Raw genomic sequence first — 56,222 nt, forward strand, 5'->3', positions numbered from 1 at the left:
GGCGAGCGAGGCCGTCGCCGTGCTGGGCGCCGACCCGATCGGGCTGGCGGCCCGCTCCGGTTCGGCCGTGGCGCTGGAACCGGCCGCCGCGCTCGCCGCGCGTGTCGCCGGGAAGTACCCGAAAGTGCGGACGATCGTCGCCGACGGCCTGCCCTTCCACGAAGCCGGCGGGTCGGATGCGCAGGAGCTGGGGGCGCTCGTCGCCGCCGGCGTCACCTACCTGCGTTCGTTGACGGACGCCGGTCTTGACGTCGAGGCCGCCGCCGGGCAGCTGGAGTTCCGGCTCGCCGCGACCGCCGACCAGTTCTCCACCATCGCGAAGCTGCGCGCGGCGCGCCGCCTGTGGGCGCGCGTCGCCGAGGTCTGCGGCTTCACCTCGCCCATGCGCCAGCACGCCGTGACGTCGCCGGCCATGCTGACCCGGCGCGACCCCTGGGTGAACATGCTGCGCACGACGGTCGCCTGCTTCGGCGCGGGCGTCGGCGGTGCGGACGCGGTCACCGTGCTGCCGTTCGACGCGGCGATCGGCCGTCCTGACGCCTTCTCCGCGCGGATCGCCCGCAACACCCACGCCGTGCTGCTGGAGGAGTCCAAGCTGGCCGGCGTGGCCGACCCGGCGGGCGGCTCCTGGTACGTCGAGAAGCTCACCGACGACCTCGCGCACGCCGCCTGGGCCGAGTTCACCGCGATCGAGGCGGCTGGCGGCCTGGTCGCCGAACTCGCGTCCGGCGCGCTGGCCGGGCGGCTGGCTTCGACGTGGGAGAAGCGCTCGAAGCGGATCGCCACCCGCCGCGATCCGCTCACCGGCGTCAGCGAATTCCCGAACCTGGCCGAAAAGCCGGTGGTCCGCGTGCCGGCGGAGTCCACTGTGGAAGGCGGCCTGCCGCGGCACCGATACGCCGAAGGCTTCGAAGCCCTTCGCGACGCTTCGGACGCCTACCTCGCCGCGAACGGTTCGCGGCCGAAGATCTTCCTGGCCACGCTGGGCCCGGTGGCCGCGCACACCGCGCGTGCCGGGTTCGCCGCCAACCTCTTCCAGGCGGGCGGGATCGAAGCCGTCAACCCGGGCGCGACCGACGACCTGCCGGGCGCCTTCCGCGCCTCCGGCGCCCGGATCGTCTGCCTCTGCGGCACCGACGACGCCTACGCGGCCCAGGCGGCCGACGTCGCCGCGTCCCTCGGCGCCGACCACGTCTTACTGGCGGGGAAGGGGGCCTACGACGGCGTGGACGGAAACGTCTTCGCCGGCTGCGACGCCCTGGAAGTCCTCAACGGCCTGCACGCCAAGCTGGGAGTTGCGCGATGACCATCCCGAACTTCGCCGGTCTCGACCTCGGCACGCCGTCGCCGGGTGACCGCGACGCGTGGGCGCGCGCGGTGGAGGACGCCACCGGCAAGGGCCCGGACGCCCTCGCCTGGGAAACGCCCGAGGGCATCGGCGTCAAACCCGTCTACACCGCCGCCGACCTGTCCGATGTGGACTTCCTCGGCACGTACCCCGGCATCGCGCCCTTCCTGCGCGGGCCGTACCCGACGATGTACGTCAACCAGCCGTGGACCATCCGCCAGTACGCCGGGTTCTCCACCGCCGAGGAGTCCAACGCCTTCTACCGGCGCAACCTCGCCGCCGGGCAGAAGGGCCTCTCGGTCGCCTTCGACCTGGCCACCCACCGCGGCTACGACTCCGACCACCCGCGCGTCTCCGGCGACGTCGGCATGGCGGGCGTCGCGATCGACTCCATCTACGACATGCGGCAGCTCTTCGACGGGATTCCGCTGGACAAGATGTCGGTGTCCATGACGATGAACGGCGCGGTGCTGCCGGTGCTGGCGCTCTACGTCGTCGCGGCCGAGGAGCAGGGGGTGAAGCCGGAGCAGCTCGCGGGGACCATCCAGAACGACATCCTCAAGGAGTTCATGGTCCGCAACACCTACATCTACCCGCCGCAGCCGTCGATGCGGATCATCTCCGACATCTTCTCCTTCACTTCGCAGCACATGCCGAAATACAACTCGATCTCCATCTCCGGCTACCACATGCAGGAAGCCGGGGCGACGGCCGACCTCGAGCTGGCGTACACCCTCGCCGACGGCGTCGAGTACCTCCGCGCGGGCGTCGACGCCGGCCTGGGCGTCGACAAGTTCGCGCCGCGGCTGTCGTTCTTCTGGGCGATCGGCATGAACTTCTTCATGGAGGTCGCGAAGCTGCGCGCGGCGCGTCTCCTGTGGGCGAAGCTCGTGAAGGGCTTCAACCCTGCGTCTCCGAAGTCGCTTTCGCTGCGTACGCACTCCCAGACGTCGGGCTGGTCGCTGACCGCGCAGGACGTCTACAACAACGTCGTGCGCACCTGCGTCGAGGCGATGGCCGCGACCCAGGGGCACACGCAGTCGCTGCACACGAACGCCCTCGACGAGGCCCTCGCCCTGCCGACGGACTTCTCCGCGCGGATCGCCCGCAACACCCAGCTGCTCCTGCAGCAGGAGTCCGGCACCACGCGCGTGATCGACCCGTGGGGCGGCAGCGCCTTCGTCGAGAAGCTGACCTACGACCTCGCGCGCAAGGCGTGGGGCCACATCACCGAGGTCGAGCAGGCCGGCGGCATGGCCAAGGCGATCGACGCGGGCATCCCCAAGCTGCGCATCGAGGAAGCCGCCGCCCGTACTCAGGCGCGCATCGACTCCGGGCGGCAGCCGGTCATCGGCGTCAACAAGTACCAGGTCACCAGCGACGAAGAGATCGACGTCCTCAAGGTCGACAACGCCGGGGTCCGCGCCCAGCAGCTGGAGAAGCTGCGGCGGCTGCGCTCGGAGCGTGACTCCGCGGCGACCGACGATGCCCTGCGGCGGCTCACCGAGGGCGCGGGGAACGGCGGCAACCTCCTGGAACTGGCCATCGACGCCGCCCGCGCGAAGGCCACGGTCGGCGAGATCTCCGACGCGCTCGAGAAGATCTGGGGCCGCCACGCCGGCCAGATCCGGACCATCTCGGGTGTCTACCGCGAGGAGGTGGGGAAGACGCAGAACGTCGAGAAGGCCCGTGAGCTGGTCGAAGAGTTCGCCGCGGAAGAAGGCCGCCGCCCGCGGATCCTCGTCGCGAAGATGGGCCAGGACGGCCACGACCGCGGCCAGAAGGTGATCGCCACCGGCTTCGCCGACCTCGGCTTCGACGTCGACGTCGGCCCGCTGTTCTCCACCCCGGCCGAGGTCGCCCGCCAGGCGATCGAGGCGGACGTGCACGTCGTCGGCGTCTCGTCGCTGGCCGCCGGGCACCTGTCGCTGGTGCCCGCGCTGCGCCACGAGCTCGCCGAGCTGGGCCGCGAGGACATCATGGTCGTGGTCGGCGGCGTCATCCCGCCGCAGGACTACCCGGCGCTGCGCGAGGCCGGGGCGGCGGCGATCTTCGGGCCCGGCACGGTGCTCGCGGACGCGGCCATCGACCTGCTCGGCCAGCTGTCGGCGCAGGAGTCCTGACCCTTGCCGCGCAAGATCGACGTCACCGCCTACGCCAAGGGGGTCCTGGCGGGCGACCGCGGGACGCTGTCGAAGGCGATCACGCTGGTCGAGTCGCAGCGGGCGGACCACCGGGCGCTGGCGCAGGAACTGCTGGTCGAGCTGCTGCCCGCGGCCGGCGGCGCCCGGCGCGTCGGTATCACCGGCGTGCCCGGTGTCGGCAAGTCGACATTCATCGACCAGCTGGGCACCGACCTGACCGCGGCGGGGCATCGGGTGGCCGTGCTGGCCGTCGACCCGTCGTCGACGCGGACCGGCGGGTCGATCCTCGGCGACAAGACCCGGATGGCGCGGCTGGCGGTCGACCCGCGGGCGTTCATCCGGCCGTCGCCGACGTCCGGGACCCTCGGCGGGGTCGCCCGCGCCACCCGCGAGACGATCGTGCTGATGGAGGCCGCCGGCTACGACGTCGTGCTGGTCGAGACCGTCGGCGTCGGGCAGTCCGAGGTCACCGTGGCGAACATGGTCGACTGCTTCCTGTTCCTGACCCTGGCCCGCACCGGCGACCAGCTCCAGGGCATCAAGAAGGGCGTGCTGGAGCTCGCCGACGTCATCGCCGTCAACAAGGCCGACGGCGACCACGAGCGGGACGCGCGCCGCGCGGCGCGGGAGCTGGCGGGCGCGCTGCGGATGATCTACGGGCCCGAAGCGTCGTGGACGCCACCGGTGCTGACCTGCAGCGGGCTGCACAACCGGCGCCTCGACGAGGTCTGGGGCGCGATCGAGCAGCACCGCGAAACGCTCACGGCGTCCGGCGAACTCGACGCGCGGCGGCGGCAGCAGCAGGTCGACTGGACCTGGGCGATGGTGCGCGAACAGCTGCTGGGTCGGCTGGCGGCGCATCCGGACGTGCGAACGGTCGTTCCCGACGTCGAACGGGCGGTGCGGGACGGTGAACTCACGGCTACCCTCGGTGCACAGCGGATCCTCGACGCGTTCGGTGGCTGACGGGCGCGGGGTCCGCGGGCAGAATGCCTGGTCGCGGCGAAAGGATGACATGGCGAAACTGCGGGGTCTGGTCCTGGTCGGGCTGCTGGGCGCGGTGCTGTTCACCGCGTCGCCGGCACTGGCCGAGCCGGTGCGTCCGGCCTCCGTCACGGTGACCGTGGCGCACGCGTCCGTCGCGCCGCTCCCGGCGCAGACCCAGCCGCCGGGCCCGGTCCTCGACCCGGCCCAGACGGACAAGGCGAACACCGAAAAGACCAAGAACAAGCTGATCGCGGGCCTGATCGCGGTGGTCCTGCTCGGCATCGTGATCTGGGGGCGCAAGATCCGTTCGAAGAAGGCCAAGGGTTCCTGACGGATGATCGCGTTCGGCCATGCCGAACTGGCGCACGCCGTTCAACGCAGATCCGGTACCGGCCGTCTAGGACGGCCGTTTTCAAGGCGCGGCTTGCCGCCTGCATGGTGCACGATCGTCTGCAAATGCGTACGACAGATCGATCGGCACGACGCGTGACCCCAGCCGCTGCGCGGGTTGCCCGTGTTGCGGGAGGAGGTGCGGCGTGACGGTGTTGGACTCACGGCCGGACGTTCCAGGCGACCCCCAAGGGCGCATCATCAACCCCATGGAGGGGTCCGAGGCGCTCATTTCCGCGGCCGGCGTAAGCATGGCTCCTGTGGAGGACCTTGGTGCGGGCCGCGGCCCGTTCTGGCTGGACGACTGGCTTCGCGCCAACGCGACCGACGTGCTCGCCTGGCGGCGGCACCTCCACGCGCACCCGGAGCTGTCGCGGCACGAGTTCGCGACCACGGAACTGGTCGTCACGCTGCTGCGTGCGGTCGGGCTCAAGCCGTGGGTGCTGCCGGGCGGCACCGGCGTCGTCTGCGACATCGGCCGCGGCGAGCGGTGCGTGGCGCTGCGCGCGGACATGGACGCGCTGCCGCTCACGGAGGCGACCGGGCTGCCGTACGCGTCGACCGTCGAGGGCGCGGCGCACATGTGCGGCCACGACGCCCACACGGCGATCCTCCTGGGCGCGGCCCGCGCACTGGCCGGCGCGCCGGAGCTGCCGGGCCGGGTGCGGCTGATCTTCCAGCCGGCCGAGGAGGTCATGCCCGGCGGTGCGCTGGACATGATCGCGGCGGGCGCGCTGGAGGGCGTCGAGCGGATCTACGGCCTGCACGTCGACCCGCGGCTGGAGGTCGGGTCCGTCGGCATGCGCGTCGGTGCGCTGACGTCGGCGGCGGACCTGATCGAGCTGCGCCTGACCTCGCCGGGCGGCCACACGTCCCGGCCCCACCTGACGGCCGACCTGGTGCACGCGCTGGGCACGGTGATCACGTCCCTGCCCGCGGTGCTCTCCCGCCGCGTCGACCCCCGCTCCGGCACGGTCCTGGTGTGGGGAGCGGTCCACGCCGGTCAGGCGGCCAACGCGGTCCCGCAGGACGGCCTCCTGCGCGGGACGTTGCGGACGGCCGACCACGAGGTCTGGACGGCGTTGGAGCCGCTGGTGGCGTCGTCGGTGGAGTCCCTGCTGGCCCCGACGGGCGTCGGCTTCTCGCTGGACTACCGCCGCGGCGTCCCGCCGGTGGTCTCGGACGCCGAGTCGACGGCCCTGATGCGCGCGGGCACCGAAGCGGCCCTCGGCGAGGGCGCGGTGGCCTCGACGGAGCAGTCATCCGGCGGCGAGGACTTCGGCTGGTACCTGGAGCACGTCCAGGGAGCATTCGCCCGCCTCGGCGTCTGGTCCGGCCCGCCGTCCCCCCAATCGGACATCCACCGCCCGACGTTCATCCTCGACGAGCGTGCCCTCCTCTGCGGAGTCCGAACCCTGGTCCACACAGCCCTAACCACCCTCGCGTAACGAGTTCCGTCTCCAATCACGCGAGTTCCGTCCTCAATCACGCGAGTTCGGGTTACACACACAAGTTATCCACAGGCCAGGCGAGTTATCCACAGTTCGAAGATGAGGCCCTTCCGTTGAACGCGGGAGGGCCTCATCCTCGAGTATGTGATCACTTGGGGAGGACGACACGGAGCCGTCTCGCGTCGCGAAGCTGATGCAGTTTTGGGGCGGCGAGCAGTACTCGAAGGGCTGGCGACAGGTGTGCTCGCGCAGCCGTGGCGCGGCGTGGTCATCCACGCGGCAGATGCGCTGAATCTCGCGACCCGGGCGCAGGCCGCGCTTATTGCGGTGGGCCCGCCTGCGGCTTTGTCGGGAGCCACTTCCCTTGCGCTGCATGGGATCTCGGCGGTCGACGAGTCCACCGTGCACGTCACCGTGCCCTATGCCAGGCGGGTGGAGCCGAGGCCCGGATTGGCCATCCATCGAGCCGAATTCACCGAGTGCGACGTGGTCGAGCTCGACGGGTTGGCGGTGTTTTCACTCGACCTGGCCCTCGCCGATTTCCTCTGCGACGGGGACAAGCGAACAGCGTTCGCCGCCCTCGACGAGGCTCTGCGCGGGCTGGCTCCCGATCACTGCCTGAGGCTCCGGGAGAACGTCCGTGACCGGATCCTGGACCGTCGGAGCAAGCGAGGTATCCACAGGGCGCAGATGCTCTTGGCGCTCGCGACCGGGAAGGCCGAATCGCCGCCCGAGAGCATCCTTCGGCTGATCGTGGTCGAAGCCGGCTTGCCCGTGCCGGAGGCGCAGTATGAGATCACCGCCATCGACGGCCGCAAGCTGTACGTGCTCGACATGGCTTGGCCGGCGCTGCGCATCGCCTTGGAGTACGACGGCTTCGCGGCTCACGAAGAGCGACGTGAACACGACGCCGAGCGCGACCAGCGGTTGGCCGGCCGAGGATGGGTCACCATCCGGGCGACGGCGGCTGATCTCCGGGATCCGAGCCGGGTGCTCGCCGAACTGCAGGCGCAGTTCAAGCGACGAGCGGCGTAACTCGCGTGATCGAGGCCGTCACCCGCGTGACTGGAGCCGGAACTCGCGTGATTGAGGCCGGAACTCGCGTGATTGGAGCCGGAACTCGTCAGCCGGTTATGCCGGAGCAGGGGCGGGTTCTCAGGTCGCCGACGTAGTCGGCGGGGGCGCCGGCCGCTTCCGCGGCGTCGGCCAGGACGCCCAGGTAGCGGGCCGAGGGGAGGCCGCCTTCGTAGGCGTCCAGGACGTAGAGCCAGGCCAGGACCGAGCCGTCCATCGTCTGGACGCGGAGGCGGATCTTCGAGTGGATCCCCAGCTCGCCGCCTTCCCAGCGGTCCAGCCCGGTCTCGTCCAGCGGGGTCACGTCGTAGAGGACGACGAACACCCGCGATCCCGGGTCCTCGACGATCGTCGCCAAGGCACCTTCCCAGCCCAGGTCCTCGCCGCCGAAGGTCAGGCGCCAGCCCTCCAGCCAGCCGCTGCCGGCCATCGGAGAGTGCGGCGCGCGCTCCAGCATCTGGGCGGGCTCCATGTTCGATCCGTACGCGGCATACAACGGCACGCCGACAGCGTAGCGATACCTTCCTCACCCGAGTGGACGCACTCGCCGTGTTCGCCCACTTCAGTGTCCGGTCACCTTCGCCGCGTACGGTGAGAGCACCGCACGCACAGCCAGAGGAGGACCCAGGTGACCAGGATCGTGATCATGGGCGGGGGCCCGGCCGGCTACGAAGCCGCGCTGGTCGCAGCCCAGCACGGGGCCGACGTCACGATCGTCGAGCGGGACGGCCTGGGTGGGGCCTGTGTCCTCTACGACTGCGTTCCCTCGAAGACGTTCATCGCGAGCTCGGGCGCGCTGGCGAAGATGCACGACCTCGGCGAGCTCGGCATCAACACCGACATGGCGGACACGAGCATCGACCTCCCGACCGTCCACGGCCGGGTGAAGGGTCTCGCGCTCGCCCAGTCCGCCGACATCCGCGCCCGCGTCCAGCGCGAAGGCGTCCGCGTCCTCATCGGCGAAGCCCGCTTCTGCGACGAAGAGCCCGGCCTCGCGACCCACAAGGTCGCCGTCACGACGAAGGACGGGACCGAGAAGCTGCCCGCCGACGTCGTCCTCATCGCCACCGGCGCCACCCCGCGCGTCCTGCCCGGCGCGGTGCCGGACGGCGAGCGCATCCTCGACTGGCGCCAGCTCTACGAGCTCCAGGAACTCCCGGAGCACCTCGCCGTGATCGGCTCGGGCGTCACCGGCGCCGAGTTCGCGTCCGCCTACACCGAGATGGGCGTCAAGGTCACCGTCGTCTCCAGCCGTGACCGCGTGCTGCCGCACGAAGACGCCGACGCCGCCGCGGTGCTCGAAGAGGTCTTCTCGCAGCGCGGCACGACCGTCGCGAAGCAGGCGCGCGCCGACCGCGTCGAGCGCACCGAAAAGGGCGTCGAGATCCACCTCGCCGACGGCCGCGTGATCGAAGCCAGCCACGCGCTGATGACCGTCGGGTCGGTCCCGAACACCAAGGACATCGGCCTCGACAAGGTCGGCATCTCGCCCGGCCCCGGCGGGTTCATCACCGTCGACCGCGTTTCGCGCACCTCCGTTCCCGGGATCTACGCCGCCGGCGACTGCACCGGCGTGCTGATGCTCGCCTCGGTGGCGAGCATGCAGGGCCGCATCGCGATGTGGCACGCGCTGGGCGAAGGCGTTGCGCCGATCAAGCTCAAGACCGTCGCCGCCAACGTGTTCACCCACCCGGAGATCGCCACCGTCGGCATCAGCCAGCAGGCGATCGACTCCGGCGAGGTGCCCGCGCGCACCATCATGCTGCCCCTGGCCACCAACGCGCGCGCGAAGATGGAGGGCCTCCGCCGAGGCTTCGTGAAGCTGTTCTGCCGCCCCGCCACCGGCGTGGTCGTCGGTGGTGTCGTCGTGGCGCCGCAGGCGAGCGAGCTCATCCTTCCCATCGCGCTCGCCGTCCAGAACCAGCTCACAGTGGAGCACCTGGCACTGACATTTTCGGTGTACCCGTCGCTGTCGGGCTCGATCACCGAGGCCGGGCGCCAGCTCATGCGCCACGACGATCTCGACTGACCGGGCACGCAACCCCGGCGCACCCGTCGCGTCTTGTCGGTTGTAAGGCTGAAGGACGCGAAGGGTGCGAAAGTGCGCAAGACGGTGGTTTTCGTTGCGGCAGCGGTGATCGGGGCAACGGCGCTGACGGGATCGGCGATGGCGCAGAGCACCGGCCCGGCACCGGGAACCAGCCCGGCGCCGAGCGCCCCGGCGGGCTCGGTCCAGCTCAACGTGAACACCGCGATCAACCAGACGCTGGTGGACAAGTACGTCCGCGATGCGCCGAACGTCGCGCTGGCCAAGTGTGAAGGCCCTTCGCCGTCGTTCTCCTCGCCGGTGCTGACCTTCTCGAACTACACCCCCGGCCCGTTCATGGGCGCCGACGCGAACATCAGCGCCGACGTCGAACTGAAGCCCGGCACCGCGGCGGGCACGTACCCGCTGACCGTCACCTGCGGTGGCCAGACCTACCGCACGCAGTTCACGGTGCCCGCCGCCCAGGTCGCGAAGGTGCCCTCCGGCGCCGCGAAGGCGGGCGACGGCAGCATGGCAGGCTGAATTCCCGAAAATTCCCGGCCACCTCGTCAGCCACGGCTGCGGGGTGGTTTTTTGTGGCCCCAGGCAACCTCTTCGCAGGTAGAGCGTCTTTGAAAGCAGAACCTCCCGGGGAGGGAAAAGGGGTTGGAAATGAAAAAGGTCCTGGCCGTTGCCGCCGTTTCGGCGGGATTGTTGCTCTCGGCTCCGGCGGCCTTCGCCGCGCCGCCGGCCGAGCACGCGGGGAACCCGAAGGCCTACCTCCGCGTGATGCCGAACGCCGCCCGCCCGGGCGCGAAGGTGGCGATCCGGCTGGGCTGCGAAGCCGCGAGCACGCGCGACCTGGCGTCGCCGGTCCTCACGATCGGTTCCCTGCGGCGCGTCGGCCCGCAGAACGACCCGGCCAAGGCGCCCGCCGCGGCCGCGGCGGCGACCGTGGCTCCCGCGAAGCCGGGTGTCTACCGGATGTCGTTCTCCTGCGGTGGCGCGCAACTGGCCACGAAGTTCACCGTCCTGGGTGAACACCGTCAGGTGGCGAAGGTACCGTCGGGAGCGCCGCAGACCGGTGGCGGTCCGGCCGGCCACGGCCCGCTCGCCGCCGCGGGCGCCATGGGTGTGCTGGCCGTCGGCGGTGGCGGTCTCGTGCTGGCCCGGCGGTCCTGGCGGCGCTGAACCCCGGTCCAGCTCAACCGCAGAGGTCACCTGGACGTGTGACAGGTGAGCGAAGGCTCGAGCGAGGGGGAGAGCATGAGCACGAGGAAGACGGGCAGCAGACGGGGCTTCCTGATCGCCCTCGTCGTGGCGTTGCTCGCCGCGCTGGTGGTGCTGGCGCTGACGCTCGGCGGAGACCGCGACCCGGGCACCGCGCAGCCACCGCCCGCCCGGCCCGTCGCGGTGGTCCCGGCGCCCCAGGCAGGCAGCCAGGACGCCGTCGCGGCGCTGCCCGAATCGCAGCCCGTTTCGATCGACATCCCGAAGATCGGCGCCCGCTCGTCGCTGATCCCGCTGGGGCTCAACCCAGACAACACCATCGAGGTGCCGCCGGTGACCACGCCGCTGCAGGCCGGCTGGTACACCTACGCGCCGACGCCGGGCGAGACCGGCCCGGCCGTCGTCCTCGGGCACGTCGACGGCAACCACCGGAAGGGCATCTTCTTCCGGCTCAAGGAGCTGACCGCCGGCGACCGCGTCTCGATCGCCCGCAAGGACGGCACCACGGTGGTGTTCGAAGTGACAAAAGTGCACCAGGTGCCGAAGAAGGACTTCGAAGCCGAAGGTGTCTACGACGACACGGCCGGTCCCGAGCTGAGGCTGATCACCTGCGGCGGCGTCTTCGACCGGAGCGCGCACAACTACGTCGACAACATCGTCGTCTACGCCCGCCTGGTCCAGGCCTGATTTTCGGTTTTTGTCGGTGGCCGGTGCCAGACTGTGCCGGTCGTCACCAGAGGCGGCGCGGACGAGGGTTGGGAGTCGGCATGGTGTTCCGGGACGAAAGATGGCCCGACGGTACGCCCGGCTGGGTGGACCTGCTGGTGCCCGATCAGGCGAAGGCGATGGCCTTCTACAGCGGCCTGTTCGGCTGGACCGTGTACCCGGGCGGCGAGGAGACCGGTTTCTACGGCATGGCGGAACTGCGCGGGCGCCCGGTCGCCGGCATCGGCCGGACGCCACCGGACCGGGACATCCCCGCCGTCTGGACGACGTACCTCGCGGTGTCCGATGTGGACCGGACGGCCGCGGCGGTCACCGAGGCGGGCGGCGAGATCGTCATGCCGGTGCTGGAGGTGCGGCCGGCGGGCCGGATGGCCGTCGCGGCCGATCCGGCGGGCGCGGTCTTCGGGCTCTGGGAGGCCGGCGACCACATCGGCACCCAGGTCACGGCGGCCCCGGGCACGCCGGCCTGGAACGAGTGCATGAGCCGGGACCACCCGGTGGCGAAGCCGTTCTACGAGGAGGTCTTCGGCTACGGCTTCCAGGACCTGTCCAGCGACGACTTCACGTACGCGGTGCTGCTGATCGACGGGCGCCCGATCGGCGGGCTCGGCACGGTGCCCGGGTCGGCGCCACCGGAGGTGCCGTCCCACTGGCTGACGTACTTCTGGGTGGCGGACGCCGACGCCGGCGCGGCCAAGGTGACCGAGCTCGGCGGCACGGTGCAGGGGAAACCCTTCGACTCGCCGTACGGGCGGCAGGTGCGGGTCACCGACGACCAGGGCGTGCCGTTCATGATCATCGCCCCCAACGAGCAGTCGGGCGAGCCGGAAGGCTGGGAAGTGTGAACGGGCGGGCCGGGAGCGCCGTGGAGCGGCACCCCCGGCCCTCGCCGGTCAGTCCTCTTCGGAGACCCAGTCGAAGGTCTTCGTGACGGCCTTCTTCCAGTTGCGGTACTCGCGCTCGCGGCGGGCGTCGTCCATCGACGGATCCCACTGCTTGTCCTGGGCCCAGTTGGTGCGGATGTCGTCCTCGGACGCCCAGAACCCGACGGCGAGACCGGCGGCGTACGCGGCACCCAGCGCGGTGGTCTCGTTGACCACCGGGCGGATCACCGGCACGCCGAGGATGTCGGCCTGGAACTGCATGAGCAGCTCGTTGACGACCATGCCGCCGTCGACCTTGAGCGACTTCAGCGGGACTCCGGAGTCGGCGTTCATCGCGTCGATGACCTCGCGCGACTGGAAGGCGGTCGCCTCCAGCACCGCGCGGGCGAGGTGGCCCTTGTTGACGAACCGGGTGAGCCCGACGATCGCGCCGCGAGCGTCGGAACGCCAGTAAGGAGCGAACAGACCCGAGAACGCCGGGACGAAGTACGCGCCGCCGTTGTCCTCGACGCTGCGCGCGTGCTCCTCGATCTCAGCCGCGGTCGCGATCATGCCGAGGTTGTCGCGCAGCCACTGCACCAGCGAACCGGTGACGGCGATGGAGCCTTCCAGCGCGTAGACCGTGTCGTTCGAGCCGATCTTGTAGCAGACCGTGGTGAGCAGCCCGTTCTGCGACATCACCTTTTCGGTGCCGGTGTTCAGCAGCATGAAGTTGCCGGTGCCGTAGGTGTTCTTGGCCTCGCCGGGCGAGAGGCAGGCCTGGCCGAACGTCGCGGCCTGCTGGTCGCCCAGGATGCCCGCGATCGGGACGCCGGCCAGCGCGCCCTTCTCGCGGACCTTGCCGTACTCCTCGGACGAGGAGCGGATCTCCGGCAGCATCGAAAGGGGGATGCCCATCTCGCCGGCGATCTCGGCGTCCCACTGCAGGGTGTCGAGGTCCATCAGCATGGTGCGGGAGGCGTTGGTCGGGTCGGTGACGTGCACACCGCCGTCGGCCCCGCCGGTCATGTTCCACAGCACCCAGGTGTCCATGTTGCCGAACACCAGGTCACCGGCCTCGGCCTTCTCGCGCGCGCCCTCGACGTTGTCCAGGATCCACTTGATCTTGGGTCCGGAGAAGTAGGTCGCGAGCGGGAGGCCGACCTTGTCGCGGTAGCGCTCCTGGCCGCCGCCGAGGTTGCCGAGCTCGGTGACGATCTTGTCGGTGCGGGTGTCCTGCCAGACGATCGCGTTGTACACCGGCTCGCCGGTCGTCTTGTCCCAGACCAGCGCGGTCTCGCGCTGGTTGGTGATGCCGACGGCGGCGATGTCCTTGGCGGTGAGGTCCGCCTTGGCCAGTGCGCCCGCGGCGACCCGGCGCGTGTTCTCCCAGATCTCCTGGGCGTTGTGCTCGACCCAGCCGGCGCGGGGGAAGATCTGCTCGTGCTCACGCTGGTCGACCGAGACGACGCGGCCTTCGTGGTTGAAGATCATGCACCGGGTCGAGGTGGTGCCCTGGTCGATCGCGGCTACGTACGAAGTCATGTGTGCTCCCGGAAATCGGCGTCGGAGGAGGCGATCAGGTCAGGTTGTGGACGGCGAGGTAGACGAGGGCGGCCAGCGCGCCACCGACCAGCGGGCCGACGACCGGGATCCACGAGTAGCCCCAGTTCGCGTTCGCCTTGTTGCGGATGGGCATCAGGAACGCATACGCGATCCGGGGCCCGAGGTCACGCGCCGGGTTGATGGCGTACCCCGTCGGGCCACCGAGGGAGGTGCCGATCACGAGGACGACGAACGACACGCCCGCGTAGCCGAGCGCGGAGTTGCCGAAGTTCGGCGTCCCGCCGTCACCGGCGGCGTAGGTCGGGCTGAGCAGGATCCACACGACCAGGACGAAGGTGCCGATGATCTCGGTGACGAGGTTCCACGCGGTGTTCGGGATCTGCGGTCCGGTGGAGAAGATGCCGAGGGTGTTTTCGGGCTCGGGGTGGTCGTCGAACTGCAGTTTGTAGGTCGCCCAGCAGAGCATGGCGCCGATGATGGCGCCGGCGAACTGGCCGATGAAGTAGAACGGGACGTCGGCCCACGGGGTCTTGTCGGCGATGGCGAGCCCGAGGGTCACCGCCGGGTTCAGATGCGCGCCGCTGGGTGCAGCGATGCTGGCGCCGGTGAAGACGGCGAACGCCCAGCCGAAGTTGATGAACAGCATGCCGCCGTTGTTGCCGTTGGTCTTGCGCAGCACGTGGTTGGCCACCACGCCGTTGCCGAGCAGGATCAGCGCTGCCGTTCCCAGTAGTTCCCAGACGATTATTGCCCCAGCACTCACCGCTGCACCTCCACACTGGACACTCTGCGCAGGGTCGATCACGGCGTGCCACGGCACCGTTGCCGACCCACGTCCGCGCGACGTTACCGGGGCGTAGAAGCTACTTCCAAGCACCTGGCCGCCGAATTCTTTCAAGATCGCGGGCAAGATCGCGGAGGGTTACGCCACAAGTGTCATCCGTGGACGGGCGGATGCTCACCGGGTCGTGCGATGCTGGAGGCCTCGCCGGCACGAGGAGGAATGTCACGTGGCGCAGCACGCAGCGGAGACCGGCCCGGCTCGACTGGGGCCGGTGAAGCGGGAAGAGACGTGGCAGCGGCTCGGCAAGGAGACGTTCGACCTCGTCGTGATCGGCGGCGGCGTGGTCGGGGCGGGCACGGCGCTGGACGCCGCGACGCGCGGCCTGCGGGTCGCGCTCGTCGAGGCCCGTGACCTCGCGTCCGGGACGTCGAGCCGGTCGAGCAAGCTCTTCCACGGCGGCCTGCGGTACCTGGAACAGCTCGAATTCGGCCTGGTCCGGGAGGCGCTGCGCGAGCGCGAGCTGATGCTGACGACCATCGCGCCGCACCTGGTGAAGCCGGTCAGCTTCCTGTACCCGCTGACGCACCGCGTGTGGGAGCGGCCGTACACCGCGGCGGGCCTGCTGATGTACGACACGATGGGCGGCGCCCGCAGCGTCCCCGGTCAGAAGCACCTGACCCGCGCCGGCGCGCTGCGGATGGTGCCGGCGCTCAAACGATCGGCGCTGATCGGCGGGATCCGCTACTACGACGCGCAGTCCGACGACGCCCGCCACACGATGACGGTGGCGCGCACGGCGGCCCACTACGGCGCGGTCGTGCGGACGTCGACCCAGGTCGTGGGGTTCCTCCGCGAGGCCGACCGGGTGTCCGGCGTGCGCGTGCGCGACGTCGAGGACGGCCGCGAAACGGAGATCTCGGCGGCCGCGGTGATCAACTGCACCGGCGTCTGGACCGACGAGCTGCAGCGGCTGTCGGGCGGCCGCGGCCGGTTCCGGGTGCGCGCGAGCAAGGGCGTGCACATCGTCGTCCCGCGCGACCGGATCGTGTCGGAGTCGGGGATGATCCTGCGCACCGAGAAGTCGGTGCTGTTCGTCATCCCGTGGCGCAACCACTGGATCGTGGGGACGACCGACACGGACTGGGAGCTCGACCTGGCCCACCCGGCGGCGACGAAGCACGACATCGACTACATCCTCGAGCACGTCAACACGGTCCTGGCCACGCCACTGACCCACGACGACATCGAAGGCGTGTACGCGGGCCTTCGCCCGCTGCTGGCGGGCGAGAGCGAAGAGACGTCGAAGCTTTCGCGGGAGCACGCGGTGGCCCGCGTGGCCCCGGGCCTGGTCGCCATCGCCGGCGGCAAGTACACGACGTACCGCGTGATGGCGGCGGACGCGGTCGACGCGGCGGCGGTGGACCTGCCCGGCCGTTCCCAGCCGTCGATCACGGACAAGGTCCCCCTGCTGGGCGCGGACGGTTACCACGCGCTGGTCAACCAGGCCGACCACCTGGCCGCCGAGCACGGGTTGCACCCCTACCGGGTGAGGCACCTGCTGGACCGCTACGGCTCGCTGATCCACGAGGTCCTGGCCTTGGCGGAGGGCCGCCCGGAGCTGCTGAAGCCGATCGAGCACGCCCCGGACTACCTGGGCGTCGAGGTGGTGTACGCGGCTTCGCACGAGGGGGCGCTGCACCTGGAGGACGTCCTGGCCCGCCGGACGCGCATCTCGATCGAGTACGCCCACCGAGGCGTCGACTGCGCCGACCAGGTGGCGACACTGGTGGGTGAAGTTCTCGGTTGGTCACCCGAAACGATGAAGCATGAGATCGAGGTCTACCGGGCCAGGGTGGAGGCGGAGCGCAAGTCCCAGTCCCAGCCGAGCGACGAAGCGGCGGACGCGTTGAGGTCGGCGGCCCCGGAGGCCCGGGCGGGCATCGTGGAGCCGGTGAGCTGAGAGGACGTCAGGAAGTCCGGTGCCACCGGATCAGGCGTTCTCCCGTAGGAGCGCGCTCCGCCTCCGGCCCGACCAACGTGAACCCGCACCGCTCCGCCACGATCGCCGACGCCGCGTTGCTCTCCTCGTACCGGTAACTCACTTCGGTCAACCCCAACCCCCCGAAGCCGAACCGGAGAGCCGCGTTCAACGCCGTCGTGGCGATCCCCTTGCCCCGCTCCGCGGGGTGGACCCAGATCGTCGCCTCCGCGTACGACGCGTCCAGGTTCAGCTCGCGCAACCCCACCTCGCCCAGCAACCTCCCCGAGGTCGGCTCGGCTATCGCCCAGGAACAGCGCTCGTCGCCCGCCCACTGGGCCGCTCGCAACGCCACGTACTCCGTGGCCTCGTCCAGGGTGCGCAAGCGGTAGTTCAGCACGTACTTGCGGTGCGTCGGGTCGGCGAACGCCTCCATCAGCAACGGACGGTCGTCTATGTGCCGGTCGGCGCGCAGCTGGCGCAGGTAGTACGTGCCCGCGTTGATCTCCACCGGTTCCACTCCGCCCAGCCTAGCCAGGCCGGGAGCACGCCGCCCCCGGCCTGGCGATCAAGGCCGGTTCACGGCGCCAAGCGCCACACCACCGGTACGCCGCCCTCGTCGAGCGGGCCGTTCGAGGCGATTCCCGCGAACGTTCCGTCGTCCGTCACCTGGCTGGCCTGGTACGTCGAGTACCCGCCCGGCTGCCGGAGATCGCCGCCCGGGGACGTGGTGCGCCACGTGATCGGCTTGCCGCGGAACGAGCCCGGTACCGGGGCCGTTCCCGCCGTCAGGCCGGCGCGGTTCAGCGCGTACGCCGCGTCGCCGCCGGGCAGCTCGGTGGGGACGCCCGCCGCGTTCCAGCGCATGGCGCGGGATCCCGCGACCGTCCCGTCCGAGGCCGAGCCGACGACCACGCCGTTGCGGATCGCCGAACCGCTGGTGTACTGGAAGCCCGGTGCGGTGAGCTCCCGGTACGTGCCGCCCTTCCACAGCAGCGCGGTCTTGTAGGTGGAGAACAGCACGGTCCCGTCGTCGTCGATGCCCATCGGGTACTCGTACTCGTGCGTCGCCGGGATGATCACCGGCGCGCTGCCGTCCGCCGGCCACACGATCGCGCCGTTGTGCGCCGGGTCCCCGTCGAACACCTGGCCCAGCACGTCTCCGCGCGTGTTCACCGCGGTGGTCTGCGCCTCCTGGTAACCCGCCGGCGTTTCGCGGAGGTGGAACCCGCTCGCGTCCAGCACGAACGACCGGACGCCGCCGGCGTCGTAGTCGATCGCGTCGCCGTACACCCGCCCGGCGCCGTCCTCCCCCTGCACCATCGCCCACTCGAAGCCGTCCGGTACACCGCGCAGCACCGGCTTGCCGCCGCGCCAGCTCACGACCTGCAGCTTGCCGCCGACGATGAACGACCCGGTGTATTCGCCGTGACCGTCCGAAGCGGTCAGATAGCCGTGTCCCGCGGGGTCGGCCCCGGCCGGCAACGGCAGCAGCGCCGGTTGCCAGCCCAGCCGCCCGGTCGCGGCCTGCGCCGGTCCCGCCCCCAGCGCCGCGACGGCGATCGCCACGGTGGCGAGCACCCCCGATCGCGCCCACATCTTGTTCATGGATCCTCCCTTTCCCCCGACCTGCATGATCACCACGTCGGAACGCGGGAACAGGTTGTCCGGCAAAAGGAGCAATCACGACCGGCGGCGGCGGGCCCCCGCGATCATCGCGACGACGAGCGGCAGCGCGACCGAAATGATCAGCAGCCGCCCCCGGGACAGGATCAGCACCGCGATCGCGAGGACGATCGCGATCGGCACCGCGCCCGCGGTCAGGAAACGCACCAGCGCGTTGTCCTCCGACGAGGCCACCGGGACCCCGGGCGCGGAAGCACCGTTGAGCAACGCGCTCGGCCTCGGCGAAGGCAGGTCTTCGAACAGCGGGACGAGCTCGCTGACCCGCTTGGCTGCGGTGACCTTCGCCGACCGGTTCCCGAACTCGTCGATGTCGAGGCGCCCGGTGCGGACGTGCTCTTCGAGAACGTCCAGGGCGTCTTGGCGTTCGGCGTCGCTCAACCGCATGTCGCCCACCGCGGGATCAACGGCCCAGCTCGCGGCGGTAGGAGTCGCGCAGCTCGCGCCGGCGCTCCCGGTCGCGCAGGTGGTGCTCGTGGCGGCGGTGGTGGTGCTGGTCGTGGTTCCAGCCGTGGCCCCACATCGCCTTGCCGAACACGCCGACCCCGATCGGGAGGAAGATGATCGGCCACGCGAGCGTGCCGGTGGCGATCAGCGCGATGGCGGCGATGAGCGTCAAGGGGAAGAGCGCGGCGAGGAACCGCTGCGGCGGCGACCCGTTCTCCGGCGTCCCCGACGGCCGTGGCACGGGCGCGGCCGCGGGTTCGGCGGCCGCGACGGGCTGGGGCGCGTCGTCGTACCGCGGGTGCGGGGCCGGCAGATCCGCGAAGATCTCGCCCAGCTCGCCGCGGGTCTTGGCCGCGGTGATCCGCGCCGAGCGTTCGCCGTACTCGTTGATGTCGATGCGCCCCGCCGTCATGTGCTCACCGAGCGCGGACAGCGCGGACTCACGGTTCTGGTCGCTGATCCGCAGCTGCGGAGACGGGACTTCGGTCACGTAGTCGATGGTAGGCCGCCCCGGGGGCGGCCCACCACGACATCTGTAACGAACCGTGCTACTTGATCTCCAGCAGCTGTGTGCCCTGCGTCACCGCGGCGCCGACCTCGACCGAAAGCCCGGTGACGGTGCCCGCCTTGTGCGCGGTGACCGGGTTCTCCATTTTCATCGCCTCGAGGACGACGATCAGCTCACCGGCTTCGACCGTCTGGCCCTCTTCGACGGCGACCTTGACGATGGTGCCCTGCATCGGCGCCGTGACGGCGTCGCCGCTGACCGCGGCCTTGGTGCCGCCGGCGCGCTTGCGCGGCTTCGCCTTGACGGCGGTGCCGCCCCCGCCGCCGCCTTCGAGCGCGAACCCGCCCGGCAGCGACACTTCGAGCCGCCGTCCGCCGACCTCGACCACGACGTTCTGCCGCGGTTCCTCTTCGGCCGCTTCGATGTCCGGCGCCACGAACGGCTCGATCTTGTTGTCGAACTCCGTCTCGATCCAGCGCGTGTGCACGCTGAAGCCGTTCTCGTCGCCGATGAACGCCGGGTCGTTCACGATCACGCGGTCGAACGGCAGAACCGTCGCCATGCCTTCGACGACCATCTCGTCGAGGGCGCGGCGGCTGCGCTCGAGGGCGTTGTTCCGGTCCGAGCCGGTGACGATCAGCTTCGCCAGCATCGAGTCGAACTGCCCGCCGATGACGCTGCCGGACTCGACGCCGGAGTCGACGCGCACGCCCGGCCCGCTCGGCGCGACGAACCTGGTCACCGTGCCCGGCGCGGGCAGGAAGCCGCGGCCGGCGTCCTCGCCGTTGATGCGGAACTCGATCGAGTGGCCGCGCGGCTCGGGGTCCTCGGTGATCCGCAGCTTCTCGCCGCGCGCGATCCGGAACATCTCGCGCACCAGGTCGAGCCCGGTCGTCTCCTCCGACACCGGGTGCTCGACCTGCAGCCGCGTGTTGACCTCGAGGAAGGAGATCGTGCCGTCGACGGCGACGAGGTACTCGACCGTACCGGCGCCGTAGTAACCGGCTTCCTTGCAGATCGCCTTCGCCGAGGAGTGGATGCGCCGGCGCTGGTCGTCGCTCAGGAACGGCGCGGGCGCCTCTTCGACGAGCTTCTGGTGCCGTCGCTGCAGTGAGCAGTCGCGGGTGCCGACGACGATCGCGTTGCCGTGCATGTCGGCCAGCACCTGCGCCTCGACGTGCCGCGGCTTGTCCAGGTAGCGCTCGACGAAGCACTCGCCACGACCGAACGCGGCAACGGCTTCTCGCGTGGCCGATTCGAACAGCTCGGGGATCTCTTCGCGGGTGCGCGCGACCTTGAGGCCACGGCCGCCACCACCGAACGCGGCCTTGATGGCCACCGGCAGGCCGTGTTCGTCGGCGAACGCGACGATCTCGGTGGCGTCCTTGACCGGCTCCTTCGTGCCCGGCACCAGCGGTGCGCCCGCGCGCATCGCGATGTGGCGGGCGGTGACCTTGTCGCCGAGGTCGCGGATGGCCTGCGGGCTCGGCCCGATCCAGGTCAGCCCCGCGTCGAGGACGGCCTGGGCGAAGTCCGCATTCTCGGAGAGGAAGCCGTAGCCCGGGTGCACCGAATCGGCGCCCGACCGCTTGGCGGCGTCCAGGAGCTTGTCGAAGTTCAGGTAGCTCTCGGCGGCCGTCGTGCCGCCGAGCGCGAACGCTTCGTCGGCCAGGCGCACGTGTGGCGCGTCGCGGTCCGGGTCGGCGTACACCGCGACACTGGCCAGCCCAGCGTCCTTGGCGGCTCTGATGACGCGTACCGCGATTTCGCCACGGTTGGCGACCAGGATCTTGGTCACCGGACCGCCCGTGGATTCGCCGACCTGCTCGGCCACCCCGCACCTCCTGCGTCCGACAGCTGCATTGCTGACCGCCCACGCGGCATCACGGAAGTCTACGGATATGACGTCGGGAGTCTCTTGAGTGAGAGGTGAACCACGCTCAGACGTGGTGGCGCAGCTCCTCGGGCAGCGGCGAGTCGAGCACGATGACGTCGTACGGGTTCGCGGAGTGCACCTTCCCCAGGTGCTCGGTGCTCACCAGCACCCACGGCTGGTGCTCGCCGCAGCAGTCGATCAGCCGGTCGAGCGCGGTGAACGCGACCAGCGCGGTGCGGCCGTCCGGCGTGCGGCGCAGCTCGATCGACGCGCCTTCGGTTTCGGCGCTGACCGGTCCGGTCGGGAGGTACAAGGCGGGCGGCAGGTTCGGGTTCGTCACCCGGACAACATAGACGGACACGGTCCGCTACCGGTGACCCCGTCGGGTTGAACCCGCCACATCGCGCCGGGGCGCTGGCGACGGGTGGTCGGGAAGCGGCTTACGCTCTGTCTTATGCGGACTACGGCGGCGCGGACGCCTCGGTCGGCGCTGCTCACCGCGGTGCTGGCCGCGGTGGTGACCGTCGGCGCGATCGGCGCGGTGTTCCTGCTGCGGCCGCGGCCCGAGACGGCGACCGGCGCGGCCGAACCCGCCGCCGCTCCGGTGACGCCCGCGGTGACCTGCGGCGGCGGCCCGTGCCGCCAGCTCGCGGCGGTGACGGTCGGGGGCACGCCGGTGGTGCTGCTGACCGACTCGGTCGGGGGCTCGGCCCGCCTGCGCGTCGGGCCCGAGCCGGGGACGGTGTTCGAGCTGTCGATCGCCCAGCTGGGCGTGCGGCTGGACCAGAACTCGCTGCGCTGCATCGACGGCCCGGCCCCGGCGTGCCTGGTCCGCGGCGACGTCGGCGACGACGGCACGGCCGCGTACGGCGAGCTGCTGGTCGGCAGCGGGGGAGTGTGGCGCGACCCGGGCAAGCCGTTCTACGCGGACGCCGGGACGCTGTCGCTCTACGACGTGACGGCCGACGCCAGCCCCGACGTGATCGTGGTCCGCCACGACTGCGCGGACGCGGCCTCCGGCACCCCGAAGTGCCTGGCGGCCCCGGTGCTGGGCGAGGTGTACGACCTGGCGGGCCGGTCGGTGGGCTGCACGCGCCGGGTGACGTCGCCGTCGGACCTGCGCGGCTGGCCGGACATCCGCCTCACCCGCACCGACCTCCGCCCCTGCCCCTCCTGACCCGAAGCCGGAGCTTTCACGTGAAAGCTAGGTGGAGGACTGGCCTCCGGTTAGCTTTCACGTGAAAGCTGCGGTCAGGCGGGGGCGGGTTCGGTGTGGCGGGCGGCAGAGCCGTCGTCGCTGTGCAGCGGGGTGTCGGTCGGGGTGTTCAGGACCTCGTCGTCGAGGAGGCCTTCGGTGCGCGCCACGATCGTCGGGACCACGATCTGACCCGCGACGTTCGTCGCCGTGCGCATCATGTCCATGATCGGGTTGACCGAGTAGATGAGCGCCAGGCCCAGCGCCACCTGCTTGGCGTCGAGGCCGATGAACGACGTCGTCAGCGTGAACGCCGTCAGCCAGCCCGTGGTGCCCGCCGTCGCCAGCGCGCCCACCACGGCGACCACGACGATGCCGGCGTACTGCCAGAAGTTCAGCGACACCCCGGCCAGGTTCGCCACGAAGATCGCCGCGATCGCCGGGAAGACCGCCGCGCAACCGTCCATTTTGGTCGCGCTGCCGAGCGGGGTCGCAAAGGCCGCGTACGCCGGCTGGACACCGAGGTTCACCGCGGACTGGCGGGTCAGCGGCAGCGTTGCGGCCGAGGACTGCGAGGCGAACGCGAACTGGATCGCCGTGCCCGCCTTCGCGAAGAACTTCAGCGGGCTGACCTTCGCCACGAACTGCAGCAGGATCGGGTAGACGACGAACAGCACGAGCAGGCAGCCGACGTACACCGCGAGCGTGGTGGAGAACAGCGGCCGGAACAGCGCGTCGCCGTAGTTCGCAACCGCCGCGCCGATCAGGCCGATGATGCCGATCGGGGCCAGCCGGACGATCCAGCCGAGGTAGCGCTGGATGATCTCGAACACGCTCGTCGTGAAGTCCACGAACGGCTTCGCCTTGTCACCCAGGCTGTACGCGGCGGCGCCGATCACCAGCGCGAGGAACAGCACCTGCAGCGTCTCGCCGTCGGCAAACGCTTTCACGAAGTTCTCCGGCAGCAGCCCGTCGACGAAGGCGCTCCACGAGCCCCAGTGGTCGACGCTGGCCGCTGCTTTGTCGGCGTTCTTGGCGGTCGCTTCGACGCCGCCGAGGCCACCGGAGCCCGGGTTGAAGATCCGGCCGACCGCGATGCCGATCAGCGACGCGATGAACGACGTGATCGCGAACCACAGCACGGTCTTGCCGCCGAGGCGCGCGGCGGTGCGGCCGCCGCCGAGACCGCGGAGGCTGTTGATGCCGACCACGATCGCCGTGAAGACCAGCGGGATCACCGCGATCTGCAGCAGCGTGGTGAAGATGCTGCCGATCTGGTCGAGGAGATCGGTCAGCCAGCCGGCCTCGGTCTGCCGTGCGACGACGCCGAGGAGGGCGCCGACGACGAGCGAGCCGAGAACCGCGGCCGCGAACACCCGCGGCTTGGTGTATGTCCGTACGAAAGACACGGGGCGACTCCGGTGCTCGAAAGTTTCTTGTCTGGCCTCGTCAAAAGAACGTTAGGCAGACGGAGACTCTTCCGGATCACCCGTTCGTGTGGCGCTCTTCTCAGGATGCGGGACGCCGCCAGAGATCCACGACACTCACGCCGACCTCGGCCAGCAGCCGGCGCGTCAGCGGCAGGCTGATGCCGATCACGCTCGTGTGGCCGCCCACGAGTCCTTCGACGAACCAGCCGCCCAGCCCGTCGATCGTGAAGCCGCCGGCGACGTTGAGCGGCTCGCCGGTGGCGATGTAGGCGTCGATCTCCGCCGGGCTCGGCGTGCCGAACCGGACGGTGGTCGATTCCCAGCCGGACGACTCCTTCGTGCGCGTCCCGCCCTCGAGCCGGACGACCGCGTGCCCGGTGAGGAGTTCACCGGATGTTCCCGCCATCGCGGCCCAGCGGCTGCGCGCGACGTCCGGCGAACCCGGCTTCCCGACCATCTGCCCGTGGATCGAAAGCATCGAATCGCAGGCGACGACGACGGCGTCCGGGTGGGCCGCGGCGACCTGGTCGACGACCGCTTCGGCCTTGGCCGCGGCGAGGGCCGCCACCAGCTCGGAAGGGGACGGATCGGTCAGGGAAGCGGCGACCGCGTCCTCGTCGACGCCGGAGACGAACACGGCGGGATCGAGGCCCGCGGAGCGCAGGGTGGCGAGGCGGGCGGGGGACTGGGAGGCGAGGACGAACTGCACACCGGAAACGTACCCGCCCGTCCTGTCGTGACTGAATTGTGACCGGCGTCACTCTTGAGGGGAGCTATTTTGTTGTGGCTCGCAACTTATGGATCGACGGATCGTCACGGAGAGAAGACATGCCGCTCCTCCGCACCACGAGATCACTGCGCGCCACGAGAACCACCGTCCTGGCCGGCCTGCTCCTCGCAGGCACGGCCGTCGTCCCGATGGCGTCCGCCGCCGCGACGCCTCTCTACAAGAACTCGCACGCCCCGGTCTCCGAGCGCGTCAAGGACCTGATGGCGCGGATGACGCTCGACGACAAGGTCGGGCAGATGACCCAGGGCGAGCGGGGCGCCGCGACCCCCGCCCAGTCCGCCGCCGCCCGGCTCGGCTCCATCCTCTCCGGCGGCGGTTCGACGCCGACGCCGAACACGCCGGCCGGGTGGGCGGACATGATCGACGCCTACCAGAAGGCGGCGACGTCGACCGGTCTCGGCATCCCGATCATCTACGGCTCCGACACCGTGCACGGCCACAACAACGTCCACGGCGCCACGGTCTTCCCGCACAACATCGGCCTGGGGGCCGCGAACGACCCGAGGCTGGTCGAGAAGATCGGCGCGATCACCGCCGAGGAATCCGCCGCCACCGGCGTCAAGTGGGGCTTCGCGCCCTGCCTGTGCGTGGCGCGCGACGACCGCTGGGGCCGCACGTACGAGTCCTTCGGCGAGATCCCCCGCAACGCCGTCGAGAACTCACGAATCATCAAGGGCCTGCAGGGCCGCGAACTCGACGACCCGGCGTCGATCATGGCCACCGCCAAGCACTTCATCGGCGACGGCGGCACCACCGGCGGCGACGACCAGGGCAACACCCAGATCAGCCTGGAGGAGCTGCGGCGCATCCACCTGCCGCCGTTCCGGGCCGCGGTCGCCCACGGTGTCGGTTCGGTGATGATCAGCTTCAACAGCTGGAACGGCGTCAAGGACCACGGCAACAAGTTCCTGATCACCGACCTGCTCAAGGGCGAACTGCGGTTCTCCGGCTTCGTGATCTCCGACTGGAACGGCATCGACCAGATCGACGGCCAGGAAGGGTTCACCGCCGCCGAGGTCAAGCAGGCCGTCAACGCCGGGATCGACATGATCATGGTCCCCTACGACTACCTGAAGTTCATCAGCACGCTGAAGGCCGAAGTCCTCAACGGGCACATCCCGCTGTCCCGCATCGACGACGCCAACCGGCGGATCCTCACGAAGAAGTTCGAGCTCGGCCTGTTCGAGCACCCGTACACCGACCGCTCGCTGCAGAAGGACTTCGGCAGCGCGGCCCACCGCGCCGTGGCGCGACAGGCGGTGCGCGAGTCGCAGGTGCTGCTGAAGAACGACGGCGTGCTGCCGCTGGCGAAGCGGGACAACAAGATCTTCGTGGCCGGGAAGAACGCGAACGACCTGGGCAACCAGGCCGGCGGCTGGACGCTCACCTGGCAGGGCCAGAGCGGCGAGCGGGTCATCCCGGGCACGACCATCCTCGACGGCATCAAGGCCGGTGCCGGGAAAGGCACGGTGGTGACCTATGACCGTGCGGGTGGCGGAATCGACTCCGGCTACCGGGTCGCGATCGCCGTGGTGGGCGAAACGCCGTACGCCGAAGGGGAAGGGGACCGGCCGGGCGGGCTCGGCCTCGACGCCGAAGACCTCGCCCTCCTCGGCAAGCTGAAGGCCTCGGGCGTTCCCGTGGTCGTCGTGACGGTCTCCGGGCGGCCGCTGGACATCGCGGCGCAGCTGCCGTCGGTCAAGGGTCTCGTGGCGGCCTGGCTGCCGGGCTCGGAAGGCGCCGGCGTCGCGGACGTGCTGTACGGCGACTACAACCCGACCGGGAAGCTGAGCTTCACCTGGCCGAAGAGCTCGGCCCAGGAACCGATCAACGCCGGTGACGGCCGGCAGGGCCTGTTCCCGTACGGGTACGGCCTGTCCTACCGCCGCCACCACCGCTAGGCAGGCCGGTCGTGAGTGGTAAGGCGGGTTCTAACCCGCCTTACCACTCACGACCAGCCGCGGCAGACCGCAAGGCCGCGGCCTCCGGGAGCTGGCGAGCCGTGCTCGGGGACCGGGCGTTCACCGGGTTCTGCGTCACCCACATGGCCTTCACCCTGGCCAGCGCGAGCAAGTTCTCCGTGCTGCCGCTCGTCGTGCGGGACCTCCTCCATGGTCCACAGTGGATCGCCGGGACCGCGATCACCGTGGGGACCGTGGTCGTCGTCACGGCTCAGCGGCCGATCGTCACCCTGCTCGCCGGCCGCAGCCGGACCGCCGGCCTCATCGGGTCGGCGGTGCTGTTCTCGCTCTGCTTCGCGCTGCTGATCCCGCTCGAGGCCGTCTCGCTGCCGGTGGCCACCGTGTTGATCCTCGTGACCAGTCTCGGCTTCTCGATCGCGGAGACCCTCTTCGGCCCGACCGCCACCGCGGCCGCCGCCGCGGCCGCCCCGCCGGGGGCGGAGGGGCGCGCCAGCTCCATCTTCCAGCTCTCCTGGGGCCTGCCGGTCGCGCTGGCGCCGGGCCTGCTGGCCGTCCTGCTCAGCGCGAGCAACGCGCTGACGTGGTCGATCCTGGCGCTGACCTGCGCGTCCGCCGTCCCCGCGCTGCTCGTGCTGCGGAAGAAACTGCCCGCCGCCCTGCGTGAGCCGTCACCACCCGTGGCCGCCTGAGCGCAAGGGGTACGTGCCCGGCGTTACACCACAATGGACGGATGCAACCGATCAAGTGAACGTGAGAGTTTCTTCGTCATGACCGTCGGCCCTGGTCATCTCCTTGCCGAACAGTTCGCGCCGCGCGAACCACCGCAAGACTCCAGGAGGGGCCGTGCACACCGACGCCGTACACCAGAGCCAGTTCGTGCTGCTGAACGAGAGCACCACGCCCGTCCTGTCGCGCCTGTCCTACCACGCCCACGAGCCGTTCGCGGTGACCGTGGCCTTCCGGACCGAGCGCGGCCGGTGGATCGAGTGGACCTTCGCGCGTGACCTCCTCGTCGCCGGTCTCGACGAGCCGGCCGGTCTCGGTGACGTCCGGATCCGCCCGGATCTGTCCGACGACGAAGACTTCCTCACCCTGGAAATCGAGTCACCGGACGGCTATGCGTCGTTCGAGCTCGAAGTCGAGGACGTTCGGACGTTCCTCGACGCGTCCTGCGAACTGGTGCCGCTCGGCGAGGAGAGCGCGCACTTCGACGTCGACGGGCTGATCGAGGAGATCAGCAACGTCTGACCCGCACACCTCCCATTCCCGCGGCGAGGACGAAGGGCGGGTCCGGGGCGCGCTGGAGGCGCCCCGGACCCGCCCTTCCGCGTACCGGGATCAGCTGGTCTTGAGGGTGGTGCCGGTGCCGGAAAGCGCGCCGGCGATCGGGTAGAAGTACGTCACGGACGTGTTGCCGCCGGACAGGATGCCCTGCGCGTAGTTGCCGGCGATGAAGCCGCCGCCCGAGTCACCCGCGGCCGAGCGGACGTTGGTCGCGGTCATGCCGTTGACCGTGCCCTCGGAGTAGCGGACGCTCTGGTTCTTGGCGCCGATGGTCCCGCAGGTCCAGCCGGTGGTGGAGCCGGCCTTGCAGACCGACGAACCGGTCGCGGCGTTCGACTGGCCGCGCACCGCGGTCCCGTTGTTCATCTGGGCGACCGGGGTCCAGTTGCTGTTGGTCCGGACCGCCGCGTAGTCGGCGCCGGGGAAGCGGTAGGTGATCCAGCTGCCGAGCGACGCCCCGTTCGACCCGGTCAGCGCGCCGCCGCCGGTGAGCGCGCCGCAGTGGCCGGCGGTGACGAACCCGGTCGTGGTCGCGAAGCCGACCGAGCAGCGCGACGACCCGCCGATGTAGTAGGCGTCGCCACCGCGGATGTTGGCGTAGGTGGTGGGCTTCGACGCCGTCTCGCGGATCGTCACGACGGACTTGTCCACACCGGACTTCGTGAGGAACGCGTCCGCGGTGGCGCGCTGGCCCTGCAGCACGTCCAGGGTGACGCGGTTGGTGGCGTCGTCGACGCCCCAGCCGGTGATCGCGGCGGGCGCCGCCTTGTCGGCGGCGTTCAGGGTGTCCACAGTGGAATTGAGCTGGCGGGCGCTGAACCGCACGACTTCCGCTTCCGCACCGGCTTCGCGGATCTTGCCGGCCAGCGCGACGTTCGTCGTGGTGACGTGCGCCTTGCCCGTGGCGGCGTTGTAGGTGGCGCCGCCGAACGCGTCACCGAGCGCCGAGGTGAGCGACTCGGTGACCTTGTTCGCGACGTCCTCGCTCTTCAGCCGCGCGATCGCCTGGTCGTGGGTCAGGCCCAGGTCCCGCTGCATGGCGGGCACGATGTCCGGGTTCAGCAGGTCCTGGCCCGACGCGGGGACGGCGGTCGCGGCGAGCGCGCCCGTCGCCATGACCGCGGTGGCAGCGGCACCGAGAAGTCTCGCGATCTTCATGCTTCTCCCTAGGTGGTTACGCGCGGCTCCGCATCGGCCACGCAGTGGTACTCCCCGGGTGAGCGTCCCCGCAGTGGGCGTTACGGTGCAATCCGGGCGCCCGGCGAATGGGTATACGCATTCACCGAGGACGAATCCCCTGCTCCAGCCGGGCTCAAGCCGCCGGTGTCACCCGGTCGGACAGGTCCGTAAGTAGGGTTTCCGTAAACTACTTTCAGTAGCCGACAGAAGTACACCAACGCGTTAAGTGGCATTCGAACGTGGAATCTGCCTAGGTTTCGTAGGCGCTGCGACCCGATCTCGCCGGATCCCACGGCGAATCGGTGACGATGGGTAGGCAGACGTAGGACAACAGCACCGGCCACGTATTCGGTGAAAGGTTTACGGACGGATCAACGCTGCTTAGGCTCCGCGCACAGTCCCCGGTGCGTCGAGGAGGGTCATATGTGGCTGGCCACCCCCCGCCCCACCTCGGTTTCCGTCCGGTCCGGACCCGCCCGGCTGACCGGCCGCGACACCGAGCTCGACGCCATCGTCGACGTGCTCAAGCGGCGCCCGGCCGCGGTCCTGATCGAGGGCGAGCCGGGGATGGGCCGCACCCGGCTGCTCGCGGAGATCGGACGGCGCAAGGAGTTCGACGGCGGCCGCGTCCTCACCGGGGCCTGCCAGCCGCTGCGGGAACCCTTTCCCTACGGGCCCGTCCTGGAAGCGCTTCGCTCGGTGGGTGACGCGCCCCTCCGGCCGCTCAGCCCCGTCGTCGGTGTGCTGCGGCCGTTGCTGCCGGAGCTCGCGGAAGCGCTTCCCGAGCGACCGGAACCCCTCGCGGACCCGGTCGCCGAGCGCCACCGCGTGTTCCGCGCGGTGCGGGAGCTGCTGGCCGCCTGCGGCCCCACGCTCGTGCTGATCGACGACCTCCAGTGGGCCGACGAGGACACCCGGGACCTCATGCGGTTCCTCGCCGGCGCGATGCCGCCGCAGCTGGCGGTGGTCGCCACCTACCGGTCGGCGACGGACGTCCGTCCCGGCCCCCTCGGAGCGCCGTTTCGCACCGACTCGGCCGTCCACTCCGCCCGCGTCGCGCTCGGCGCGCTCGACGTCGCGGCCGTGCGCAAGCTGGCGGCCGACATCCTCGACCTGCCCCGGGTCACCGACGAATTCGCGGCGAAGCTGCACGAGTGCACCGCCGGGATCCCGTTCGTGGCCGAGGAAACGCTGCGCGCGCTGAAGGAGGCGGCCGACCGGCTCCCGGTCGGCGAAGTCCTCTCCGACCGCTTGCTGGAGAACCTCGAAGTCCCGGTGCTGCTGCGGGAAGCCGTCACCGAACGGCTGTCCGCGCTGCCGGAGCCGGCGGTGCGGTTGGCCGGCGCGGCCGCGGTGCTCGGCGTCGGCGCCGAAGCCGCCGTGCTCGGCGAACTGGCCGGGCTGTCCGACGACACCCTCCGCACCGCGCTGCTCGCCGCCCTCGCCGGCGGGGTGCTCGGCGAAGTCGGCGACGGCCGGTACGGCTTCCGGCACCCGTTGGCGCGCAAGGCGGTCTACGACACCGTGACCGGACCCGAACGCTCTTTGCTGCACGCGCAGGCGATCCGCGTGCTCGCCGCGCAGCCGTCCCCGCCGCTCACCCTGCTGGCCCGGCATTCCCGCGCGGCCGGCCGCGTCGACCAGTGGCGGCACTACGCGGAAGCGGCCGCCGACGAGGCGATCACGCGCGGCGAGACGTCCCGCGCGATCGACCTCCTGCAGTCGGTGCTGGCCGAACCCGGCCCCTCGCAGGCCGACATCGGCCGCGTGGCGGGCAAGCTGAGCCAGGTCGCGCTGCGGGGGTTCCGCCCCGACGTGCTCGGCACGCTGGAGCGCGTCCTCGAAGAGGTGACGCTGCCGCCGTCGGTGCGCGGGTCGATCCGGCTGAGCCTCGGCATGCTGCTGGTCCGGACCATCGGCGGGCTCGGCCGCGGCCGCCTCGAGGTCGAGCGCGCGGTCGGCGAGCTGACCGACCGGCCGGACCTGGCCGCCCGCGGGATCACGCTGCTCGCCCAGCCGATCGACGGGCTGACCCCGTTGTCGTGGCACGAAGCCTGGCGCGCCCGCGCGGGCGAGGTGTACGAGCGGCTCGACGACCCGGAGCTGCGGCTCGCGCTGACCGCCGACCGCATCGCGGCGGCGTCGCACGTCGGCGACGGCTCGGGGTGGGCGGAGTTCGAAGCGCTGTCGGACACCGTCGGCACGGTCGCCGAGCGCGTCCAGCTGGCCCGGCTGTGGTGCAACCTGGCCGACGGGCAGTCGTGGGCCGGGCACCTGGACCGCGCCGAACGGCTGGTGACCGAGGGCGTCCGGCGGGCGACCGACGCCGGCGCGTTGTACGCGATCGGCCTGATCCAGGGCACCCGCGTCCGGCTGGACTGGGTGCGCGGGCGCTGGACCGGCCTCGCCGAGGCGGCCGAGCAGCTGCGGGACAGCTACCCGGAGCTCGGCCCAATCGTCATGGAGTCCTCGCTGGTGCTCGGCGGGCTCGCGGCCGTGCGCGGCGAGTTCGCCGCGGCGCAACGGCACCTGACCGCGGCGAGCGTGCACGCGCCGGACCGCGGCCCGATCCCGGTGGTGCTGTCGGCCGCGGGAGTGCTGATCTCCGTGCTGCTCGCGACCGACGACGTCGACGGCGCGTGCGCGGCGGCCGACACCGCCGTGGCCGCGGCCGGCCGCAAGGGCGTCTGGATCTGGGCGGCCGCGCTGGTCCCCGCGGCGGCGCAGGCCTACGCGCGGGCCGGGCGCTGGCCGGAGGCCGACAACGTGGTCGAGGCGTTCGCGCGCGGCATCGAGGGCCGGGACGCACCGGCGGCCACGGCCGCGTTGGTGGCCGGCCGCGCGGTGCTGCTCGAAGCGCGCGGCAAGCACCTGGCCGCCGCGACGTTGTTCGACGAAGCGGCGTCCGGCTACGCGGCCCTGCCGATGCCCTACCCCGCGACGGCCATGCGGGAGCGCGCTTCGATGTGCCGCCTCGCCGCGGGCAACCGCGACGCCGTCGACGAGCTGACCGCGGCGGCCGAGGCGTACGAGCAGCTCGGCGCGACCCGCGATGCCGGCCGCTGCCGTCACCAGCTGCGCGAGCACGGCGCTTGGGCGCCTTCGCAACGCGGACGCCGGGGGTACGGGAGCGAGCTGTCCCCACGGGAACGCGAAGTGGCACGGATGCTCGCGGAGGGCCGGACGAACCGGGAGATCGCGGACGGGCTGTTCCTTTCGCCGCGAACGGTGGAACAGCACGTGGCGAAGGTGCTCCGCAAGCTGGGAGCCCGTTCACGCACGGACGTGGCCCGCAAGCTCCCCGGCGAAGTGACGACCGCCCCCGCCGGGTGACCCAAGCGCAGCTTTCACGTGAAAGCTGCGACCTGGGGCCGTAGCTTTCACGTGAAAGCTCGGGGACGACCTAGGGTGGGCCGGTGACTGAAGAGGCACTGCCCGCTTGGCGGCGGCGGACCTCCGGGGAAACCCGGTGGGCCGCGATGGGCGTTGTTGTCGCGACCCTGGTGCTGCAGGTCGCCCTGCCCGATGACATGGCCCTGCGTCCGTGGTGGCTGCTGCCCGCCGTGTCGGTGTTGCTCGTGGTGGCGCTGCTGCTGGTCAACCCGGGCCGGATGTCGCAGTTCAGCGCCGTCGAACGGGTCATCGCGCTGCTGCTGGTCGCCGCCGTGACGGTGGTGAACGCCTGGTCGGCGGCGAGCCTGGTGGACGGCATCGCGACCGGCACGGTCGACGGCCGCGCCGGGGCCGTGCTGGTCACCGGCGGGGTCGTCTACTGGACGAACATCGTGGTCTTTTCGCTGTGGTACTGGGAATTCGACCGCGGCGGCCCGGGCCGGCGGGCCGCGGGCCGGGCGGAGTTCCCCGACCTGCAGTTCCCGCAGATGGCCGACCCGGACCTCGCCCACCGCGACTGGGAGCCGTCCTATTTGGACTACCTGTACTTCTCGTTCACCAACGCGGCCGCCTTCAGCCCCACCGACGTCATGCCGCTGCGGATCTGGGCGAAGATGACGATGATGCTGCAGGCGGCCATCTCGCTGGTGCTCGCCCTGATGGTGGTCGCCTGGGCGGTCGGCGGTCTCAAATAGCTCAGTGGCGGGTCATCGTGAAGCTCTGGCCGTCGGAGCCGACGGCGCTCGGGCTCCACGTGTAGCTGCCCTTGTCGTCGGCGTTCAGGCCGGACGGGCTCGTCGAAGCCAGGTTCGTCCCGTTGAACTTGACGCCGGTGAACTTGATGCCGCCGGAGATCGACGGGTACGAGTCGGTCGGCGACTCGATGATCGCCTCCGCGGACGCGTGCTTCGAGGTCAGCGACTTGGTGATCGTCTTCGACCAGCCCTTGGTCGTGTCGCTGATGTCGAGCCGGTAGGTGTTCGTCGCCGTCCGCGTCACCGTTGCGGTGATGTGGTCGCCGGCGCTGACCGGCGACGAGTAGTACACCGGCGCGGCGGGATACATCTCGTACCAGGCCTGGTAGACCGGGCGGCCGCTGGAGCAGTCGGTGGCCACGCCGGTCTGTTCCACAGTGGACGAACCGTCGCCGTCGATGCCCACCCAGGGTGCGAACAGGTCGTTGGTGGACGTGCAGGTCACGGACGGTTCCGTCCAGCTCGCGGTGGCCGTGGTGAAGCTGCCGAAGCTGACGTACCCACCCCAGTTTCCACCGGAGAACTGGTGGCCGTGGAAGTGCGCACCGAACACAGCGGCGTGGGCGGTACCCGAGACGGCCAGCGAAGCCGCCGCGGCGGCGGCCACCGTGAGGACGCGGACAAGACGCGAAGAAACGAATCCGGACATGCGGAAGACTCCGTTCACCGTGGGGACGGCGGGAAAACCCGTGTGCCCAGTGTTGGATCCGCGCCCGGCCGAAGGTAGCTACTTTCGAAGGGTATTCACATTCCGGGAAAGACTCACCATTTGCCGGAATTGAACCGGAAAAGACCCGTGAAGGCCTCCGCGGGGGAAAAGAGGCCTTCACGGGTCCATGTCGCTCACCTACCGCCCGGTCAGGTGAGCGGGGCTCCTACTGCGCGGCCTGCGCGTGCGCGGCGTCCACGAACTGCGTCGTGTACGTCTTCGACAGGTCGATCTTGTCCTTCTTCGGCTTCACGTTGCTCGACGACTCTCCGAGCACCTTGAGCACGTTCTGCGCACCGGCCCGGTCCATCCGGCCGTCCTTGGTGAACATCGGCAGGCTGTCCCGCAGCGACTTCACGTACAGCGCCTTGTCCCCGCCGGCGAACGACGGCGGCATCATCGCGGCGACCTGTTCCGGGGTGTGCGAAGAAATCCACTTCAGGGTCTCGACGTACGCATTGGCCAGTTTCTGCACGATGTCCGGATAGCGTTTCACGATTTCGCAGCCCATGTACAGCGAGCTCGCCGGGTACAAACCACCCAAAGCGGCCTTGGTGCCTTCGACCGTTCGCATGTCGAAGAGCACCTTCGCCTGGCCGGTGTTCGTCAGCTGCGCGATCGTCGGGTCGGTCGTCATGCCGGCGTCGATCGAGCCCTGGTTCATCGCCGAGATGAACGTCTGCCCGGCGCCGACCTTCACCGGCGTGTACTCCTTCGACGTGACGCCGCCGCGCAGGGCCAGCGCCTTGGTCAGGAAGTCCGTCGACGAACCCAGCGACGTGACGCCGAGGTTGCGGCCCTTGAAGTCCGCACCCGATTTGATCTCGTCCGCCTTCTTCGTCGCGACCATCTCGGCTTCACCCGGCACGTTCGCGAACTGCACGACGCTCTCGATGCACTGCTCCTTGGCCTGCAGGTCGATCGTGTGGTCGTAGAACCCCACGACCGCCTGCACTTCGCCGGCCAGCAGCGACGTCTCGGCGTTCGCGCCGGACGGCTGGTCGAAGAGCTCGACGTCGAGGCCCTGCCGCTGGTAGGCGCCGATCTGCTGGGCCAGCTGGCCGGGCAGGTAGATCACCTTCGACAGGCCGCCGACCATGACCTTGATGTGCGGCCGGCCGGTGTCCCCGAGCGAGATCTCGCGCGAGTCGCGGCAGGCGGTGACTCCGGCCAGGGTGACCGCGAGCGCGGCCACCACGCCGACTGTCCTTTTGAGACGCATGTCAGACCGCCTTGATCGCGGCTTCGGAGGCGGACGGCGGGCGCCAGCGCAGCAGCCTGCCTTCCAGCGTGCTGATCCCCCACTCGGCCAGCAGCGCGACGACGGTGATGATCAGCATGCCCGCGTACACGCCCGCGGTGTCGAACGTGCCTTGCGCGTTCGCGATGAGGAAGCCCATACCGGCTTTCGCGCCGGTGTACTCGCCGACCACCGCGCCGATCAGCGCGAACCCGAACGCGACGTGCAGCGACGACAGGATCCACGACGTCGCGCTCGGCAGCACGATCGACTTCAGCACCTGGCCGCGGGTCGCGCCGAGGATGCGGGCGTTGTCGATCAGGTTGCGGTCGACCTCGCGGGCCCCGGTGAAGGCGTTGAAGAACACCGCGAAGAACACGAGCACGACGACGGTCGCGACCTTCGACGAGAGCCCGAGCCCGAACCAGATGACGAACAGCGCGGCGAGCACGATTCGCGGCAACGCGTTGGCGGCCTTGATGAACGGCGCCAGCACCTGCGCGAGGTAGGAGCTGCGGCCGAGGATCACGCCGAACACGACCCCGAAGATGGCGCCGATGACGAAGCCGATCGCGGCCTCCTCGACGGTCACCAGGATCTGGTACCAGATCGAGCCGAAGTCGGTGCCGGCGCTGAACCACTCGACGAGCCGTTCCCAGATCTTCGACGGCTTCGAGTAGAAGAACGGGTCGATCCAGTACGTCGCGGTCAGCTCCCAGCTGCCCAGCCAGACGACGACGATCGCCAGGCGCAGCAGCCAGATGTTGCGCCTGCGCCGCCCGGTGGCCTGCTTCGCGCGAGCGAGGATGTCCTGCTCGGTCTCGAGGACCGGCAAGGGAGCGGACGTAGCCGCCGGGGTCTCAAGCGACACTGGTCGCTCCCTTCTCACGGGCCTTGTCGACCTCGCTGCGCAGCGATTCCCAGATGTCGGCGTAGAGCTTGCGGAACTCCTCGGTCAGCCGCAGCTCCTCGACCTTCCGCGGCCGCTCGAGCGGGATCTCGAAGACGTCCTTCACGGTGGCCGGGCCGGTCGTCAGAACGACGACCTTGTCCGAGAGCGCGATCGCCTCGTCGAGGTCGTGGGTCACGAAGATCACCGCGGCCCCCGAACCGGACCACAGCCGCAGCAGCTCGTCCTGCATCAGCGCCCGTGTCTGGACGTCGAGCGCCGAGAACGGCTCGTCCATCAGCAGGATCTTCGGCTTGGTGACGAGCGTCTGGGCCAGCGCGACGCGCTTGCGCATGCCGCCCGACAGCTGGTGCGGGTAGTACTTCTCGAAGCCGGCGAGCCCGACGCGGGCGATCCAGTCGACGGCCTGCGCGCGGGCCTCGGCCTTCGGCACCCCGCGGAAGCGCGGTCCGGAAGCGACGTTCTCCAGCACCGAGCGCCACGGCATCACGGCGTCGGTCTGGAACATGTAGCCCACCCCGTCCGGAATGGACTTCACGTCCTCGCCGTTCACCCGCACCCGGCCGGCCGACGGCGGCTGCAGCCCGGAGACCAGCGAGAGCGTCGTCGACTTGCCGCAGCCGGTGGGGCCGACGACGGCGACGAACTCGCCGGGCTGGACGGTCATGGTCAGATCGCGGACGGCCGTGTGCACGGAACCGGACCCGCTCGGGAACCGTTTGGTGGCTCCGGTGAGTTCGATCAGTGGGGGAACCATGGGGAGGTGACTCCTTCGTCACGTGGTGGGGCTCACGTTGGGAAGGGACGTTAAGTACGCGTGGCGCCCAGGTGAAGCTTGTCGACGTTCTCCGCGCGAGCTGTGCGTTCTGAATGTTTTGCTCATTTAGCGCACGGGCTTGACCTGGGGGTATGGTCCCCGCCATGCCAAAGTGGGCGCTCTTCCCGCGGATGCGGTTCAGCAGGCAGGTGCTGCTGCTGCAGATCGGCGTGGTCGCTTTGGTCGTCGGGCTCGGGGTCGCCCTGGTCAGCGTGCTCCTCTCCCGCACCCTCACCGAGCAGTACGGGCAGCGCGCGCTGGCCATCGCGAAGTCGGTGGCGGCGGACCCGGTGGTCGTCGCGAACGCCACCGCGAAGATCCCCGGCGGCGCCCTCGAGGAACGGGCCTTGGCGGTCAACGCGGCCAACGACGCGCTGTTCGTGGTGATCACCGACAACAAGGGCATCCGGCTCGCGCACCCGACGCTCTCCGAGATCGGCAAGCCGGTGAGCACGTCCCCGGAGCGGGCGCTGGCCGGAGAGGACGAAGTCAGCGCCGTGCAGAGCGGCACGCTGGGCTTGTCCGTCCGCAGCAAGACGCCGATCTGGACGCCGGATCACCGGCGGGTGGTCGGCGAGGTGAGCGTCGGCTTCGACGTCGCCGATCCGACCGGCGCGTTCAACCAGCTGCTGGCGATCACGCTGCTCTTCGCGGGCGGCGCGCTGCTGCTCGGCGCGGGCGCGTCGGCGCTGCTGAACCGGCGGCTGCGGCGCGTCACGCACGGCCTCGAACCGCACGAACTGACCGAGCTGCTCTACGAACGCGAGGCCGTCCTGCACGGGATCGGCGAAGGCGTGCTCGCGGTCGACGAAGCGAACCGCGTCTCGGTCCGCAACGACGAGGCCGAACGCCTGCTCGGCACCGAGCTCCCGATCGGCGCGGCGATGTCCGAACTCGAACTCAGCCCGCGGCTGCACAAGGCCGTCGCCGAGGGACGGCCGGTCGACAACCTGCTCGCGGTCGCCGGGAACCGGGTGCTGGTGATCAATTCGCGGGCCGTGCGCCTGGACGACCGCCCGATCGGCACCGTGCTCACCTTCCGCGACCGCACCGACCTCGACACGCTCACCCGCGAGCTCGACGGCATCCGCGCCCTGTCCGACGGCCTGCGCGCCCAGCGGCACGAGTTCGCGAACCGGCTGCACACCCTCTACGGGCTGCTCCAGCTCGGCCACCACACCGAGGCCGTCGAGTACCTGCAGACGCTGACGGACTCGTCGTCGGCGCGGCCGAGCGAGCTGGGCGACGCGGTCGCCGACCCGTACCTGCAGGCGCTGCTCGTCGCGAAAACCGAGCAGGCGCAGGAAAAGGGCCTCACGCTCAAGCTCGCCGAAGACAGCTGGGTGCCCGCGACGGTGACCGACCCGATCGCCGCGAACACCGTGATCGGCAACCTCGTCGACAACGCCCTGCACGCCGCCCGGATGGGCCCGCGGCGGCCGGCGACGGTCGAGGTGGGCCTGCTCGCCGAGGACGGCACCCTGCACGTGTCCGTTGTGGACAGCGGGCCCGGTGTGCCCGCCGAGCTGCGGCGGACGTTGTTCGACGAAGGCGTCTCGACGAAGATCACGCCCGGGCACGGCCTCGGCTTGGCCCTGGCCCGGCAGGCCGCCCGCGCCCGCGGCGGCGACGTCTGGCTGGCCGACCCCGGCGAGGGCGAGACGGGTGCCCTGTTCGTCGCCAAACTGCCCGGAATGCTGACGGAGGACGGATGATCCGCACCCTGATCGTCGACGACGACTTCCGCGTCGCCGGCGTGCACGCCGGGTTCGTCGAGGAGGTCGAGGGCTTCGCGGTGGTCGGCACCGCGCACACCGCCGCCGAGGCGCGGGCGCGCGTCCGGGAGCTCTCGCCGGACCTGGTCCTGCTGGACGTCTACCTGCCCGACGAGTCCGGCCTCGCCGTGCTCCCGGAGCTGCAGACCGACACGATCGTGCTGTCCGCGGCGACCGACAGCGCGTCGGTGGCCGCGGCGATCCGGGCCGGCGCGCTGAACTACCTGATCAAGCCCTTCACCACCCGCCAGCTCGCGGAACGGCTGACGTCGTACGCGCGCTTCCGCGGCCTGCTCGCCGAAGGCCGGGCCCTGGCCCAGGACGACGTCGACCGCGCGTACCGGGTGCTGCACGACCAGGACCGCACGTCCGCGCCGAAGGGCCAGTCGACGGCGACGTCCCGGCTGGTTTCGGAGCAGCTGCGCAAGGCGGGCCGCCCGCTGTCGGCGGCGGAGGTCGCCGGGGAGCTGGGCATGGCGCGGGCCACGGCGCAGCGGTACCTCACCGCGCTAGCGGAGTCGGGCAGCGTCCAGATGCGGCTGCGCTACGGCGCCACCGGGCGCCCCGAGCACGAATACCGCTGGTCCGAGGCCTGACTCAGCGGCCGTAGCGCTGCATCACGCTCTCGGCGACCTCGACCCACGATTGGATCGGGTTGGCACTCGACGGCGGAGTGGACGCCGACGGCAGGTCGACGCGGGCCTCCTCCTCCGGCGAGTCTTTCTTCTGCTGCGGTTTCGCCTGCGCCTGCACCTGGTCCGACTTCGGCGCCGGCTTCGCGGGCACCGGCACGTACACGGTCTTCGGCGCCGGCGTGACGACAGCCGGCGCCTGCGGGGCAGGCGGCTGCGGCTGCGGCTGCGTCGCCGGCGCGGGGGCCGCGGCGACGGCCGGGCGCGCGTCCAGCTGGGCGACGTCGCGTTCCGGCTCCGAGGCGAACAGGCCGCCGGTGAACAGCCCGCCACCCAGCCACCCGGCCGCGACGAGCAAGACCGCGGCGCCACCGCCGAGCCACGTGCGGGCCCGCCGCCGGATCACCACCGACTTCGGGCGCAGGTCCTGGTCGCACACCGGCGTCCGGGTGTAGATCGGCGCATCCACCAAGATCGCTTCGGCGTCGGTGCGGCGGCGCCGGGGCAGGCTCGCCGCGACGATGCCGGTGCGATCCAGCAACTCCACCGCGGTGCGGTCGCTGGACGGACGGGTCGCACTGCGTGGTGCGGTGCGAAGCATCGGGGACCTCCGGTACGGGGCTCGCGGACCCCACGAATTCTGGACCATTTCGGACGGTCCTGTCAGAAACGCAACTCCATTGAGTGAAAGCGCGGCCGCCCGAGCCGCTTTCAACCCTGCTTCAGCCCGAGCCGCGCGAGCGCCGCCAGCGGTCGCTGGTACGCGGAGCCGAGCACGCGCGGAATGGCGTCGATGACGTAGGCGTCCGGTCCGATGAGGATCCGCGCCGACTTCCGCTCGATCCCGCGCAGGATCGTCTGCGCCGCCTTCTCCGGTGTCGTGCGGGCGATCCGCTCGAAGCCCTGCGCGGCCTTCTCCTGGTCTTCGGCGGCACTGCGGGAGTTGCGCACGATGTTCGTCTTGATCCCGCCGGGGTGCACGCAGCTCACCGCGACCGGGTGCCGCGCGATCAGCATTTCTTCGCGCAGCGCTTCGGTGAATCCGCGAACCGCGAACTTCGCCGCGTTGTAGGCGCTCTGCGTCGGCACGCCGACGAAGCCGAACACGCTGGAAATGTTCACGACGTGCCCGTCACCGGAAGCGATCAGGTGCGGCAGGAAGGCCTTCGTGCCGTTCACGACACCGCCGAGGTTGACGCCCATCAGCCAGTCGTAGTCCTCGAACGCCATTTCTTCGACGGTCGCGCCGAGCGCCACGCCCGCGTTGTTCACGACGACGTTGACCCCGCCGAACTCGGCGGCGACCTCTTCGGCGTGCGCCAGCACGGCGCCGCGGTCGGCGACGTCCAAGGTGTACGCACGGGCCTGGTCGCCGGCCAGCTTCGCCGTCTCCTCGGCGTTCGCGGTGACGACGTCGGAGAGCGCGACCCGGGCACCGCGCCGGGCGAACTCGCACGCGAGCGCGCGGCCGATGCCCGAGCCCGCTCCGGTGATCACCACGACCTTGTCCGCGAACTGCTTCATCGGCCCTCCCGCCCCTGCGTTGTTACTCTCGGGTAACGAATGGTAGCGGCTGTGAGCTTGCTGTGGGTGTGCTGATTGTGTCGGTCCGTCGTCCTATGGTGGTCTCCTCGACAGCGGCGAGACGAGGAGGCGATGACCGTGCGGCGGCCGGCCGTTCTGCTCACCCTCGCCGCGATCGTGCTGCTGGGCGCGGCCTGCGTTGTGGTCGTCGTCGCCCGGCAGCCCCGGTCCGCGGACGCGACGACATCGGAGTCCGCCACGGTCGAGGCCGCACCGGCGCCCGATCTGCCCGCGGTGTCGAGTCCCGCGGTCGGCGCGCTGTTCGCCGACGGGGCGCACTACTGCACGGCCAGCGTCGTGCACAGCGAGCGGGGTGACGTGCTGCTGACCGCGGCCCACTGCATCCACGACGGCGATGGCGGCGGCTACCTCTCCGGCCTCACCTTCGCACCCGGCTACCACGACGGGATCGCGCCGTTCGGCTACTGGACGGTGTCCGACGAGCTCGTCGCCCCGGGCTGGACGGCGTCGTCGGACCCGGACCTCGACGTCGGCTTCGCCACCGCCCACCAGGTGGGCGCCACGAAGCCCCTGGAGAGCCTGGTCGGCGGGAACCTCCTGGCCACCGGCACGGCGTTCGAGCAGCCCATCACGCTCACCGGCTACCCGGACGACTCCGAGGTCCCCGCGGTCTGCCGGAACACCACCAGCAAGCAGGACACCTACCAGCTGAAGGTGGACTGCGCGGGCTTCCCGACCGGCACGAGCGGCGGGCCGTGGGTGGCCGGGCAGGACCCGCAGACCCGGCTCGGCACGGTCATCGGCGTCATCGGCGGCTTCGAGTACGGCGGCGACGACCCCGACACGTCGTATTCGAGCTACTTCGACACGGACGTGCTGGCGCTCTACCGGCAGACGACCGCCCGGACCTGACGCGGCATGATGCGGGGCATGAGCGAGCCCGTCGACGTACCCATCACCGGAGAGCCGATCCGGCTCGGCCAGTTCCTCAAGCTGGCCGGCCTGGCCGAGGACGGCTCCCACGCCAAGGACCTGATCGACGCGGAAGAGGTCACGGTCAACGGCGAGGTCGAGACCCGCCGCGGCCGCCAGCTGACCGACGGCGACGTCGTGGCGGTGGGCCCCGCCCGCGGCAAGGTCATCCTGGTCCGCTGAGCCGCCACGCCAAGCGCAGGTCAGCCGACGCTGGTCAGCTGGGGCAGGCCGAGCGACGCGGCCAGGGCGTCCAGTTCGCGGCGCACCGGCCCGGCCAAGGGAACACCGAGGGCCCGGCACTGCTCGAGGTGCTGGGCCTCGCGCCAGCCGGGGTAGCGGATCGGCGCGCCGCCGTCCCAGCCGAGCATGCTGCCGAACAGCGCGCTCGCGGCGCGGTAGAAGCCGTCGGCGCTGCGCAGCGTCGTCGGCGCGATCGCCAGCACCAGCAGGCCGGTGTCGTGCTCGTGGTCGGCGACGCCGGAGAGCACCCCGGCGAGGACCTCGACCAGCAGCGTCAGCCCGGCCGCTTCCGCACCGGGCCGGTCCATGTCGAAAACGAACTCCGGGTACGGCCCGCCCGGCGCCGCCATGCCGAGGGGGTTCATCGGCTGCCCGGGTTCCCCGCCCGCGGCGAGCACGAGTCCGATCATCGCGTGCGGCAGGGCCCGCGCGGCGTGGTGCCCGGCCCGGCCGAACGGCCCGATTCCGCGCAACGAGACGAGCCCGACGCCGAAGCGGCCGGCCCGCGTCACCGCCCGGTCCATCGCGTCGCCGACGGCCCAGAGCCCGAGCGCACGGCGGTAGTCGATCAGCGCGGCGGCCCCGCGGTCGGCGATCATCATCGGCTCGGCGTGCGGCACGGCGAGCCCGTTCTTCAGCAGCGGCAGGTGCACGCGGGTCAGCTCGGCGACCCCGGTGTCCGGCGAGCCGGTGAGATCGCCGTGGCAGAGCGCTTCGGCGGCGATGCGGGCGCGCGCTTCGGGCAGACCGTGGGCGGCGAAGACGTGTGCCACGAAGGTGACCAGTTCATCGGCCCGCACGCGCGGCCAGGCCTGTTCCGGGATCGGGGTGTCCGGGAGTTCTTCTTCGAGGATGCCGGGTTCGGGGCGGGGGGAGCGGAAGGGACGCGGTCGGAGGGGCACTTCCCCGACCTTGCCCAGCGCTGCTCCGGGCGTCAACGAAGCCGGCCCGGGCCTACCCGACCGTGTGATCGAGCCGTCCGAAGAGCCGTACCCTGGGCGGCATGTGCCGAAACATCACCACCCTGCGAGGGCTCCAGCCGGCCGCGACGGGCGAGGAGATCGAGGCCGCGGCCCGCCAGTACGTCCGCAAGGTGACCGGCGTGCAGTCGCTTTCGGACGCCACGCGCGAGCCGTTCGAGGCCGCGGTCGCCGAGATCACGCAGATCACCGCCCGCCTGCTGGAGCAGCTGCCCGAGCGCCGCCAGCCCCCGGCGACCGTGCCACCGCTGCGGCGGCCCGAAGTGCAGGCGCGGATCGCCGCGAAGGCCCTGCGCCAGCCCTGAGTTCAGCGCACGCGCTGGGCGTAGCCTGCCTCGCCGGTGTGGTCGACGCTGTCGTCCTTCGAGAGGCTGTAGAGCCGGATCTCGATGCCGTCGGGGTCGTGGACGCGGACCATCCAGCCGGTGGTGGCTTCGAACAGCGGCGAGTGCTCCACACCCAGTTCGTCCAGCCGCGCGATCCACGCTTCGGCGGCCGCGCGGTCGGCGATCGAGAAGCAGACCGGGTCGAACCCGGCGAGCCCCGCCGCGGCTTCTTCCTGCACGCGCAGGGCCACGGGCACGCCGTCGATCGTGCCGGCGACCCCGCGCACGACGCCGTCGTCGTCCGGGAACTCGCGGGTGACGTCGAGCCCCAGCACGCGCTCGTACCACTCGCGGCTGCGGGCCAGGTCGCGCACGGGGAACTTGACGTGGTGGAAGCCCTCGATCCTCGCGGTCATCGCTGCCCCTTTCGCCGACCAGGAGGGTAGATCCCGCGGACCCCGATGCACAGTCCCGGTCCGGATAGGGTGATCGCATGGGTGGACAGGCGTTGGTGCTGGGCGGCGGCGGGGTCGCCGGGATCGCGTGGACGACCGGGCTGCTCGCCGGCCTGGCCGAGCACGGCCAAGACCTCACCGGCGCGGACCTCGTCGTCGGGACGTCGGCGGGTGCGGCCGTCGCGGCTCAGGTGACCAGTGGTCTTCCGCTGGACGAGCTGTTCGCCCGCCAAGCCGATCCCGCGCGCCAAGCCGCGGAGATCCCGGCCGACGTCGACCTCGAGAAGTTCGCCGCCGACTTCGGGGGTGCGCTCACCGGTGCGACCTCGCCGGCCGACGTCCGGCGCGCCGTGGGGCAGCTGGCTCTGTCCGCGGAAACCGTGTCCGAAGCGGACCGCCGCGCGGTGATCGCCGGTCGCCTGCCGGTGCACGAGTGGCCCGGGCAGCGGCTGGTCGTCGTGGCGGTCGATGCGGAAACCGGTGAACCACGCCGCTTCGACCGTGCGTCCGGGGTGTCGCTGGTCGATGCCGTGGCCGCGAGCTGTGCCGTCCCGGGCGTCTGGCCGCCGGTGACCATCGACGGCCGCCGGTACGTCGACGGGGGCGTCCGCTCGGGCGAGAACGCCGACTACGCGGCAGGCTCGACCCGGATCACCGTCGTCGCGCCGCTGGGGCTGGAGTCGCCGCTGCCGGCGGAGAAGCCGCTGCTCGCCGTGCTGGACGAGCTGCGGGCCGCCGGCGCGGAGGTCGCCCTGATCACCCCGGACGAGACGTCGGCCGCGGCGATCGGCCAGAACCCGCTGGACCCGTCGACGCGCACGCCGGCCGCCGAAGCGGGCCGCGCCCAGGGTGCGGCGCTCACGCTGACCTGGTCCTGAGCGGAAAGGCCGGCACCAGCAGGCCCGCCAGTCCCAGCAGGAGCCCCGCCGCCGCGACGACGAAGACCCAGGTGCCCGGCAGCCGGACTTCGCGAGCGGTGTCGGTTGCCATTTCGGCCTTGCCGGGCCAGTAGCGCACCTCGATGCGGCTGCCCCGGACGTAACCCGGACCGGACCGCCGGTGGGTGTGGCGGTCGTAGCTCACGGCGGTCCGCACGTCCATCAGCCGGCCGTCGACGCGCGCGACGACCAGGTTCAGGGCCGGCACGCGCTCCACGGTCGCCGGGACCACGACCGAGCCGGCCCGCTCCTTGACCGTCGCCCCGAGGAACACGAGGCCGCCGAGGGACACCAGCATGATCGCCAGGGAGACCAGCGAGAACGCCGTCACGGGCGGACCCTGGACGTCCGCTCGCCTTCCCCCGCCGTCCGCATCCCATCGCGTTCTCATGCCGGGAGCACGCCGGAGGCACGACCCGGGTTGCCTCGGGCCGTCGGCTACCCTCGTGGAGCGAGGTAGCGTGTCCGAGCGGCCGAAGGAACATGTCTTGAAAACATGCGAGGGGGCAACCTCTCCGTGGGTTCGAATCCCACCGCTACCGCACTGATACCGCACTGAGAACCCGGGCGCCGCGCGCGCCCGGGTTCAGCTTTCGGCCTCCGACAGGTGCGCCCGCACGCGCTCGAACGCCGCGGCGATCGTCGCCTGTTCCTCGGGGCTCAGCAGGTCGATCAGGTGCTCGCGCACGCCCTCCACGTGCGTCGGCGCCGCCTTCTCCAGCAGCGCCTGCCCCTCGTCGGTCAGCTCCGTGATGACGCCGCGCTTGTCCTCCGGGTCGCGGGCCCGCCGGACCAGGCTCGCGTCCTCCAGCCGGCCGACCTGGTGCGAAAGCCGGCTCTTCGTCGAGCCCATCATGAACGCCAGTTCCGACATCCGGATCCGGTGATCGGGCTGGAGCTGCAGGCAGACGAGCACCTCGTAGTCGGTCAGCGAGACTTCGTGGCGCTCGGACAGCTCGCGGTGCAGCCGCTGGCGCAGCAGGAGGGTCGCCACGATGTAGGAGCGCCACGCCGCCATCTCGGTTTCGTTCAACCACCGCACAGCACGCTCCTCGGTCATAAGGCAGCGTAGAACGCCGATCAAGGGACCGCGCGGTCCGAGTCCGATCCGTCTGCCAGTGAAAACACCGTGGCAACATCGCCCGAAGGTGGGGTTACGAAAAGGTTGAGACTCGGCCGGGAAAGGCGCATTCTGCTTGTCGGTGGACGGTTGACCGGGTAAGCAGCGCGGCGACGGCGACGTGCCGGCCCGGCTCCCCCGCCAGGAGAGGTCAGGTGGTTGTGTGACGGGTGATTTTCGCGGTTGACCGCCAGCTGCGTCCCCGCGATCGGCACGGACACCTACCGGATCGGTCGCGATTGTGAACAGCCAAGAGCGGGCTTCCATGCGCATCACGCATACGGCGTCGGTCGGGCCTGGTTCCGGTCGCGGCCTCGGAAGCCGTGACCACAGCGCCTGAACGCCGGCCCCGGAAGCGGCCGACCGCTCGACCAAAGACATACCTCGGTACAAGCCTGGGTGCGCCCGTCAGCGCGACGAGCGCACCCAGGCTCGTTACCAGGCCGGCCGAAGGTAGGCGGACACCGTCCGGAGCCAACCCGCGCACCGGCACTTTGTTCCGCCGTAGCCGCCGGTCGGCTTGGTAACGATCTGCGCAGTACGATTCGCTGGTGAGATTCGACGACAACGCCGGCCTGGACGCCTCCGAGGTCCAGGACCTGCGCGGAAGCGGTGGTGGCGGCGGCGGGATCGGCGGCCGCGTGGCGCTCGGCGGCGGCGGGCTCGGCGTCGTCGGGGTGATCATCTACTTCGTGCTGTCCCAGCTGGGCGGGGTCAGCACGGGCGGCAGCGGCCTGAGCGGCGGGCTCGGCGGCATCGGGTCCGGCCAGCAGGTCGACAACTCGACGCTCGCCAGTGAGTGCAAGACCGGCGCCGACGCCAACAAGAACCACGACTGCGCGATCGTGGCGATCGTCAACTCGGTCCAGGACTACTGGACCCAGCAGTTCGCGCGTTCCGGCTCGACCTACCAGAAGGCGCCGACGAAGTTCTTCAACGGCGGCGTGCGCACCGGCTGCGGCAGCGCCACGTCCGACACCGGCCCGTTCTACTGCCCGGCCGACTCCGACGTCTACATCGACCTTTCCTTCTTCGAGGAGCTGAAGACCCGCTTCGGCGCGCAGGGCGGTCTCTTCACCGAGGCGTACGTGCTCGCCCACGAGTACGGCCACCACGTGCAGAACCTGCTCGGCACCTCGCAGAAGGGCAGCGGCAGCGGCCCGACGTCGGGTTCGGTGCGCCTGGAGCTGCAGGCCGACTGCTACGCGGGCGTCTGGGCCAACCACGCCTCGACAACGCCGACCGAGAGCGGCAAGCCGCTGATCACCGACGTCACCCAGGACGACATCAACTCCGCGCTGGACACCGCGTCCCGCATCGGCGACGACTACATCCAGGAGAACCTCGGCGGCGGCCAGGTCGACCGTTCGAAGTTCACCCACGGCACGTCGGCGCAGCGCAAGAAGTGGTTCACCACCGGCTTCCAGACCGGCGAACCCGCCCGCTGCGACACCTTCGGCACGAACAACTTGGGCTAGCGGAACGACGAAGGGGCCGCCCCGGCAGCCGGGGCGGCCCCTTCGGTCTGTTCTCAGGCAGTCAACGCGTGCGGGTCACCGGCCACGGCGTGCGCGGAGAAGTTCCGCTGCGCACCGCGTTCGGCGGCCTTCTGCTTGGCCGTCTTGGCCTTGCCGGGCTGGACGCCGTTGATGCTCTCGGTGCTCGTCGCGTAGACGCCGAGGGCCCAGGCGACGCCGTCGGAGTTGCGCTCCAGGGCGACCCGGTCGATGTTGCCCAGGTTGTCGCAGGCCTGGTGGTAGCACGGGTCGAACGCGATGCCGGCCGTGCCGCCCCACTTCGCCGCCTGCGCCGGGGTCTTCAGCACCTCGGCGCCGGTGTCGAGGCCACCCGCCGGGATGCCGACGGCGATGAACTCGCCGTAGTCCGAACGGCCGGTGAAGTCGGTGCCTTCGAGCGAAACGCCCTTCGCGGCCTGCATGAAGTCGACGAAGGTCTTCTCGATCTGCGCCGAGCCGTACGGGCCGGCACCGGCGCCGACGCCGTCGGAGTTGTCGCCGTCGTAGGCGAAGTAGCCGGCGTTCGGCGAGCCGATCATGTCGAAGTTCAGGTACAGCGCGATGTCGAGCTGCTGCTCGAAGGTCAGCTGGTCGACGTAGTGGGTCGAGCCGATCAGGCCGAACTCCTCCGCGCTCCAGAAGCCGAAGCGGACTCCGTTGTTGACCTTCGGGCTGCTCCCCAGCTGCAGCGCCGTCTCGAGCAGGGCCGCCGAGCCGGTGCCGTTGTCGTTGATGCCCGGGCCCGCCGGGACGCTGTCGAGGTGCGCCCCCAGCATCACGACGTTGTCCTTGCGCCCGGTCTTGGTCTCGGCGATGACGTTGTAGCTGGTCCGCGCCTCCTGGAAGGTGCGCAGCTCCAGGGTGACGTTCTGGCCGCCGAGCGTGGCCAGCTGCGCCCCCGCGGCCGCCGTCACACCCCCGGTCGGAATCTTGGCGTTCTCCGGGCCCCCGAGCGTCCCGTTCACCGCGCCGTCGGTGTTGTTGTAGATGATCGCGCCGATCGCGCCCGCGGCCGCGGCGGTCTGCTGCTTCTGCGCGAACGAGCAGCCGCCGCGCTTGATCAGCGCGATCTTGCCCGCGACGTCCGCGGTGTAGTCGGTGGCCTCGCAGCCGCTGGTGTCGTCGACCGCGACGACGGCGAGCGGCGCGGTGATGCCGCCGACCGGCGTCGACGTCGTGTACTCCATCGCGATGATCGGCACGTCCGCGCCGCCCGCGGTCAGCTTCTCGGCGAGGGTTTCGGAGAAGGTGAAGGGAAACTCCTGGCGGGTGACCTGGAAGCCGGCCGCCTCGAGCTTGGTCGCGATGTACTCGGCGGACTTGGCGTGGCCCTCGGTGCTCGCCGCCCGGGTGCCCCCGTTGGTGTCGGCGATGCGCTGGAGGGCGATCAGGTGCCGGTTGACCCCGTTGAGGCCCACCTTGCCGACGAGCTGCTTCGCCAGGGCGGGACCGTCGGGGAGCGTGTTCGCGGCGGCGGCCGGGGTCAGGCCGAGCACCAGCGTCGCGCCGGCGGCCAGTGCCACCGGCGGGAGAAATTTCGTTCTAAAGAGTGACATGGTTGCTCACCTTTGTTCGATATGCGAAGTCCGTCAATGCGCCTTTCGGCGGGACCTTTCGACGCGGTATACAGTCGACACATGTACGCGATCACCATCCGTGAACCAGGTGAACCGGACGTTCTCGAGTGGGCGGAGGTCGCGGATCCGCGTCCCGGCCCCGGCGAGGTGCTGCTGGAGGTCGCGGCGAGCGCGGTGAACCGCGCGGATCTGCTGCAGCGGCAGGGCCACTACCCGCCCCCGCCGGGCACGAGCGAAACCCTCGGCCTCGAATGCTCCGGCACGATCGCCGAACTCGGCGAAGGCGTGGAAGACACTGCAGGCTGGGCAGTCGGCGACGAGGTCTGCGCGCTGCTCGCCGGCGGCGGCTACGCGGAGAAGGCCGTCGTCCCCGCCGGGCAGCTGCTGCCGGTGCCGGGCGAGATCGACCTGCTCACCGCGGCCGCGCTGCCCGAGGTGGCCTGCACGGTGTGGGCGAACGTCGTGATGCACGCGAAGCTCGCCGAGGGCGACGTGCTCCTGGTCCACGGCGGCGCGGGCGGGATCGGCACGCACGCCATCCAGGTCGGCAAGGCGCTCGGCGCCACCGTCGCCGTCACCGCGGGCTCGCCGGATCGGCTCGAACGCTGCCGCCAGCTCGGCGCCGACATCACGATCAACTACAAGCAGGACGACTTCGTCGAGGTGCTCCGCAAGGAGACCGGCGGCGCGAACGTCATCCTCGACAACATGGGCGCGTCCTACCTGAGCCGCAACGTCGACGCGCTGCAGCAGGACGGGCGGCTCGTCATCATCGGCATGCAGGGCGGGGTCAAGGGCGAGCTGAACGTCGGCGCGTTGCTCGGCAAGCGGGCTTCGGTGTTCGCCGCGGGCCTGCGGTTCCGCCCGCTGGACCAGAAGGCGGCGATCGTCGCCGACGTCCGCGAACGCCTGTGGCCGCTGGTGGCCGAGGGTCTCGTCAAGCCGATCGTCGGGCAGGTCGTGCCGATGGCCGAAGCCGCGTCCGCGCACCGGACCCTGGAAGAGGGCAGCGTCTTCGGCAAGGTGCTGCTGGCGGCGAAGTCCTAGCTGCGTCAGCGCAGTTCGTCGAGGACGCGCACCAGCTGGTTGATCTCGAAGACGTTGGAGTAGTGGGCGAGCCCGATCCGCACGGCGCCGCCCACTTCTCCGACGCCGAGTGACGCGAAGACGCCGCTGGTGCCGTCGTCGGCAAAGGCGCACAAGCCCTGCTTCGCCAGGTATTCGGCGACTTCGGGCGCCTTCTTGCCGGCGACGGCGAAGGCCAGCGCGGGGATCCGGCGCATGGCGTTGCCGATGACCATGATGTGCCGCAGTGACAGCAGTTCCGTCGACAGCTGCGCGAGCAGCCCGGCGTGGTAGGACTTCGCGGACCCGAGCGAGGTGACCAGGCGTTCGCGCCGCGATCCCGCAGCGGCGTCGTCGAGACCCGCGAGATAGTCGATCGACGCGATCAGCCCGGCCAGCAGCGGGTAGGCGTGCGGGCCGAGCTCCAGGCGGGCGGCGCCGCGGGCCATCGGGTCGAGCGAAGCCGGCGGGATCCGCTCGATCAGCTCGGGGTCGCGGAAGACGAGGGCACCCACCGACGGGCCACCCCAGGCCTGCGCGGACACGACCATGACGTCGGCGCCGAGCGCGTTGATGTCCAGCGGCAGGAACGGCGCGGCGTAGGTGGCGTCGACAACGACGAGCGCGCCGACCCTTTTGGCGAACTCGATGATCGTCGGCACGTCCGGCCGGGTCCCGACGGAACCGGACGCGAGCGTGACGGCGACGGCCTTCGTGCGCGCCGACACGAGCTGCTCGTACTGCCACGCGGGCAGCTCGCAGGTCTCGATGTCGATTTCGCCCCACCGCACAACGGCACCGACGCGCTTGGCGGCACGCTGCCAGGGCGCCAGGTTCGCCTGTTCGTCGAGCCTCGAGACGACGAGCTCGTCGCCGATGGTCCAGCGCTCGGCGAGCGCGTCGACGAGCCGGCGCAGCATCACCGGCGCGCTCGGCCCGAGCACGACGGCAGCCGGATCGGCACCGACCAGGTCCGCCACGGCCCGGCGGGCCGCGGTCACGATGCTTTCCGCGCGCTGTGAGGCCGGAAACGCTCCGCCCGGCCCGGACACCGGGGCGCGCATCGCCGTGGAAACGGCCGAAGCGACCTGTTCCGGGACCAGCATTCCGGCGGCGCCGTCGAAGTGAATCCAGCCGTCACCCAGCGCGGGAAAGAGCCCACGGATACGAGCGACGTCGAACGCCATGGGGACACCGTACGGACGTGCGGTTTCGCCGTGCGTCCGGGGTTGGGTGGAGAGCCACCGGGACCGCTACGCTCGGAGACGGGCACCCCCTGGGTGTCGCGGAGCGTGTTGAACGCAAGCCAGGATGGAGCACATGACCGAGCCGAACTTCACAGCGGGTGACCCGGGCCAGGAATCTTCACCCCAGGTGGTGGTGGTCGGACCGGACGGCACACCGGTGGGCGCGGCCCAGCTGCCTTCGGAGGAGCACCCCGAATCGGTCGGCGACCTCGTCGAAGAGCCGGCGAAGGTGATGCGGATCGGCACGATGATCAAGCAGCTCCTGGAGGAGGTCCGCGCGGCCCCGCTGGACGACGCGTCCCGCACGCGGGTGCGCGAAATCCACCAGACGTCGATCCGCGAGCTGGAGAAGGCGCTGGCCCCGGAGCTGCAGGACGAGCTGGAGCGGCTGGTCCGGCCGTTCACGGAGAACTCGACACCTTCGGACGCCGAGCTGCGGATCGCCCAGGCGCAGCTGGTGGGCTGGCTGGAGGGGCTGTTCAGCGGAATCCAGACGGCGCTGTTCGCCCAGCAGATGGCGGCCCGGGTCCAGCTCGAGCAGATGCGGCGCGGGCTGCCGGCGGGGCCTTCGAGCGCGATGGGGCACGGGCATGAGCAGGGCCCGGGGATTTCGGGGACCGGCCAGTATCTTTGACGGCTTTCTGCGGGGTTGTCCACAGACCGAGGGGGATGTGGACAACTGCTGTGGATAAGTCGCTTTGGCGGGGTTTGGTCGGGGGGCGGCGGTAGACTGGACGTGGGACGCCCCCCAGGGAAGGGCGGGGGATGTTTCCTCCCGCCCCCTCCCCCTCAGCGCAGCAGGCGGAAGAACTCCCGGATGTCGCCGATCAGGGCGTCCGGTTCCTCCAACCCCGGGAAGTGGCCGCCGCGGGGAAACTCCGTCCAATGGACGATCTTGTCCGTTCGCTCGGCCAGCGCCCGGATCGGCAGCCCGATGTCGTCCGGGAAGACCGCGACCCCCGTCGGGACCTTGTTCGCCGGCGCCGGAGCTCCCCAACCGCCCGTCGCAGCCGCGTACAGCCTGGCTGAAGAATTGGCCGTCTCCGTGAACCAGTAGATCGACACGTCGGCCAAGAGGTCGTCGCGGTCGATCAGGTCTTCCGCTGCGTTCGAGAACGAGCGGAACTTCTCCGCGATCCACGCCAGCTGGCCGACCGGGGAGTCGTGGAGCCCGTACGCCAGCGTCTGCGGCTTCGTCGCCTGCAGCAGCGCATACGCAGTGCCCTCGCGAGAGAACTTCGTCCCCTTCGCCAGTGAACGCTTCCCCTTCTCCAGCTCGAGACCCGCCAGCCCCTCGAGGTCAGCTTCGCTGCGAACGACCGCCGAAGCCAGCATCGTTACGTGAATGGCCCGCAGCCGTTCCGGGAACTGGGTGGCCAGCTCGCGGGAGATCGTTGCTCCCCAGTCACTTCCATGGGCGCCGAAACGGGCGTAGCCGAGGCGGGTCATCAATTCCGCGAAGGCCCGGGCGATCCGGTCCGGTCCCCAATCCGGCGCCGGCGTCGGGCCCGAGAAGCCGTAGCCCGGGATCGACGGCACCACCACTGTCAGCGCGTCCGCCGGGTCGCCGCCGTACGCGCGGGGGTCCGTCAGCGGCCCGATGACGTCCAGGAACTCGACGATCGAGCCCGGCCAGCCGTGCGTCAGCAGCACCGGTGGGGCCGCGGGCTCCGGTGAGACCACCTGCAGGAAGTGCACCCTCGTCCCGTCGATCGTGGTCGTGAACTGCGGGAAGCCGTTGATGCGCTCCTCCTGCGCCCGCCAGTCGAAGCCCGTGCGCCAGTACTCGGCCAGCTCACGCACGTAATCGACCGGCGCCCCCAGGCGCCAGCCAGTGTCGGCGGGCTGGTCGGGCCAGCGGGTGTTCGCCAGCCTCATCCGAAGGTCGTCGAGGGCGGCCTGCGGGACGTCGATGCGGAACGGCGTGATCTCGGAAGTCATAGCGCAACCGTAGGAACGATTGCGGACAGCACCGCTCCTCGATCAGCGCCGGGGGCACACGGTCAGCTCGCCCGCCGGCAGGGCGCGGTCGCAGTCGAACCGGCTGCGCAGCCCGGCCGCGACGTCGGGCGGCAGGCGGTCCAGCGCCAGCCAGGACGGCTGCACCACCAGGTACCCGGCGTCCGGCCGCTCGAGGCAGCCCAGGTTCTCCCGGTAGCTCTCCAGCGCACGCACCGCCGGGATGTACGTGCCGCGCTGCACGAACACCGGGGCCGGGTAGCGGCAGCTCGCCGGGTTGCCGAAGAAGTACGCCATGTCTCCGAACGCCAGGTAGACCACCGGGGTGTCCGGGCCGATCTGCGCCCGGACCGGGGCGAACAGGCGCTCGTCGAGCCGGGCCGCCGCGACCCGTTCGGTGTTCGTGTAGTCCGCGTGGATCGCGTCGAACGAGTACGGCGCGCTCGGCCACACCGGCACCACGAACACCGCCGACGCGCCGAGCAACGCCGCCGCCGGCCACGTCCGGCCGCGGTCTCTGAGCGCGACCAAAACCCCGCCGACGACCAGCACCGCCAGCGCCGCGTAGACGGGCGTGCCGTGCGCCAGGCGCCACTCCGTTGTCGCCGCCGAGACGATCGGGATCCCGACGCCGAGCGCGAGTGCCGGCAGGACCAGCGCCCGGGGTGGGCCGCCGTGCTCGGTGGACCAGCGCGCCCACGCGAGTCCCGCCACCGCGGCGGCGAACGGCACCAGCGCCGCGAGGTGGTACTGGAACCACTGCCCCTGCAGCACCACGGCCGCGAGCACGACGAAGACCGCGGCCGCGGGCAGGAGGAGCCACGCCAGACGCGCTCGCCGTCCGGCCGCCAGCCGCGCCAGCACGACGACGCTCACCGGGAGCAGAGCCACCACCGGGACGGCCAGCGCCTCGTTCAGCACGGTCCCGGCGAGCGCCCGCGCGTCGCTCACCGCGAAGCCCCGGCTGAGCGGGCTCGCCCCGTTGAGCGTGGACAGCTCGCGGAACCACCGCCACTCCCGCGGCTCGATCAGGATCGTCAGCCCGAACAGGCCGAGGCCGATCGGCGCGCCGAGCACGCCGGTGAGCAGCGCGCGGCGCCGGTCGAGCACCGCGACGACGCCGAGCGCGACCACCGCGGTGGGGGCCGTCGTGTACTTGACCAGCACGGTCAGGGCCAGCAGCGCCCCGCCGAGCAGGGCGGCGGGCACCGGCCGCCGGATCCGGAGCGCCGCGCCGACGCCGCCGGCCGCGAACACCACCGCCAGCCACTCCGGCTGCAGGAAGTCCCAGTTCGGGGCCAGCGCCAGCGCGATACCCGTCGCCGCGGCGACGGCCGTCGCCTCCGGGGCGGGGCGGTAGCGCAACAGGCCCGCGCGCAGCAGGAGCGCCACCAGCAGGACGGCGACGAGCGCCAGCACCCGCACGACGGCTTCCCGGCCCGGGACGGGCAGCGAACTTCCGGCGTCGGCGAGGGCCAGCACCAGCCGGTAGGCCATCGGCCGGTGCACGAAGACTTCGGACGGCGACAGCCCCGCGCGCCCGGCCGTCTGGAGCGTGCCCAGGACGAACCGGACGTCGTGGTTCAAACCCGTCCAGGCGATCGTCAGCGCGAGCGGGACGAGGAGCAGCAGCCACGCCGGACGGGCCCGCCGGGCCACGGCGGGCGTCGCGGCATCAACACGGCTCAGCCGGTCACCTCACGCCGGGCCGCGAGCTCCTCTTCCAGGCGGGCCAAGCGCTCTTCGTACTTGGAGATCGCGGCGAGCCGCGCCCGGATGCGGGCGTGCTCGGCGCGCACCTCGCCGGCCTCGTCCGGCGCGTACTCGAGCCGGTCCGCCGGCTTGGCCACCGCGCCGGGGCGTTCGAAGGCGGCGACGCGCGTTTCCAGCGCGGCGAGGTGCGGCGCGAGGCGGCGCTGCTCGTCGTAGAGCCACTTCACGTGGCCGTCGAGCTCCTGGGTGACCCGGTCGACGTCCCGGCGCAGCGCGGCGACGTCCGCGTGCACCGCGTCGAGCTCGGGCCGGATCCGGTCGAGGGCGATGTTTTCGATCCGCGGCCGCAGCTTCGCGACCACCGGCCGCCCGGCCACGCGGGCGAGCTCTTTCGCCCGCGAAACCACCCCGTGATTGTCACTCACTGTATGATCTCGATTCTTCCGGAGTCACGCCAAGTGCTCAGCAGCTTCGATTCCGCGTGCAGGCGGTGTTCCGCCGTCACGCCGACCTTGTCGCCCCAGGCGTGCTCGAAGTCGGTCTGGTCCGGCCGCTCGATGATCGACACGCCGGTGAGGCGCACCAGCGCGTCGGGGAAGAGCTGCCGGCACAAGTACGTCACCAGCGTGCCGGTCGTGGCCCAGACGTGTTCGTCCCTCGACAGCCCGAGCAGCTCCGACAGCGGCAGCACGAACTCCCGGTTCGAAATCGGCACGAACCCCAGGTCCGCGGGCCACCAGTCGGGCAGCGTCTCGGGCTCCCAGAACAGCCGGCCCGGCTCGGCGAGCAGGTAGAGGCGCGAGGTGTAGTCGGCGAACGTGTACGGCGAGACGACGACCCCGCGGTGGATCACCACGACGTCGGTGCGGCGGCCGTAGGTCGGCTCGGCGGCCGGCTCGTCCAGCGCGAACGTCGTCATGCGGAAGACGAGGTCGCTGCCGTCGATCAGCGCGGCGCGCGCGGCGTCGGGCGCCATCGGCGCGTTCCCCACCACCGCGATCGTCTCGACGCGCTGGCCGCGGGCGTAGGCGAGCAGGAGTTCGCGGAGCATGCGGCCGATATCACCCTCGTCGAGCTGCTCGGACGATTCGCCCGCGAATTGAGTCCGATTCATCGCTCCCCCATGGCATCGGTGACCGGGGCCGCCGTCAGGGGGCAGCCGAGCAGACGGACAATAGCCGACAGACCACCGTCGTTTCCCGGAAGGGGTCCTCTGTGACCGCGCTGGCCATCGTCCCGGCGAGGGGCGGCTCCGTCGGGCTGCCGGGCAAGAACCTGGCGCCCTTCCGGGGCCGTCCGCTGGTCGCGCACACCGTGCACACCGCCGTCGCGGCCGGGATCGCCGACGTCGTCGTCACCACCGACGACGCCGAGATCGCCGCCGCGGCCGAGGCGGAGGGGGCCCGGACCGTCCGGCGGCCCGCCCACCTCGCGGACGCGACGAGCCGGACCC

56 protein-coding genes and 1 tRNA gene (2 of these 57 cut by a window edge) are annotated in these 56,222 nt (G+C 71.0%); 29 read left to right on the forward strand and 28 right to left on the reverse strand.

The genetic code is table 11. The features are described from left to right. The 6 genes from Q5425_RS08690 to Q5425_RS08715 all read left to right on the forward strand — a co-directional run. A protein-coding gene (locus tag Q5425_RS08690) for a methylmalonyl-CoA mutase family protein (RefSeq protein WP_308671601.1) crosses the window boundary here: on the forward strand, positions 1 to 1,306 show its 3' portion. It extends 530 nt beyond the left edge of the window; 1,306 of the gene's 1,836 nt are visible here — the last part of the coding sequence; its start codon lies beyond the left edge, outside the window; it ends in the stop codon at positions 1,304 to 1,306. Then, entirely contained in the window at positions 1,303 to 3,471 is a 2,169-nt protein-coding gene (scpA, locus tag Q5425_RS08695; RefSeq protein ID WP_308671602.1) for a methylmalonyl-CoA mutase, read from the forward strand. The genes Q5425_RS08690 and scpA overlap by 4 nt, the downstream gene beginning before the upstream one ends. 3 nt (positions 3,472 to 3,474) lie before the next feature. Continuing rightward, entirely contained in the window at positions 3,475 to 4,458 is a 984-nt protein-coding gene (gene meaB / locus Q5425_RS08700; RefSeq protein WP_308671603.1) for a methylmalonyl Co-A mutase-associated GTPase MeaB, read from the forward strand. Positions 4,459 to 4,507: 49 nt separating this feature from the next. Further along, on the forward strand, positions 4,508 to 4,810 hold the full coding sequence (locus tag Q5425_RS08705) for a hypothetical protein (RefSeq protein WP_308671604.1): 303 nt from the start codon (positions 4,508 to 4,510) through the stop codon (positions 4,808 to 4,810). 205 nt (positions 4,811 to 5,015) lie between these two features. Beyond that, the gene (locus Q5425_RS08710; protein WP_308671605.1) at positions 5,016 to 6,317 is read left to right on the forward strand and encodes an amidohydrolase; all 1,302 of its coding nucleotides are present in this window, start codon (positions 5,016 to 5,018) and stop codon (positions 6,315 to 6,317) included. A gap of 204 nt (positions 6,318 to 6,521) precedes the next feature. Then, a complete protein-coding gene (locus Q5425_RS08715) occupies positions 6,522 to 7,355 on the forward strand; it encodes a DUF559 domain-containing protein (RefSeq protein WP_308671939.1) in 834 nt (277 codons plus the stop codon). 88 nt (positions 7,356 to 7,443) lie between these two features. On the opposite strand, the gene Q5425_RS08720 is transcribed toward Q5425_RS08715, so the two are convergent. Then, positions 7,444 to 7,896 (reverse strand): gamma-glutamylcyclotransferase, encoded by a 453-nt coding sequence (locus tag Q5425_RS08720; RefSeq protein WP_308671606.1) that lies wholly within the window; start codon positions 7,894 to 7,896, stop codon positions 7,444 to 7,446. Positions 7,897 to 8,022: 126 nt separating this feature from the next. On the opposite strand from Q5425_RS08720, the gene Q5425_RS08725 reads away from it, so the two are divergent. The 5 genes from Q5425_RS08725 (at position 8,023) to Q5425_RS08745 (ending at position 12,221) form a co-directional block, all read left to right on the forward strand. Then, entirely contained in the window at positions 8,023 to 9,423 is a 1,401-nt protein-coding gene (locus tag Q5425_RS08725) for an NAD(P)H-quinone dehydrogenase (protein ID WP_308671607.1), read from the forward strand. A gap of 72 nt (positions 9,424 to 9,495) precedes the next feature. Further along, positions 9,496 to 9,963: a hypothetical protein gene (locus Q5425_RS08730; RefSeq protein ID WP_308671608.1), complete on the forward strand. Its 468-nt coding sequence runs from the start codon at positions 9,496 to 9,498 to the stop codon at positions 9,961 to 9,963. Between the two features lie 129 nt (positions 9,964 to 10,092). Next, a complete protein-coding gene (locus Q5425_RS08735; RefSeq protein ID WP_308671609.1) occupies positions 10,093 to 10,611 on the forward strand; it encodes a hypothetical protein in 519 nt (172 codons plus the stop codon). A 75-nt stretch (positions 10,612 to 10,686) separates the two neighbouring features. Beyond that, positions 10,687 to 11,337, forward strand: a complete 651-nt coding sequence (locus Q5425_RS08740) for a class F sortase (RefSeq protein WP_308671610.1) — start codon at positions 10,687 to 10,689, stop codon at positions 11,335 to 11,337. An 80-nt stretch (positions 11,338 to 11,417) separates the two neighbouring features. Continuing rightward, a complete protein-coding gene (locus Q5425_RS08745; RefSeq protein WP_308671611.1) occupies positions 11,418 to 12,221 on the forward strand; it encodes a VOC family protein in 804 nt (267 codons plus the stop codon). A 48-nt stretch (positions 12,222 to 12,269) separates the two neighbouring features. Here Q5425_RS08745 and glpK read toward each other — a convergent pair whose 3' ends face one another. Continuing rightward, a complete protein-coding gene (gene glpK, locus Q5425_RS08750; protein ID WP_308671612.1) occupies positions 12,270 to 13,784 on the reverse strand; it encodes a glycerol kinase GlpK in 1,515 nt (504 codons plus the stop codon). A 34-nt stretch (positions 13,785 to 13,818) separates the two neighbouring features. Continuing rightward, complete coding sequence (locus Q5425_RS08755) at positions 13,819 to 14,568, reverse strand: MIP/aquaporin family protein (protein ID WP_308671613.1); 750 nt, start codon at positions 14,566 to 14,568, stop codon at positions 13,819 to 13,821. A 247-nt stretch (positions 14,569 to 14,815) separates the two neighbouring features. Between Q5425_RS08755 and Q5425_RS08760 the strand changes: the two genes are divergently transcribed. Beyond that, positions 14,816 to 16,549: a glycerol-3-phosphate dehydrogenase/oxidase gene (locus Q5425_RS08760; protein WP_308671614.1), complete on the forward strand. Its 1,734-nt coding sequence runs from the start codon at positions 14,816 to 14,818 to the stop codon at positions 16,547 to 16,549. 7 nt (positions 16,550 to 16,556) lie between these two features. Here Q5425_RS08760 and Q5425_RS08765 read toward each other — a convergent pair whose 3' ends face one another. From Q5425_RS08765 to Q5425_RS08790, 6 genes are all read right to left on the reverse strand, one after another. Beyond that, positions 16,557 to 17,087: a GNAT family N-acetyltransferase gene (locus Q5425_RS08765; RefSeq protein WP_086849764.1), complete on the reverse strand. Its 531-nt coding sequence runs from the start codon at positions 17,085 to 17,087 to the stop codon at positions 16,557 to 16,559. A 59-nt stretch (positions 17,088 to 17,146) separates the two neighbouring features. Then, positions 17,147 to 18,175, reverse strand: a complete 1,029-nt coding sequence (locus Q5425_RS08770) for a hypothetical protein (protein WP_308671615.1) — start codon at positions 18,173 to 18,175, stop codon at positions 17,147 to 17,149. Between the two features lie 75 nt (positions 18,176 to 18,250). After that, the gene (locus Q5425_RS08775) at positions 18,251 to 18,646 is read right to left on the reverse strand and encodes a DUF1707 domain-containing protein (RefSeq protein WP_308671616.1); all 396 of its coding nucleotides are present in this window, start codon (positions 18,644 to 18,646) and stop codon (positions 18,251 to 18,253) included. Between the two features lie 7 nt (positions 18,647 to 18,653). Continuing rightward, complete coding sequence (locus Q5425_RS08780; protein ID WP_308671617.1) at positions 18,654 to 19,187, reverse strand: DUF1707 domain-containing protein; 534 nt, start codon at positions 19,185 to 19,187, stop codon at positions 18,654 to 18,656. A 58-nt stretch (positions 19,188 to 19,245) separates the two neighbouring features. Beyond that, a complete protein-coding gene (locus tag Q5425_RS08785; protein WP_308671618.1) occupies positions 19,246 to 21,039 on the reverse strand; it encodes an acetyl/propionyl/methylcrotonyl-CoA carboxylase subunit alpha in 1,794 nt (597 codons plus the stop codon). Between the two features lie 106 nt (positions 21,040 to 21,145). Continuing rightward, entirely contained in the window at positions 21,146 to 21,421 is a 276-nt protein-coding gene (locus Q5425_RS08790) for an SAV_915 family protein (protein ID WP_308671619.1), read from the reverse strand. A 114-nt stretch (positions 21,422 to 21,535) separates the two neighbouring features. Here Q5425_RS08790 and Q5425_RS08795 point away from each other — a divergent pair, with 114 nt between their 5' ends. Then, on the forward strand, positions 21,536 to 22,258 hold the full coding sequence (locus Q5425_RS08795) for a hypothetical protein (protein ID WP_308671620.1): 723 nt from the start codon (positions 21,536 to 21,538) through the stop codon (positions 22,256 to 22,258). Positions 22,259 to 22,332: 74 nt separating this feature from the next. Here Q5425_RS08795 and Q5425_RS08800 read toward each other — a convergent pair whose 3' ends face one another. Both Q5425_RS08800 and Q5425_RS08805 read right to left on the reverse strand, forming a co-directional pair. Continuing rightward, a complete protein-coding gene (locus Q5425_RS08800; protein ID WP_308671621.1) occupies positions 22,333 to 23,685 on the reverse strand; it encodes a dicarboxylate/amino acid:cation symporter in 1,353 nt (450 codons plus the stop codon). A gap of 100 nt (positions 23,686 to 23,785) precedes the next feature. Further along, a complete protein-coding gene (locus Q5425_RS08805; RefSeq protein WP_308671622.1) occupies positions 23,786 to 24,415 on the reverse strand; it encodes a nucleoside triphosphate pyrophosphatase in 630 nt (209 codons plus the stop codon). A gap of 119 nt (positions 24,416 to 24,534) precedes the next feature. Here Q5425_RS08805 and Q5425_RS08810 point away from each other — a divergent pair, with 119 nt between their 5' ends. The 3 genes from Q5425_RS08810 (at position 24,535) to Q5425_RS08820 (ending at position 27,666) form a co-directional block, all read left to right on the forward strand. Further along, positions 24,535 to 26,397, forward strand: coding sequence for a glycoside hydrolase family 3 N-terminal domain-containing protein (locus Q5425_RS08810; protein WP_308671623.1), 1,863 nt, complete (start codon positions 24,535 to 24,537; stop codon positions 26,395 to 26,397). A gap of 11 nt (positions 26,398 to 26,408) precedes the next feature. Continuing rightward, a complete protein-coding gene (locus Q5425_RS08815) occupies positions 26,409 to 27,107 on the forward strand; it encodes an MFS transporter (RefSeq protein ID WP_308671624.1) in 699 nt (232 codons plus the stop codon). A 154-nt stretch (positions 27,108 to 27,261) separates the two neighbouring features. After that, complete coding sequence (locus Q5425_RS08820; RefSeq protein ID WP_308671625.1) at positions 27,262 to 27,666, forward strand: SsgA family sporulation/cell division regulator; 405 nt, start codon at positions 27,262 to 27,264, stop codon at positions 27,664 to 27,666. Between the two features lie 90 nt (positions 27,667 to 27,756). On the opposite strand, the gene Q5425_RS08825 is transcribed toward Q5425_RS08820, so the two are convergent. Then, positions 27,757 to 28,860: a S1 family peptidase gene (locus Q5425_RS08825; protein WP_308671626.1), complete on the reverse strand. Its 1,104-nt coding sequence runs from the start codon at positions 28,858 to 28,860 to the stop codon at positions 27,757 to 27,759. Between the two features lie 444 nt (positions 28,861 to 29,304). Here Q5425_RS08825 and Q5425_RS08830 point away from each other — a divergent pair, with 444 nt between their 5' ends. Together Q5425_RS08830 and Q5425_RS08835 are read left to right on the forward strand one after the other, a co-directional pair. After that, entirely contained in the window at positions 29,305 to 32,214 is a 2,910-nt protein-coding gene (locus tag Q5425_RS08830; RefSeq protein WP_308671627.1) for an AAA family ATPase, read from the forward strand. Between the two features lie 146 nt (positions 32,215 to 32,360). Then, positions 32,361 to 32,969, forward strand: a complete 609-nt coding sequence (locus Q5425_RS08835) for a hypothetical protein (protein ID WP_308671940.1) — start codon at positions 32,361 to 32,363, stop codon at positions 32,967 to 32,969. Between the two features lies 1 nt (position 32,970). Here Q5425_RS08835 and Q5425_RS08840 read toward each other — a convergent pair whose 3' ends face one another. From Q5425_RS08840 to Q5425_RS08855, 4 genes are all read right to left on the reverse strand, one after another. After that, complete coding sequence (locus tag Q5425_RS08840) at positions 32,971 to 33,678, reverse strand: G1 family glutamic endopeptidase (RefSeq protein ID WP_308671628.1); 708 nt, start codon at positions 33,676 to 33,678, stop codon at positions 32,971 to 32,973. A gap of 226 nt (positions 33,679 to 33,904) precedes the next feature. After that, positions 33,905 to 34,960 (reverse strand): ABC transporter substrate-binding protein, encoded by a 1,056-nt coding sequence (locus tag Q5425_RS08845; protein ID WP_308671629.1) that lies wholly within the window; start codon positions 34,958 to 34,960, stop codon positions 33,905 to 33,907. A 1-nt stretch (position 34,961) separates the two neighbouring features. After that, positions 34,962 to 35,849 carry an ABC transporter permease gene (locus Q5425_RS08850; RefSeq protein ID WP_308671630.1) on the reverse strand — a complete coding sequence of 296 codons (888 nt, stop codon included), beginning with the start codon at positions 35,847 to 35,849 and terminating at the stop codon, positions 34,962 to 34,964. Beyond that, entirely contained in the window at positions 35,839 to 36,645 is an 807-nt protein-coding gene (locus tag Q5425_RS08855; RefSeq protein ID WP_308671631.1) for an ABC transporter ATP-binding protein, read from the reverse strand. Before Q5425_RS08855 ends, Q5425_RS08850 begins: the two co-directional genes overlap by 11 nt. A gap of 191 nt (positions 36,646 to 36,836) precedes the next feature. Here Q5425_RS08855 and Q5425_RS08860 point away from each other — a divergent pair, with 191 nt between their 5' ends. Next, positions 36,837 to 38,420, forward strand: a complete 1,584-nt coding sequence (locus tag Q5425_RS08860; protein ID WP_308671941.1) for a sensor histidine kinase — start codon at positions 36,837 to 36,839, stop codon at positions 38,418 to 38,420. Beyond that, positions 38,417 to 39,076 (forward strand): response regulator, encoded by a 660-nt coding sequence (locus Q5425_RS08865; RefSeq protein ID WP_308671632.1) that lies wholly within the window; start codon positions 38,417 to 38,419, stop codon positions 39,074 to 39,076. The genes Q5425_RS08860 and Q5425_RS08865 overlap by 4 nt, the downstream gene beginning before the upstream one ends. A gap of 1 nt (position 39,077) precedes the next feature. On the opposite strand, the gene Q5425_RS08870 is transcribed toward Q5425_RS08865, so the two are convergent. Together Q5425_RS08870 and Q5425_RS08875 are read right to left on the reverse strand one after the other, a co-directional pair. After that, positions 39,078 to 39,659 carry a hypothetical protein gene (locus tag Q5425_RS08870; RefSeq protein WP_308671633.1) on the reverse strand — a complete coding sequence of 194 codons (582 nt, stop codon included), beginning with the start codon at positions 39,657 to 39,659 and terminating at the stop codon, positions 39,078 to 39,080. Between the two features lie 164 nt (positions 39,660 to 39,823). Next, the gene (locus tag Q5425_RS08875; RefSeq protein WP_308671634.1) at positions 39,824 to 40,636 is read right to left on the reverse strand and encodes an SDR family NAD(P)-dependent oxidoreductase; all 813 of its coding nucleotides are present in this window, start codon (positions 40,634 to 40,636) and stop codon (positions 39,824 to 39,826) included. Between the two features lie 132 nt (positions 40,637 to 40,768). Between Q5425_RS08875 and Q5425_RS08880 the strand changes: the two genes are divergently transcribed. After that, positions 40,769 to 41,569 (forward strand): trypsin-like peptidase domain-containing protein, encoded by an 801-nt coding sequence (locus Q5425_RS08880; RefSeq protein ID WP_308671635.1) that lies wholly within the window; start codon positions 40,769 to 40,771, stop codon positions 41,567 to 41,569. 18 nt (positions 41,570 to 41,587) lie between these two features. Beyond that, positions 41,588 to 41,812 (forward strand): RNA-binding S4 domain-containing protein, encoded by a 225-nt coding sequence (locus tag Q5425_RS08885; protein ID WP_308671636.1) that lies wholly within the window; start codon positions 41,588 to 41,590, stop codon positions 41,810 to 41,812. Between the two features lie 20 nt (positions 41,813 to 41,832). On the opposite strand, the gene Q5425_RS08890 is transcribed toward Q5425_RS08885, so the two are convergent. After that, positions 41,833 to 42,774 (reverse strand): Ldh family oxidoreductase, encoded by a 942-nt coding sequence (locus Q5425_RS08890; RefSeq protein WP_308671637.1) that lies wholly within the window; start codon positions 42,772 to 42,774, stop codon positions 41,833 to 41,835. Positions 42,775 to 42,875: 101 nt separating this feature from the next. On the opposite strand from Q5425_RS08890, the gene Q5425_RS08895 reads away from it, so the two are divergent. Continuing rightward, on the forward strand, positions 42,876 to 43,157 hold the full coding sequence (locus Q5425_RS08895; protein WP_191309026.1) for a DUF2277 domain-containing protein: 282 nt from the start codon (positions 42,876 to 42,878) through the stop codon (positions 43,155 to 43,157). 2 nt (positions 43,158 to 43,159) lie between these two features. On the opposite strand, the gene Q5425_RS08900 is transcribed toward Q5425_RS08895, so the two are convergent. Next, positions 43,160 to 43,594, reverse strand: a complete 435-nt coding sequence (locus tag Q5425_RS08900; protein ID WP_308671638.1) for a VOC family protein — start codon at positions 43,592 to 43,594, stop codon at positions 43,160 to 43,162. Positions 43,595 to 43,671: 77 nt separating this feature from the next. Here Q5425_RS08900 and Q5425_RS08905 point away from each other — a divergent pair, with 77 nt between their 5' ends. Further along, positions 43,672 to 44,511, forward strand: coding sequence for a patatin-like phospholipase family protein (locus tag Q5425_RS08905; protein WP_308671639.1), 840 nt, complete (start codon positions 43,672 to 43,674; stop codon positions 44,509 to 44,511). On the opposite strand, the gene Q5425_RS08910 is transcribed toward Q5425_RS08905, so the two are convergent. After that, positions 44,492 to 44,902: a hypothetical protein gene (locus tag Q5425_RS08910; protein ID WP_308671640.1), complete on the reverse strand. Its 411-nt coding sequence runs from the start codon at positions 44,900 to 44,902 to the stop codon at positions 44,492 to 44,494. The genes Q5425_RS08905 and Q5425_RS08910 overlap by 20 nt on opposite strands. A 124-nt stretch (positions 44,903 to 45,026) precedes the next feature. On the opposite strand from Q5425_RS08910, the gene Q5425_RS08915 reads away from it, so the two are divergent. Next, positions 45,027 to 45,113: transfer RNA gene (locus tag Q5425_RS08915), tRNA-Ser, on the forward strand. 44 nt (positions 45,114 to 45,157) lie between these two features. On the opposite strand, the gene Q5425_RS08920 is transcribed toward Q5425_RS08915, so the two are convergent. Beyond that, the gene (locus tag Q5425_RS08920) at positions 45,158 to 45,631 is read right to left on the reverse strand and encodes a MarR family transcriptional regulator (protein ID WP_308671641.1); all 474 of its coding nucleotides are present in this window, start codon (positions 45,629 to 45,631) and stop codon (positions 45,158 to 45,160) included. Between the two features lie 611 nt (positions 45,632 to 46,242). Between Q5425_RS08920 and Q5425_RS08925 the strand changes: the two genes are divergently transcribed. After that, positions 46,243 to 47,169 (forward strand): neutral zinc metallopeptidase, encoded by a 927-nt coding sequence (locus tag Q5425_RS08925; RefSeq protein ID WP_308671642.1) that lies wholly within the window; start codon positions 46,243 to 46,245, stop codon positions 47,167 to 47,169. Between the two features lie 53 nt (positions 47,170 to 47,222). Here the strand turns inward: Q5425_RS08925 and Q5425_RS08930 are convergent, their stop codons facing one another. Then, positions 47,223 to 48,764 (reverse strand): M28 family metallopeptidase, encoded by a 1,542-nt coding sequence (locus Q5425_RS08930; RefSeq protein WP_308671644.1) that lies wholly within the window; start codon positions 48,762 to 48,764, stop codon positions 47,223 to 47,225. 81 nt (positions 48,765 to 48,845) lie between these two features. Here Q5425_RS08930 and Q5425_RS08935 point away from each other — a divergent pair, with 81 nt between their 5' ends. Then, positions 48,846 to 49,832: an NAD(P)H-quinone oxidoreductase gene (locus Q5425_RS08935; protein ID WP_308671645.1), complete on the forward strand. Its 987-nt coding sequence runs from the start codon at positions 48,846 to 48,848 to the stop codon at positions 49,830 to 49,832. A 5-nt stretch (positions 49,833 to 49,837) separates the two neighbouring features. On the opposite strand, the gene Q5425_RS08940 is transcribed toward Q5425_RS08935, so the two are convergent. Beyond that, positions 49,838 to 51,037, reverse strand: a complete 1,200-nt coding sequence (locus Q5425_RS08940) for a cysteine desulfurase-like protein (RefSeq protein WP_308671646.1) — start codon at positions 51,035 to 51,037, stop codon at positions 49,838 to 49,840. A 124-nt stretch (positions 51,038 to 51,161) separates the two neighbouring features. Here Q5425_RS08940 and Q5425_RS08945 point away from each other — a divergent pair, with 124 nt between their 5' ends. Further along, complete coding sequence (locus tag Q5425_RS08945; protein WP_308671647.1) at positions 51,162 to 51,731, forward strand: bacterial proteasome activator family protein; 570 nt, start codon at positions 51,162 to 51,164, stop codon at positions 51,729 to 51,731. A gap of 155 nt (positions 51,732 to 51,886) precedes the next feature. Here the strand turns inward: Q5425_RS08945 and Q5425_RS08950 are convergent, their stop codons facing one another. From Q5425_RS08950 to Q5425_RS08965, 4 genes are read right to left on the reverse strand one after another with little or no spacing between them, the layout of a single operon-like run. Continuing rightward, positions 51,887 to 53,038, reverse strand: a complete 1,152-nt coding sequence (locus tag Q5425_RS08950; RefSeq protein WP_308671648.1) for an epoxide hydrolase — start codon at positions 53,036 to 53,038, stop codon at positions 51,887 to 51,889. A 42-nt stretch (positions 53,039 to 53,080) separates the two neighbouring features. Then, entirely contained in the window at positions 53,081 to 54,715 is a 1,635-nt protein-coding gene (locus tag Q5425_RS08955; RefSeq protein ID WP_308671649.1) for a hypothetical protein, read from the reverse strand. Positions 54,716 to 54,741: 26 nt separating this feature from the next. Then, the gene (locus Q5425_RS08960) at positions 54,742 to 55,176 is read right to left on the reverse strand and encodes a hypothetical protein (RefSeq protein WP_308671650.1); all 435 of its coding nucleotides are present in this window, start codon (positions 55,174 to 55,176) and stop codon (positions 54,742 to 54,744) included. 14 nt (positions 55,177 to 55,190) lie between these two features. Then, a complete protein-coding gene (locus Q5425_RS08965) occupies positions 55,191 to 55,883 on the reverse strand; it encodes a hypothetical protein (protein ID WP_308671651.1) in 693 nt (230 codons plus the stop codon). A gap of 101 nt (positions 55,884 to 55,984) precedes the next feature. Between Q5425_RS08965 and Q5425_RS08970 the strand changes: the two genes are divergently transcribed. Further along, positions 55,985 to 56,222, forward strand: partial view of an acylneuraminate cytidylyltransferase family protein gene (locus tag Q5425_RS08970; RefSeq protein WP_308671652.1) — the start only. It continues 437 nt past the right edge of the window; only the first 238 of its 675 coding nucleotides appear in the window; the start codon lies at positions 55,985 to 55,987; the stop codon falls past the right edge of the window.

The organism is Amycolatopsis sp. A133, assembly GCF_031082405.1.
GTDB lineage: Bacteria > Actinomycetota > Actinomycetes > Mycobacteriales > Pseudonocardiaceae > Amycolatopsis.

Coding starts and splice junctions, on each gene's coding strand:
- scpA (WP_308671602.1), top strand. CDS start 1,303: ATGACCATCCCGAACTTCGCCGGTCTCGACCTCGGCACGCCGTCGCCG.
- Q5425_RS08705 (WP_308671604.1), top strand. CDS start 4,508: ATGGCGAAACTGCGGGGTCTGGTCCTGGTCGGGCTGCTGGGCGCGGTG.
- Q5425_RS08735 (WP_308671609.1), top strand. CDS start 10,093: ATGAAAAAGGTCCTGGCCGTTGCCGCCGTTTCGGCGGGATTGTTGCTC.
- Q5425_RS08740 (WP_308671610.1), top strand. CDS start 10,687: ATGAGCACGAGGAAGACGGGCAGCAGACGGGGCTTCCTGATCGCCCTC.
- Q5425_RS08745 (WP_308671611.1), top strand. CDS start 11,418: ATGGTGTTCCGGGACGAAAGATGGCCCGACGGTACGCCCGGCTGGGTG.
- glpK (WP_308671612.1), bottom strand. CDS start 13,784: ATGACTTCGTACGTAGCCGCGATCGACCAGGGCACCACCTCGACCCGG.
- Q5425_RS08770 (WP_308671615.1), bottom strand. CDS start 18,175: ATGAACAAGATGTGGGCGCGATCGGGGGTGCTCGCCACCGTGGCGATC.
- Q5425_RS08795 (WP_308671620.1), top strand. CDS start 21,536: ATGCGGACTACGGCGGCGCGGACGCCTCGGTCGGCGCTGCTCACCGCG.
- Q5425_RS08810 (WP_308671623.1), top strand. CDS start 24,535: ATGCCGCTCCTCCGCACCACGAGATCACTGCGCGCCACGAGAACCACC.
- Q5425_RS08825 (WP_308671626.1), bottom strand. CDS start 28,860: ATGAAGATCGCGAGACTTCTCGGTGCCGCTGCCACCGCGGTCATGGCG.
- Q5425_RS08830 (WP_308671627.1), top strand. CDS start 29,305: ATGTGGCTGGCCACCCCCCGCCCCACCTCGGTTTCCGTCCGGTCCGGA.
- Q5425_RS08835 (WP_308671940.1), top strand. CDS start 32,361: ATGGGCGTTGTTGTCGCGACCCTGGTGCTGCAGGTCGCCCTGCCCGAT.
- Q5425_RS08840 (WP_308671628.1), bottom strand. CDS start 33,678: ATGTCCGGATTCGTTTCTTCGCGTCTTGTCCGCGTCCTCACGGTGGCC.
- Q5425_RS08845 (WP_308671629.1), bottom strand. CDS start 34,960: ATGCGTCTCAAAAGGACAGTCGGCGTGGTGGCCGCGCTCGCGGTCACC.
- Q5425_RS08855 (WP_308671631.1), bottom strand. CDS start 36,645: ATGGTTCCCCCACTGATCGAACTCACCGGAGCCACCAAACGGTTCCCG.
- Q5425_RS08860 (WP_308671941.1), top strand. CDS start 36,837: ATGCGGTTCAGCAGGCAGGTGCTGCTGCTGCAGATCGGCGTGGTCGCT.
- Q5425_RS08865 (WP_308671632.1), top strand. CDS start 38,417: ATGATCCGCACCCTGATCGTCGACGACGACTTCCGCGTCGCCGGCGTG.
- Q5425_RS08875 (WP_308671634.1), bottom strand. CDS start 40,636: ATGAAGCAGTTCGCGGACAAGGTCGTGGTGATCACCGGAGCGGGCTCG.
- Q5425_RS08880 (WP_308671635.1), top strand. CDS start 40,769: ATGACCGTGCGGCGGCCGGCCGTTCTGCTCACCCTCGCCGCGATCGTG.
- Q5425_RS08885 (WP_308671636.1), top strand. CDS start 41,588: ATGAGCGAGCCCGTCGACGTACCCATCACCGGAGAGCCGATCCGGCTC.
- Q5425_RS08895 (WP_191309026.1), top strand. CDS start 42,876: ATGTGCCGAAACATCACCACCCTGCGAGGGCTCCAGCCGGCCGCGACG.
- Q5425_RS08900 (WP_308671638.1), bottom strand. CDS start 43,594: ATGACCGCGAGGATCGAGGGCTTCCACCACGTCAAGTTCCCCGTGCGC.
- Q5425_RS08905 (WP_308671639.1), top strand. CDS start 43,672: ATGGGTGGACAGGCGTTGGTGCTGGGCGGCGGCGGGGTCGCCGGGATC.
- Q5425_RS08920 (WP_308671641.1), bottom strand. CDS start 45,631: ATGACCGAGGAGCGTGCTGTGCGGTGGTTGAACGAAACCGAGATGGCG.
- Q5425_RS08930 (WP_308671644.1), bottom strand. CDS start 48,764: ATGTCACTCTTTAGAACGAAATTTCTCCCGCCGGTGGCACTGGCCGCC.
- Q5425_RS08935 (WP_308671645.1), top strand. CDS start 48,846: ATGTACGCGATCACCATCCGTGAACCAGGTGAACCGGACGTTCTCGAG.
- Q5425_RS08940 (WP_308671646.1), bottom strand. CDS start 51,037: ATGGCGTTCGACGTCGCTCGTATCCGTGGGCTCTTTCCCGCGCTGGGT.
- Q5425_RS08945 (WP_308671647.1), top strand. CDS start 51,162: ATGGAGCACATGACCGAGCCGAACTTCACAGCGGGTGACCCGGGCCAG.
- Q5425_RS08950 (WP_308671648.1), bottom strand. CDS start 53,038: ATGACTTCCGAGATCACGCCGTTCCGCATCGACGTCCCGCAGGCCGCC.
- Q5425_RS08965 (WP_308671651.1), bottom strand. CDS start 55,883: ATGAATCGGACTCAATTCGCGGGCGAATCGTCCGAGCAGCTCGACGAG.